This is a genomic window from Alteribacillus iranensis (genome assembly GCF_900113025.1).
GTDB classification, from domain to species: Bacteria; Bacillota; Bacilli; order Bacillales; family Marinococcaceae; genus Alteribacillus_A; species Alteribacillus_A iranensis.
The window spans coordinates 734,564-792,234 of sequence record NZ_FONT01000002.1 but is presented as its reverse complement, the minus strand read 5'-3'; the positions used below and the strand labels follow the sequence as shown (position 1 = coordinate 792,234).

Below are 57,671 nucleotides of genomic sequence, written 5' to 3'. Positions count from 1 at the left end.
ACAGCCTCTCGTTCTTTCACGGAATTTCTATTATACGGATTTTAGAATACAAGTCAACACTTTATTGTTTACTAAATAATGGTACTACCAATCACACTACTACCATCACAATTCTTGTATTGGGCTTGTCCTACTGATTCATTTCTCTCTACCGTGTTTTCTCATTTAAAACGGTAAAATAAATAAATCGACTGCTACTAACATGAGGACCCCTGGAAAACCTAGTAACCCAGAAACCGATACTGTAAATAGATTAATCGGAAGATGGTATTCAAACACCCCTCCAAAGACATTTAATAAAAACAGAGCAACAGCCCCAACGACTAAGCGTACAAAAATACTGCCCGTCCACTTCATCCATTTTGTTGAGGGTCCGAGTAAAAGAAACAAACATATTCCAATCCCTGCTAATGAAGCTATTACAATAGGGTCCATACTTTGTCTCCCCTCCCTTCTATTTCTTTTCTCTTCTTATACATATGCAACGGCTTCCTCTATATTCTATGAAGATGGACTACTTCTGTTTTTATCTTTTCCCGGGAATATCCCACTTTGCTTGGCTGTAATGATGCATAGTATAGAAACCGTGATCCATTTACTACCTTCTATGATGTCCCTCCTATTGAGTTGAAATGCTTCGTAATTTTATTCGCGTAAAGCACAGGACGTGCTAGTGTTCGCTTACGCAGGAAATGTTGACTATTGCGTTGCAAACAGGAACGTTTGCGCTTTTAGCAAAAGAACATTCATCTGTAGGCCTCAGTAGGCTTTGCCGCCAAGAGCAGGGTTGAAGTGACCTCAAGCCGATGGCGCCCGAAGCTGAATCTCAAAAACGCCAATGAACATACTTCCTTATAGTTGTACAAAAAAACTGCCACAGTGATCTGTGACAGTTACGTATTCTTGTATCCATTTACTTTACGATAACGGGCTTCTTTCATTAAAAAAATGTATTTTGATCTCCACAATTTTAATTCTATCAGTACCTCTTCTGATGGTTCAATGCTGTTCGCCAATACTTCTTCATACCGGTCAAGCTCTGCTTTCGTTTCATGTATTTTTTCAACTAACCGTTTATTTTCAGAACGACGTATACTTTCTTTACGAAATAACATAAAGCGCCCACCTACAATTCTCTGCGTCCTTCCATTGCTTTGGAAAGAGTCACTTCATCGGCGTACTCTAAATCTCCTCCGATCGGCAACCCGTGGGCAATCCGTGTCACTTTTATCCCTGTTGGTTTTATCAAACGAGAAATGTACATTGCTGTTGCTTCCCCTTCAATGGTAGGGTTTGTAGCAATAATCACCTCTTGAATCTGATCATCCTGCAGACGCTTAATCAGATCAGGGATATTAATGTCTTCTGGCCCGACACCGTCCATTGGGGAAATTGCTCCGTGCAGGACATGATACAACCCACCATACTCACGCATTTTCTCCATCGCAATCACATCTTTTGCATCTTGAACCACACAAACAACCGATTGATCTCTTTCTTTATCTTCACATATTCTGCAAGGATCTACATCCGTGATGTGATGACACACGGAGCAGTAAGTCAACTCTCGTTTAGCGTTGACCAGTGACTTCGCAAATTCCAGTACATCGTCTTCTTTCATATCTAAAACATAAAAAGCCAGGCGGCTCGCCGTCTTAGGACCGACACCCGGCAATTTCATGAAGCCATCTATTAACTTAGAAATAGGTGTTGGGTATTGCACATGATCCTCCTTCTAGAACATCCCTGGCATATTTAACCCTTTCGTGAATTTGCCGAGATCCTGTTCTACTAATTCATCCACTTTTTTAAGTGCCTCATTCATTGCAGCTAGAATCAGGTCTTGAAGCATTTCTACGTCTTCAGGATCGACCACATCTTCATCAATCTCTATATCAACAATTCGCTTGTCTCCTGCAGCGGTAACTTTAACAGCCCCGCCACCAGCTGTTGCTTCTACTGTTTTATCCTTTAATTCTTCTTGGGCTTTTTGCATTTGTTTTTGCATTTTTTGCATTTGCTTCATCATGTTTCCCATGTTTTTCATATTCGTTAGCCTCCATTATTTTTCTTCTATTATTTCCACTAAGTCTTCTCCAACTAACTTGATAGCTTCGTCAATGATAGGATCTTCTCCTTCTTTTTCATCGCCGTTCTCTCCACTTTCTCCCTCTATTCCTTTTTTGTAGGCCTCCTTTAACTTCTCCCATTGAGGCGCAAGAATAGTGACAATGTGAAGAGGCTTCCCACAAGTCTCTGTCAGGCTTTGATCCACCATTTCACGAAACTTCGTATCAACCATATTACGATGCATTTCGTTCTGAAAAGCAAGCAACACCTCTGTGCCATTGGAAACGACGGGCTTTGCATCGCTAAGCCACGCATGAGCGGGTACACTTTGCTGTTTCACGAGCTTCATGACATCTGCCCAGGAACTTTGCACAAGTTGAAGCTCTTTCTTTGTCGCTTCACTAACGATTCCCTGTGCTCGTTTATTTCCACCTATCGTAGACGCTATTTTACGGGAAGTGTTTTCCCGTGATGGAGACGTTGCTTTCGGAACGTGATCCTTGTTAGTTTCACTTTCTTTCGGTGCTTGTTCTTGCCAATGCTTTACTTCACGTTTCAGCTCTGACAGTTGAGTCTTCAGTTCTGTTAACTCTTTATTTGTGACCTGGGCATTTGAATCATTCTCCCCTTGCTGTTTCCCAGATTGGCAAATGTGAATAAGAGCCATCTCTAAAAAAATCTTAGGATGGCTTGCCCATTTCATCTCCTGATGGTGTTCATTCAAACGATGAATAATCTCATACAGCCAATCAGAACTTGTTTCCTCCGCGAGAGAGCGGAACGACTCATCCACGGTCACTCGATTCAGTACTTCATCTAGTTCTGGTGCCGTTTGATAAAGAAGCATATCCCTGAAGTAATAGATAAGATCCTCCATAAATTGCAATGGATCTTTTCCTTCCTGAATCATGGAGTTAGCCGCCTCAAGCGCAGAGGCTGTGTCTTTTTCACGCAACGCCGTCACGACTTTTGTTAAAAATTGTTGCGAGACCGCACCGGTGATTGCTAATACATCCCCTGCTTGGACTACGTCTGTTGAAAAGGAAACAGCTTGGTCCAAGAGACTGAGAGCATCCCGCATCCCGCCTTCTGCCGCACGAGCAATCAAGTACAATGCTTCTTCTTCCGCTTCCCATCCTTGCTCCGCTAAGATATACTTCATGCGATCTACAATATCCTCAGTCGTAATCCGTTTAAAATCAAACCTCTGACACCGAGAGATAATAGTTAAAGGAATTTTATGCGGTTCCGTCGTAGCCAAGATAAAAATGGCATGCTTCGGCGGCTCTTCTAATGTCTTTAACAAAGCGTTAAAAGCTCCTGTCGAGAGCATATGGACTTCATCAATAATATATACTTTATATCGGACGTCTCGGGGAGCCGCAATCACATTTTCCCGGATATAACGAATTTCATCTACCCCATTGTTGGAAGCAGCATCAATTTCAATGACATCGACTACCGAACCGTCCGAAATTCCGCGACAAGCCCGGCATTCATTGCATGGTTCTTTTATTGGTGCATGCTCACAATTGACGGCCTTCGCAATAATTTTGGCGGCACTGGTCTTCCCTGTTCCCCGCGGGCCGCTAAACAGATAAGCGTGCGAAAACTTTTCTTCCACGAGAGCATTTTGAAGTGTTGTGGTAATATGCTTTTGGCCCGTTACATCTTCTAGTGACTGCGGGCGCCATACCCGGTAAAGCGCCTTATAGCTCATCCCCGAAACCCCCTCTCTTTCTTCTTATCCTTCATTCTTCCATTATACCTTTTCGCTTATCGCATTTCAAAACTATACCATGGATAGAAGAAGAACTTTTTTCATAAAAGACAGGCGTTCAGGTAAGAGGAAATTATCGTGATCTCTTTCCCTTTCCGGTCCCAACTTTAAAAATATGTTTAAACGTCTTTCCCATTTTATGTAGATGTAAAAAAAGAACCGTCCCTGTAAGGAACCGTTCCGGTCATTAGTATGTATTAAAGCCGTGCACCTTCCGTCGGCAATGCTTCCATAAGCGTTACCCGAGCAGTTAGCTCGGCCCAGGCTACTCTGCGGCACACAGAAGAGTCCGCTTACTGCTGCTTCCTTCCGGACCTGACAGGGTTCACGGGTTTCCGTTGCGCAGAACCCGGACGTCTACACCACTTACTCGGGGCAGACCCTACGGAAACAAAGCCTCGGGAAGGGATTCGGTCTCGCTATAGCGGATTGCGAGTACAGGGCACCGCTACCTCCCCACTTAGCACGGCAAATTTGATAACTTTTTTAGGCGCTTTTTATAGCGCACTGATTAGTATATCTTTTTTTTATCAATAATGCAATAGCAAAAAATCCTATAGACAATCATTACATCTAAGTATTCGTTACGTGAAGTGAATTTACCTCTGTTAAGCTTTTAATTCCTTTTTTTCCAACTCTGTAATTTTTTCCATAATCACCTGAGGCGGTGTGTGAATAATGTGTTCGACCGGCATTTGAAGTTTTTCCGCTAGTTTTTGGGCTGTTTCAGCAGAGAATTGATTGGAACGCACCATTTTCCCCTCCCGCTTTTCATTTACTAGAATAATATACCACGGCTTTTCTGCGAATCCAATTACATATTCATCCCCGATACTTACCTTCCCGCTATTTGTTCTTTCTTAACCTCTTCTTTTCTCTTATTTCTTTAAAAAAAGAGGTCAGCACATTTCCACATTCTTCAGCGAGCACTCCTTTTTCTACCTCACATTGGTGATTAAAACGTTGTTCCTCTAACAAATTCATCAATGTACCAGCGCATCCCGCCTTTGGGTCTTCTGCCCCAAATACTACACGAGGGATACGCGACTGGACAATCGCCCCTGCACACATTGGGCAAGGTTCTAAGGTTACGTATATTGTACAATCTTCGAGGCGCCAGCTCCCTAGATGATGGCAGGCCTCCTGAATCGCAATGATTTCTGCATGGGTTACAGAGGATTGAGTGGTTTCCCTCTGATTCATGCCTGCCCCAATTACCTTCCCTTGATGAACAATAATACAGCCAATAGGTACCTCTCCTATTGTCCGGGCTTTTTCCGCCATTTGGATAGCTTGCCGCATCCATTCCATGTCGCTTTTTTCTTCTATTTCCACCGCTATCCAACCCTTCTCTTGTTCTACTTCAACTACGCTCCCGATACTTTTTCAATCGTCTCATCAATGCGGACTGGGTCATTCCTAATTTTTCAGCTGTCTTCCTAGTTGTCTTATATTGCTTATACGCATCTTCAATAATATTTCTCTCGATTGATTCCAATGTTTCCGACAATGTTTTGTCTTTTAACTGGCTCACGTAGTCGAAAGAAAATTCGTGCTGAGAGCGAACGTAGGGAGGAAGATCAGCGATAGTCACTTCATTCCCAGACACCATTACAACGAACCGTTCCACTAAATTCTCCAACTCTCTAATATTACCCGGCCAATGATATTCTTCTAGAATGTCTACTACTTCTGGATGTAGAGTTACATTTCGCTGGTGTTTTTCATTGTACTTTTGCAAAAAGAACTGTAGTAAATGAAAAATATCTGTTTTTCTCTCACGGAGCGACGGAACAACAATAGGTAATACATATAACCTGTAAAATAAATCAGAGCGAAACTTTCCTTTTTCTACCTCTTCCTCTAGATTTTTATTTGTCGCTGCGATAACCCGGACATCCGCGGATTGATACGAAGTGCTTCCAACCGGTAAGTATCTTTTTTGTTGTAAAAATTGAAGGAACTTTGTCTGCAGGCTTAAGGGCAGCTCGCCAACCTCATCTAAGAACAAGGTTCCACGGTCTGCCATTTGTATAAGCCCCGCTTTCCCACCAGCGCTTGCTCCTGTAAACGCCCCTTTCGTATATCCAAACAACTCCGACTCGATTAATGTTTCCGGGATGGCTCCACAATTCACTTCAACAAACGGAGCTTCGTTTCGTTCACTATATTGATGAATTTTCGAAGCTACTACATTTTTCCCTACCCCTGTTTCACCAGTGAGAAGTACCGTTGTGTCTGTAACTGCCACCTTATCTACAGCATCTACTAACTTTTGATACGCTCTGCTTTTGCCAATAAAGAAGTCATGGGATGCTTCCATTTGACGTTGATTTTTTATCTTCATAATTTCTTGAGTGTACCGTTTTAACAGTGCTTGTGTATCTGCTAGTTCAGAGTTCGTACGAACCACTTCTGTAATATCTCTAGCATGAGCTACAATCCCTTCTATTTCTCCATGAGAATCTATGATAGGATGACCGGTAGTGATATACTTCCTTTCTTTATCTGTCATCTGAACGGTACTAACCGTTTCCAAGGAATCTAACACCATTTTTGTTACAGAGGGCATAAATACTCTTTCCCTCTCCAGCTCACCCGCTGTTTTCCCGATAATTTCAGATCGGCTTGTGTTCGCTAAATTTTCACAGGCATCGTTTAACCATACTACTCTACCGTTTCCATCTGCGATTAAAATACCGTCAGAGATCGCATTAAGAATATCTTTAAAATATGGTGTTTCAACTAGTCTTTCATGTATTTTCAATGTATTCACCTGTTTCTAGTAGCGTTTCGATTATCACATTATAACAAACTTTTGAATCGATTTCGAATCTGAATCGTTTAACATTTGCCACAAAAGGATTTTTTGAACCATTTTTGAATCTAAATTTCTATTTATTGAATCGATCGTATGAGAAGACGTGCAAAATAAGAGGTGTTTTATCAAAAAATAAGGGATGAAACGGCAGGACAATTGGCATTAATCTTGCAATTATTATATATGTAGGATTTATCCCCCTTACTTACAACTTACTAAAGAGAGGTTATGTAAAATGACAAACTCTGCAACTCATATTAATATTAACCGTCTAATGGATTGGATTGAAAACGATAGTGCAAGGGTCGGAGGACTCGACCGCGGTGGAATTTGCCGCTTAGCCCTTACTGATGAAGACAAGACAATAAGAGATTTATTTATCCAATGGATGGAAGACATTCATTTAAAAGTTAGAGTTGATGACTTTGGTAACATGTATGGACGCTTGGAAGGAACGGATCCAGAAGCTGCTCCAGTTGTTATCGGTTCTCACCTCGATACCCAGCCTGAAGGAGGACGTTATGACGGCATCCTTGGTGTACTATCTGGGTTAGAAGTGCTGTATACACTTAGAGAAAATAATATTACCCCTACTCGGTCTATTGAATTAATTTGTTTCACCAATGAAGAAGGAGCCCGGTTTGCTCCTCCTATCTTAGGAGCTGGCGGTCTTGCTAATGTGTTTAGTAAGGATTTTGTCTATTCCCGGACAGACAAAGATGGAAAGTCATTCATCGATGAACTGAAACGCATCGACTACCAGGGGAAGGAAGAAAATCGTATCCAGCACATGCACAGCTTTATTGAGCTTCATATTGAACAAGGACCCGTGTTAGAACAGAAAGGGTTAGACATTGGAGTTGTCACAGGCATACAAGGCATGAATTGGCTGGAGGTCACCGTGAAGGGAGAAGCAGATCATGCCGGCCCGACACCAATGAACATGCGTAAAGATCCTATGATGGCTTCTGCCGCAATGATGACGGAAGTGCGCTCCATGGTTGTAAATCATGATGACGAAGCTACTGTAACCGTTGGACAATTCGGTCTTCAGCCAGGATCTATTAATTGTGTTCCCGGAGAAGTAACATTCACCGTAGATATCCGACATTCGAGTGACACTCAAAGAGAATCTCTCGTAGAACAAGCAAAAAAGATTATAAAGACAATAGCAGATCAGCAACATGTAACGTGTGAGATCCATCCCATCTGGGAAACACCATCTAGTCATTTCAGCAAACATCTGACTGACCAACTATCAGAAGCCGCGAATCAGTTAGGTTATTCCTATCAGGAAATGATCAGTGGTGCAGGACACGACGCGAAGTATATAAATGAAATGGCGCCTACTGCTATGATCTTTGTCCCTAGCGCTAATGGAAAAAGTCACTGCCAAGAAGAATTTACAGACAAATCATTCATTGAAAAAGGTGCCAACGTTCTATTGAATACTGTGCAACAACTTACAGAAAACAGAGAGTCTATCCAATAAAACACCTCTTCCAATACAATGAAATAAGGAGAATGACATCATGAATGCGGACTTAATTATTAAGAATGCAACCATCCATACGATGGATGACAATCGCCCAAAAGCAGATCAAATAGCTGTTAAAGATGGAAAAATTATTGCTTTTGACCAGGAAGCAGCCTTGCTGCAAGGTGAGGAAACGGAAGTGATTGATGCCGATGGAAGAGTCGTGTTGCCAGGCATCATAGAAAGCCACGCTCACCCGCTGCACTATGCCAATAACTTGCTTCAACTTGATTTGAGAACAGAAACCGCTCCTTCGATCACTGATATTTTAGAAGCCGTTTCCAAACGCGCTCAAGAGATTCCTGAAGGAGAATGGATTCTCGGTATGGGGTGGGACGACAGCAAATTAAAAGAAAAACGGTTTCCGTCATTCGAGGAGTTATCGGAGGCCGCTCCCCATCACCCCGTTTTCTTAAAAAGGACATGTGTCCATAATGCCGTCGCTAATCGTAAAGCATTCGAGGCCAGTGGTATCTCAGAAGACCCAGTCGACCCTGACGGAGGTCATTTCCATCGAAATTCTGATGGAACAGTAAGTGGTCTCATTCAGGAAAATGCCATGATGGAGTTTGCTATTCCTTCCGTGACCATTAATCAACTGAAGGATGCGATGCGGGAAGCACAAGAACACTTCTTCCAATGGGGAATTACCACGATTCATGACATGGCCGTTTCCAAAAAAGAATTAACAGTGTATCAGGAATTATGCAAAGAAGGCGGTTTTCCACTCAAAGTACGGATGTGGCTTTGGGGCATCGATCAGATGGGATGGCAAGGTGTCGAAGAAGAAGCACTAGCCCTTGGATTACAAAGCGGCTTAGGGGACGACCATTTAAACATACAAGGTCTTAAATACATGCTAGATGGAAGTGTCGGCGGACGCACTGCCGCTTTGGCAGAACCCTTCGTAGACGATGGTGACAACCGCGGAATCCTTTACATGCCTCAAGAGAAGATTAATAAACATGTGAGCCGCGCTGTCGCTAATGGAATGAGAGTTTCCATTCACGGGATTGGGGAACGTGCAGTAGAGATGGCTCTTCAGGCCATTGAACAAGCTGCACCTCTTGACGAAAATAAAAAACACCGACATCGTATTGAACATTGTGCGCTTCCATCAGAAGAGCAGTTAGAGAGAATTGCCTCTCAAGAAATCGTTGCCGGATCATCCATAGGGTTTATCTATGCTATCGGGGACAGCTATTGGAACAATCTCGGTGAAGAAAGAGCACGTCGTGTATTCCCGCACGCTTCTTTCCGGAAACATGGAATCGTCTCTCCAGGTAACTCGGACATGCCTGTCTGTCCAGGAAACCCATTTTTCGGCATGTATGCTGCTGTAACACGTACAACGGTTGGCGGTCAACAACTAGGTACAGAGGAAACCATCCCTGTAGAAGAGGCAGTCAAAGCGTACACTGCCGATGCGGCCTACAGCGGATTTGATGATACGATCATAGGTACACTCAGTGAAGGAAAATATGCAGATATAGTCATTCTAGAAGATAATCCATTTACGATTCCGGAAGAAAAAATAAAAGATATTCAAGTTTCTCAAACAATAGTAGAAGGGGAAACTGTTTATAAAAGAGAAAACAGCTAACATATGCAAAAAGCGCGCACTCCTCTTACGTGTACAGGAAGTGTGCGCTTTTCATTCTTGTTTTAGCTCTCAAGCAGTTGGTTTTCTGTCAAATGGGTTGAGGTAACTCTGTAGGCGGAGGCAGAGGCCGCAGAGAAAAAACTCGCTTTCTGCGGACGAACGGCCGAGCCTCCTAAATATTGTAGCAGGATCTCGGTCTCATGTTTTTACAATATTTGAGACAGCCTGCATACTAATCATCATTCTTGGAAAGCATCCCTACCTTTAGTTACAGAGAGGCATTAAAAAAACCTCCCTAGTTAGAACTAGAGAGGCTGGTTATTTTTAAGTAATGGCGGAGGAGGAGGGATTCGAACCCCCGCGGGCCGTGAAGCCCCTGGCGGTTTTCAAGACCGCTCCCTTCAGCCAGACTTGGGTACTCCTCCGTATGTATTGATGCTGCTGTCTGAGCTGACAAAGATAATAATAGCACAGCTAAAAAGAGGAAGCAAGGGTTTCAACCAAAAAAATGATATAAAATATAGAGGAATGTATTGTGAGAGAAATTTTCTCTTTTATTTTAGGGGAAATAAGGCAGGTTGACTGTTGAATGCCAACCCACCTCTTCTTTATTTTCCGATATATTCTTTGTTCCCCATATAAGAACGCAAAACGTCGGGGATACGAATCGTACCATCTTCTTGCTGGTAGTTCTCCATGATGGCCGCTACTGTTCGGCCGAGAGCCAAGCCGGAACCATTCAATGTGTGTACAAATTCTGTTTTTGACTTTTGGTCTCTCTTGAACCGGATGTTTGCCCTGCGTGCTTGGAAGTCCTCAAAATTACTACAAGAGGAAATTTCTTTATAATTATTGTAGCTTGGAAGCCATACTTCTAAATCGTACTTTTTAGCTGCAGTGAATCCAAGATCTCCCGTACACATATTCATGACTCGATACGGTAGTTCTAATAGTTGAAGCACTTTCTCAGCATGTCCTGTTATCTTTTCTAGTTCATCGTAGGACTCTTCAGGTTTAACGAAGCGTACGAGTTCCACCTTATTGAATTGATGTTGACGGATTAACCCTCTAGTGTCTCGCCCCGCAGAACCTGCCTCGGAACGGAAACAAGCACTGTAAGCCGTGTATGCGATTGGGAGGTGATTCCCCTCTAATATCTCATCTCTATGGTAATTAGTCACTGGCACTTCAGCAGTTGGGATCAAAAAGTAATCCTCTTCTCTAATTCCAAAAGCATCTTCTTCAAATTTTGGCAGCTGACCTGTACCTGTCATGCTATCTCTGTTCACCATATAAGGAGGTAGAATTTCTTCATACCCATGTTTTTCCTGATGCAAATCCATCATGAAGTTGATGAGCGCTCGCTCCAAACGCGCACCAGCCCCTTTATAAAAGACAAAACGGCTGCCTGTTACTTTGGAAGCTCTCTCAAATTCCAGAATACCCAAATCTCTTCCAAGGTCCCAATGGGCTTTTGCTTCAAAAGAGAAGGAGGAAGGTTCTCCCCACTTACGGGCTAGTTCATTATCTGACTCGTCTTCCCCTACTGGTACACTCTCATGGGGAATGTTTGGGATGGACAAGAGAAGCTGTTGTAACGTCTCTTCCGTTTCCTTCAATTCCTCATCAATGGCCTTAATTTTTTGAGAGACTTCTTTCGTTTCACTGATTAAATGATCGGCATCTTTCTTTTCTCTCTTTAACTGAGCGACTTCTTGAGACACTTGGTTACGGCGCTGTTTTAATTCTTCTGTTTCTTGAATAAGAGCCCTTCTTTTCTGATCCAGCTCTTCAAATTTCTCTAAATTTCCAAGGTCTTCTCCTCGTTTTTCCAACTTTTGTTTTACTTCATCAAAATCTTTACGAAGCTTCTTTACGTCTAACATGTTAATTCCTCCTCGAGTATTATATTCAAGCTCTGTGTAGAGCCTCTCATCCATCATGAAAGCGATATTCCACCCTTTATTGTTTGTGCACGTCAGCCTGCCAAGAGAAAATATAATATAGATGCCGTAACCAGACGTAGCTAACCCATTCACAAAAGTTAGCTTTTATCATTCCCTAAACTATAAAAAAACCGCCCCTAAAAAAAGGGACGGTTGTACCGCGTTGCCACCCAAATTCAGAGAATACTTCTCTGCTCCTTGGATCCTGTAACGCGGATAAGACGAAAAGAGCTACTGATTTTTCACTCTTTCACTCAGGGCGGGATTCACCTTGCCAGTCAACCGGTTCTCACCTACCACCGGCTCTCTGAATGACTGTACATGGTTACTAATGCCCGTCTACGATTTATGGAGCAGCTGTTACCGTACTAGCTGCTTCTTTCGATTCTCTCACCATTTGAACAAAATATTGATGAAACCTCGTATCTTTTGTCAATTCCGGATGATAGGAACATGCGAGTAAATGATTTTGACGTGCCGCTACAATCTCCCCATTATATTCGCATAAAATCTCAACCTCGTCCCCTACACTCTTGATGAGAGGGGCGCGAATAAATACCGCTTCAATATCATCGCCGACTCCTTTAACAGATAAAGTCGTTTCAAAACTTTCTCTTTGTCTTCCGAAAGCATTTCGCTCCACTTCCATGTCCATGAGCTGCAAGTGTCCTTCCGGTTCGCCTGTGATGTCTTCGGCCATGAGAATGAGACCGGCACATGTGCCAAACACAGGTTTTTCAGCAGCAGCGAATTGTTGCAGCGGTTCCCGAAAGTGATATTTATCAATTAATCGGCGCATCGTTGTACTTTCGCCGCCGGGAAAAACTAAGCCATCGAGCTCGTCCAATTGCTCTATGCGCTTGACGACACTGACTTCACAATCAGGAGCTTCTAAGCTTTCCACATGTTCCCTGACCGCTCCTTGTAAAGCGAGAACTCCTATTTTAACCATATTATCCCTCCTTTACACGCATCCTTTAAGGATTATTCACTGCGGTCCTGCATACGCTGAGAAGGGTCCAAGGTAGACATCTCAATGCCTTTCATGGCAGTACCAAGATCTTTAGAGAGCTGACCTATCAGTTCATAGTCTTGATAATGAGTTGTCGCTTCTACGATAGAACGTGCAAACTTCGCTGGATTCTCTGACTTAAAGATACCAGAGCCGACAAATACACCGTCTGCTCCTAATTCCATCATTAACGCAGCATCCGCTGGTGTCGCAATACCACCTGCCGCAAAATTTACAACTGGCAGCTTACCGTTTTCTTGAATATCAAGAAGTAATTCATAAGGAGCACCTAAGTTTTTCGCTTCTGTCATCAATTCATCTTTTGACATATTCGCTACTTTTTTAATTTGAGATTGCACCATACGCATATGGCGGACAGCCTCTACAATGTTCCCCGTACCTGGTTCCCCTTTTGTACGTAACATCGAAGCACCTTCTCCGATACGGCGAAGAGCTTCTCCTAAATCACGACATCCGCAAACAAAAGGTACTGTAAATTCGTTCTTATCCATGTGATATACGTCATCAGCAGGAGTGAGAACTTCACTTTCGTCAATGTAATCAGCTCCGAGTGCTTCGAGCACACGAGCTTCTACAATATGTCCAATACGTGCTTTTGCCATAACAGGAATAGAAACTGCATTCATAACTTCTTCTACAATGGTAGGATCTGCCATGCGTGCAACTCCCCCTGCAGCACGAATATCAGAAGGAACACGTTCGAGTGCCATGACAGCTACTGCGCCCGCTTCCTCTGCGATCTTTGCTTGTTCGCCATTTACGACGTCCATAATAACGCCGCCTTTTTGCATTTCCGCCATTCCGCGTTTTACTCTATCTGTACCTCTATCTGCCATTTCCATTCCCCCGCTGTTTTAAAGTTAACTTATCTTTCTTATTTTAGCATTATCCCATCTTGTTATAAAGGTTTCTTTAAAATAAGCCTCTCACAAAAGTAGCGGCGTTCTCCCACATGTTTCCAAAAAAGCTTCCTATTCCACGAAGAGATAGGGCGAACCAACCAGCTTTCTCTACGTCTTCTTCTAAGACTAAGGGAACTTCCGCGTTGCTTGTCATCTTTTCATGCAAATAGTCTTCTTCTGTCATACCCTCTACTCGAATGGTTCCTATGGTTTCTCCTTTTTCAAGCGGAGCTTCCAGCTCTCCTTCTTCCGTCAAGAGCTCTTTATTTATAGTCACTACCGGAGTTAGGTTTTCTTCTTGTCCTTCCTCCACAAGAACTTGTAAGTCACTTCCTGCAGTTACGGAAACTTCATCTTCTTTCCCTTTTATAACCGAAACAGTCTGATGGCCTTCTACTTGCTCACCTTCTTTGATTACTGTTTCTTGTGAGAATTGATCGAATCCATAATCGAACAATTTAGCTGTTTCCTGAAAACGTGCTTCTCTCGATTCCGTTCTCATCACGACAGAAATATAACGCAGTCCATCGCGTTCTACTGTCCCTGTAAACGCATTACCAGCTAAGTCTGTAAAGCCTGTCTTCAGTCCATCGACACCTTCGTAAGCGAAGACACTTCCTGGAAGCATCCAGTTCCAGTTCTGCATTTCTATGTAATCTTCTGTACCTTCTTTAAAAGTCTTTTCTCGAATGCTCGCTGTATCTAATACTTCAGGATAGTTTTTTAATAGATGATACGTAAGAATAGCAGTAGCTCGAGCAGACATCATATTTTCTTCATCCGCCTCAGTACCTGAAGGATGGTTCCCTTTCATCGACTGGTTATTCAACCCACTGGAGTTGACGAACTTATAATTTTCCATGCCTAGTTCTTCTGCTTTTGCATTCATTCGTTCGACAAACTTCGCTTCAGAACCAGCAACATGCTCTGCTAAAGCTATCGTTGCTCCATTCGCTGAATATATAGCCATCGCTTCGTATAGCTCTTTTACAGTATACGTTTCATCTTGGCGGAGAGGAACATTCGATAAGCTGGTATCTAAAGATAACTGTCGTACTTTATCACTAATTTTCACTTCATCTTCCCAGGATATCTCGCCTTGATCGACTGCTTCATGAACTAGAAATTCAGTCATTATTTTTGTCATACTAGCTGGAGGTAAAATCACATCAATATGATCCTCATATACAATTTTCCCAGACTCGGCTTCTACTAATATGGCAGCCTCTGCTTCAAGGTCTGGCTCCTCTGCTAATGCATTCCCACTACTTCCTATTAGTAAAGATAAAAGAACAGATGATACGATACCTTGTTTTAAACGTTTGATTTTCAACCCTTGCACCTCCATACTCCCTTGCACAAACGCTATTTTATCACAAGCTTATTTAAAAACATAGATAGCCTGTAGCACTATATTTCAACAAATTTATCGACAGTTCAAGAAACCCGTCTATCCGTAACAAGCGCAAGGCCCCAAACAAGAAGACTTGGTCACCAAAGAGCACATGGTGCTTAAAACGTAATCTTGGAAACGCCAAAAAAGAAATGCCTTTTCCATGGGGGGCCAGCGAAACTTTTAAAATTGTAACGTGAAAGTCTCGTCTGGGTCCCAAAGGGGATAAAAGGCATTTTCTCTTCTTACATTCATTTTTTGTTTTTATTAGATTTGTCGTATATTACCCGATCTTATAGACTGTAGTTTGGTGCTTCTTTCGTAATCTGAACATCATGAGGGTGACTTTCTCTTAAGCCCGCGTTCGTAATACGAGTAAAACGAGCATTTTCTCGTAAATCCTCTAGCGTAGCTGTTCCGCAATATCCCATTCCAGCTCTCAAACCACCCATGAGCTGGTGCAAAGTGGCTGACAAAGGTCCTTTGTAAGGAATACGCCCTTCAATACCTTCAGGCACCAGCTTCTGGCTGTTTTCCTGGAAGTATCGATCCTTACTGCCTTGTTCCATAGCAGCCATAGAACCCATGCCTCTGTATACCTTAAACTGTCTTCCTTGATAAATTTCTGTTTCACCAGGGCTTTCCGACACACCAGCCAGCAAGCTACCAAGCATGACAGCATGCCCACCGGCAGCAAGAGCTTTCACGATGTCTCCTGAATACTTGATTCCTCCATCAGCAATAATGGGAACATTGTGTTTACTTGCTTCAACGGCACAGTCGTATACAGCTGTAATTTGAGGAACGCCTACCCCGGCAACAACACGGGTTGTACAGATAGAGCCAGGGCCAATCCCCACTTTTACGACATCTGCTCCTGCTTCAATAAGAGAACGAGTTCCTTCGGCAGTAGCCACATTTCCTGCGATCAGCACGATATCTGGAAACGCCTCTCTTATTTCCTGAATTTTATCTAGAACACCTTTAGAATGACCATGAGCTGTGTCAACCACCAAAGCATCGACGCCTGCCTCAACGAGAGCCTCCGCACGCTTGATGACATCTGCCGTCACACCGATCGCTGCCCCAGCCAAAAGACGGCCTTGTTCATCTTTTGCTGAATGAGGAAACTCGATGACTTTTTCAATATCTTTAATGGTAATTAAACCTTTTAATGTTCCATCTTCTTCCACAAGAGGAAGCTTCTCAATACGATGTTTCTGTAAGATTTTCTCCGCTTCTTCCAGCGTCGTTCCAACGGGAGCTGTCACTAAATTAGTACTAGTCATCACATCTCTAATTTCAATCGAATAATCTTCAATAAAACGGAGATCACGGTTTGTAAGTATTCCTACTAACTTTTGATTCTCATCAACAATCGGTACACCAGAAATACGGTATTTTCCCATTAAATGTTCCGCATCGAATACTTGTCTATCTGGGGTCAAAAAGAAAGGATCTGTAATCACGCCACTTTCAGAGCGTTTAATTTGATCTACCATCTCAGCCTGCTCTTCAATGGACATATTCTTATGAATAATACCGAGACCGCCTTCACGGGCCATTGCTATGGCTAACGCCGCTTCCGTAACCGTGTCCATGCCGGCACTAATAACTGGTATATTTAACCCCAGCTTTTCTGTTAAGGAAGTAGCAACAGAAACATCACGCGGATGAATGTCAGAACGGTCCGGGACTAGAAGAACATCGTCAAATGTTAGCCCTTCTTTCACAAATTTGTCTTCTCGCACAGTATTATCATCCTTTCTACCTAAATGTTTTCCCTCAGACATAGCTTTCCCCAGTCTTTGGCAATAAGTATAAATATCAAAAAGTGCAAGCGTACTGACTTCTGCGTTGGCTTACACAGGAAGCATTGCACTTGTTGAAGCGACATAGCGCCTGAAGCTAGACAACGACCGCTAAAATTTTATACTTTCTTTCCTGTTTAGAAATGGTAAGAATGTCTAAACTAAGAGATTAGAGAAGATGAACTATATTCTCTCAAGTTTTCCTAATATCTTACCATTTTTATTGAACGATAACGAGCGTATGAAATAAGTTTAAACTTTCAAAATAGTTCCATTAAAGGTAAGGGAGAAAAGATGACAAATAACGACATATCTCGTGATTTTTCTTATTTTCGTCCGTATGAATCCCAAGAATACTTGAGAAAGTGGCTGTATAAGAAATATAAAAACAATCCAGACATAATGAGTGAAGCTTCAGAAAGAAGTTATACAAATACGTCTGTTTTTCACTATGAATGGTTAATTGGAAAAAACTATTGGTACGAAGGTATGAATGCTTCATTAATGGTGAAGCCTCTATTATTATTTTATGGTCTTACTCATTTATTAAAAGGACTTGTGTTACTTCATGATGCGTATTATCCAACTAATTCCGAAGTGCTCGCACATGGCGTGACAACAAGGAAGAGAAAAAAGAAAGGATACCGATTTATAGAAGACGAAATTAAAATCCAAAAAAAAGGGTTTTTCCCTCACTTTTCATATGTGATGTTCCACGTGGAACTTTTCCAAGGAGAGAAGTGGAAAATGAAAGACTTACTGCTCGAAGTACAACCAACTCGTTCTTTATTACAAAACATCAATGAAGATACAACGTTCTCTAACACAACCAATAAGCTGCCGCTAATCTGTACTCATTATTTATTATTATATAATCTAAGCATGATCACCCGCTATGAAGGTGAATGGTGGGGGGAACTATTAACTCACAGACATTCAGTAGATTATCCTATTATTAAATCATATTTATCAGAAGCTCCTCATGTGATTCCCCCCTTCTTTAAATCTTTTTTCTCTTAAACAAAGTGGTTGCACGTAAAAATGAAATGGTAGCTTGTTCCTTCTTTTATAACTAAAGAATATGGTTAGCAAGCCGCCTTTTCCTTGTCTTACGTTCGGTCGTTTGCCAGCGAGAGGAGGTATAAAAAAAGAGATCATGTTGGGGTGAATAGGATTCAATTCTTCCATTTCTTACATAAGGTTGATGGTGAACAGGTATTTTACAGAACCAAAAAAAGAGACTATCCCCCATAAGGACAGTCTCCGTTATCATCGCCGAAGAAAAGCTTAGAGTTACTCTTCCTCAGGATCTTCTTCTTGAATTGGTTCAGTTACATCTTGTTCATCCAATTGCTCTGTGTTCTCTAATTCTTCTATTTCCTCTTCTCCTTCGGGAGTTTCTACTGGTGCTACGGTAGATACTTCTTCTCCCGGTGCTAAGCGAATGAGTTTTACCCCTTGAGCGTAGCGTCCAAGTCTGGATATCTCTTCACTTTTAATTCGAATTAACACACCGTGAATAGTCATCACCATAATATCAAGATCATTCGAGATAGAACGGAGTGCAATGAGATTGCCATTTCTATCCGTTACGTTGCATGCTTTCAATCCTTTTCCGCCACGGTTTTGCATGCGGAACTCATGAAGAGGGGTACGTTTTCCATAACCATTTTTCGTCACAACAAGGACATCTTTGTCTTCAGAAGTAATATCCATTCCAATAACTTCATCTTCTTCTGTTAAGGAAATAGCTTTCACCCCGGCCGCTGTCCGTCCCATGAAACGTACGTCTTCTTCAGATATGTGAATGGCAAGCCCATGTTTTGTTCCGATAATGATATTTTCCTCTCCATGTGTTAAACGAACACCGTGTAGTTCGTCACCTTCACGAACACTGATAGCAAACAATCCGCCCTTGCGAATATTAGCAAATGCTGATAAGCGTGTCCGCTTTGCAATTCCCTTTTTTGTCAGGAAGAAAAGGTAAGCTTCATCGGAATATTCTTCAACGGGGATAACCGTGCTGATTTCTTCATCTTTTTCAATCTGAAGCAAATTAATGACAGGTATCCCTTTTGCTGTCCGCTTTAACTCAGGGATTTCATACGCTTTCAAGCGGTAGACTTTTCCTTTATTGGTGAAAAACAGGATCGTATGATGTGAACTTGTAGTAAACAAATGTTCCACAAAGTCATCATCGTTCGTTCCCATTCCTTGGATGCCGCGCCCACCCCGGCGCTGACTTCGATACGTATCAATAGGCATTCTTTTCAGATAGCCATGGTGAGAAATAGTAATAACTACATTTTCTCGAGGAATCAAATCCTCATCTTCTATTTGATTGTGTCCTGCCGTGATCTCTGTTCGACGTGTATCGTTATACTTTTCCTTCAACTCTGTAAGCTCTTCACGAATAATTTCCAACACACGTTCTTCACTGGCTAAAATAGCTTTCAACTCTTTGATTCGCTCAATAAGATCTCGATACTCTTCTTCGATCTTATCTCGCTCTAAGCCGGTTAAACGTTGTAGACGCATATCCAAAATGGCTTGCGCCTGCTCATAACTTAAAGAATATCTTTCCATTAAGCCGTTGCGAGCAATATCTGTCGTTTGTGAGTGGCGAATCAATTCAATGACTTCATCAAGATGATCTAACGCTATTCGAAGACCTTCTAAAATGTGAGCTCTTGCTTCCGCTTTTCTCAGCTCATAAGCAGTACGTCGCTTAATGACTTCTTTCTGATGTTCCAGATAAAACGCTAAACATTGCTTTATATTCAACACTTCCGGCCGCCCATTTACTAAGGCGAGCATGTTAATTCCAAAGCTGGTTTGTAGTGCGGTTTGCTTATAAAGATTGTTTAGCAGGACGTTCGCATTCATATCTTTTCTTACTTCAATCACGATACGCATGCCATCCCGATCCGATTCGTCTCTTAAATCCGTGATCCCATCAATTTTCTTATCACGAACAAGCTCAGCAATTTTTTCAATGAGTCGGGCCTTATTCACCTGATAAGGAAGTTCATCTACAATGATCGTTTGTTTGCCTGTTTTACTTTCAGAAATATGGGCATTGGCTCGGATCATGATCGAGCCGCGTCCTGTTTGATATGCTTTTCTGATTCCTGATCTTCCTAATATCGTGGCTCCCGTTGGAAAGTCAGGTCCCGGTATAAATTCCATAAGCTCTTCTATAGTTAAATCCGGGTTCTTACTTAATGCAAGGACACCATCAATGACTTCCCCCAACTGGTGGGGAGGAATGTTTGTCGCCATCCCTACGGCAATCCCCGATGCTCCATTAACGAGCAAATTAGGAAAGCGTGCTGGAAGAACAACAGGTTCTTTCTCATTTCCATCATAGTTGTCCTGATAGTCAATCGTATCTTTGTTGATATCACGAACTAGTTCCATTGATATTTTGGACATTTTTGCTTCAGTGTAACGCATTGCAGCTGCAGAGTCACCATCTACCGATCCGAAATTACCGTGGCCATCTACAAGCATATAGCGATAGCTGAAATCTTGTGCCATCCGAACCATCGTTTCATATACGGCAGAGTCGCCGTGAGGGTGATATTTACCTATCACATCTCCGACAATACGTGCTGATTTACGGTATGGTTTGTCTGGCGTCATACCGAGCGTATTCATGGCATATAAAATTCGGCGATGGACTGGTTTTAAGCCATCGCGGACATCAGGAAGTGCCCGGCTGACAATGACACTCATCGCGTAATCCAAAAAAGATGTCCGCATTTCCTGACTAATATTAATTTCCGTCACTCTTGACTCATTGTTGTCTGCCACTTTCTCACCTCCAATTATAGAAAAGCGTTAGCGCCTTGTTAGCTGTGACAAGTTCCGACGTACAGGATGTACTAGCACCGCCGTTTCCACAGGACGTGGAGTACTTAGGCGGTGTTCCTTCATATACCAGGCACCCTGGTAGCCGGAGGTGAAGACGATAATAGATGATCGGCTAAAGGAAGAGAACGTTCTACTAACTAATACCGCACACCTCGTGTGTGCAACGTAGAAGCCACTGCCTCATTCATGCCTTGTTCCTTTTAAATTAAATATCCAAGTTTTTCACGTATCGGGCATTTTCCTGTATAAAATCACGTCTCGGTTCTACTCGGTCCCCCATCAACGTTTCAAATATCTCATCTGCCATCATGGCATCTTCGAGGTTTACCTGCAGAACTGATCTTGACTCTGGGTCCATCGTTGTTTCCCACAACTGATCCGGGTTCATTTCTCCTAGACCTTTATATCTCTGATAAGTTGGTTTTGGCTGCTCGGGCAGCTCTTCTATAATACTATCGAGTTCTCTTTCCTCGTAAGCGTAATACACTTTTTTACCTTGTGAGATTTTATAAAGAGGAGGCTGAGCAATATAAATATATCCTTTTTCAATCAAAGGTCGCATATATCGATAGAAAAAAGTAAGAATTAATGTTCGAATATGAGCCCCGTCCACGTCAGCATCTGTCATAATAAATATTTTGTGGTATCTTGTTTTTTCTATATCAAAATCATCACCTATGCCCGTCCCCAGAGCCGTGATAATTGTACGGATTTCATTATTTGCTAAAATTTTATCTAATCTTGCTTTCTCTACGTTTATAATTTTCCCGCGTAACGGAAGAATTGCTTGGAAGTGCCGGTCTCTTCCTTGCTTCGCTGATCCTCCGGCCGAGTCCCCCTCTACTATATAAATTTCACTAATAGAAGCGTCTCTCGAGGAACAATCTGCTAATTTCCCTGGCAATGAACTAACTTCCAACGCGTTTTTCCGGCGGGTAAGCTCGCGGGCTTTTTTCGCTGCATCTCTTGCCCGAGAAGCCATTAATCCTTTTTCGACAATTTTCTTGGCGGTATCTGGGTTTTCTGCCATAAACCTCGAAAAGAATTCGCTAAAAAGGGAATCTGTAATCGTCCGCGCTTCACTGTTACCGAGTTTCGTTTTCGTTTGTCCTTCAAACTGCGGGTCAGGAATTTTAACAGATATAATAGCCGTTAAGCCTTCACGAACATCATCACCAATTAAATTGGGATCATTTTCCTTGAATAAATTATGCTTTCGTGCGTAATCATTAATAACGCGAGTTAACCCTGTTTTAAAGCCGGACTCGTGAGTACCGCCTTCATGGGTATTAATATTATTAGCGAATGAATATATATTGCTTGTATAGCTCGAGTTATACTGAAGGGCCACTTCTACATGAAGGTCTTCTTTGTTTCCTTCGATAAAAATGGGTTCTTCATGCAATGCTTCTTTCTGACGGTTTAAATACTCAACGAAAGAAGCAATACCGCCTTCATAATAATATTCAACCGGTTCCCGTTCGTCGTCCCGCTTATCAGTTAAAGTAATGTGAAGCCCTTTGTTGAGAAAGGCCAGCTCCCGTAATCTTGTAGCTAATATGTCATACTCGTACTCAGATTCGCTGTCGAAAATAAGGAAATCAGGTTTGAAATGAATCTTTGTCCCGCTTTTCTCTGTTTGGCCGATCACTTTTAAATCATCTTTAGGAACACCGCGTTCGAATTTTTGATAATGTATGTTGCCGTCGCGATGCACTTCCACTTCCAGCGATTCAGATAACGCATTGACGACAGAGGCGCCAACACCGTGAAGACCGCCGGAAACCTTATAGCCTCCGCCGCCAAATTTACCACCAGCATGAAGAACAGTCATAATGACTTCTACGGCAGGTCTGCCCATTTTTTCATGGATCCCTACAGGAATCCCTCTTCCGTTATCTTCTACCGTGATACTATTATCCGTTTCTACCGTGACAAAAATGTGGTCACAAAAACCTGCCATCGCTTCATCAATACTGTTATCGACAATTTCCCAAACTAAGTGATGAAGGCCACGGCTGCTGGTTGATCCAATGTACATACCAGGCCTTTTTCTGACCGCTTCTAACCCTTCAAGCACTTGGATCTGATTTTCATCATAGGATTGTTGTTCTGCTGACAATTTATTCACCTTCACTTCCGTAATCAGGAATCCGTATTTTCTTCTGCCGTATCTTCGCTAAAATCCTCGAACTCTGCCACCACTTGAGATCTTCGTTTAAGAGTTAAAGAGGATATGGGAGAAAGATAAATCTTTTTATCAACGGTAACGACCACAGACTTCGTTTGTTCCTCTGAGATTTTTATAATATCACTATTTTCCTGTGATGATAGAAATTCTCGTGTGATGGACGAAGAATTATGCGAATCCTGGTCTAGAATTGTAACAACATCCTTGGATCGAATGACCGTCTCTCCACCAAGATGGATAAACATCTATTTCACCTCATTTCATTTGCCTTAATGTCCCTTTTTCTGCTTGGAAAGCAGATGCTTTCTTAATCGTCTCATGCTCAATCCCTTCTACGCTTGTTGCCGTTACAAACGTTTGTACTTTACCTTGAATGGCATGAAGCAAATGGGACTGTCTATGGTTATCCAGCTCTGAAAGAACATCATCCAATAATAATATCGGGTATTCCCCGATATGCTCGTTAATTAATTCAATTTCAGCTAGCTTCAAAGACAACGCCGCTGTACGTTGTTGCCCTTGCGAACCGAACGTTTGAACTTCCTTGCCGTTAATCTTTAAGGATAACTCATCACGGTGCGGACCGATCAAGGTAACACCTCTGCGGATTTCGTTTTGTCGAATGTGTTCGAGCTTCTCTTTTATTCTTACTTCCAGCATCGACAGATCCATCTCTTCTGATACCTGCGCAGTCGGAATATATGCGACTTGCAACTCTTCTCTCTCCCGACTAATTTGCTTGTGAATGTCTGCTGACCATTCCTGAAGCATTTCAAGAAATACAAATCGACGCTGAATGACTTTAGCAGCTGTCTGTGCCAGTTGGTCACTCAATACTTCTAACATAACTTCCTGCTCTTTTTCCGGCACCGGGAACATGTCTTTTAGAAGCTGATTGCGCTGTTTTAAAATCCGCTGATAAAGAGATAGATCGTAAAGATACACTGGGCTGATTTGACCAATTTCCATATCAATAAAGCGACGCCTCATTTGAGGCCCGCCTTTTACTAAATTGAGATCTTCCGGAGCAAACATGACGACATTTAATGCTCCAATGTACTCACTAAGCTTCCGCTGTTCCATCCCGTTCACTTTGGTCTTTTTTCCTTTTGAGGAAATAATCACTTCAAGAGAGGTAGGTCCGCTTTTTCGTGAAAAGTCGGCACCAATCCTTGCAAAGTCTTCCTCCCACTGAATAAGTTCTTTATCCTTCGAAGTGCGGTGAGATTTAGCAAAAGCCAGCACGTATACGGCTTCCATCATGTTTGTTTTTCCTTGAGCATTTTCTCCAAGAATTAGATTGATCTTATTCTCTACTGGTAGATCAATGTGGTTGTAGTTACGAAATTGTTTGAGATGGAGTGAGTTGATATGCAAAAAGATCCCTCTATTTTTTATTTGATTTTACGATGAAATCCTCCATTTCCGTAATATGGATTTCATCGCCATCATACAGCTTTTTGCCGCGCCTATCTTCGGGCTCTCCGTTGACCATTACTTTATACTCGGACAAAAACCACTTTGCCATTCCACCGCTGTCAATAAGAGCGGCTTCTTTTAGCATTTGCCCAAGTGTAATGTACTCCGTTTCAATTTCAATGGAACGACTCATCTTATGCCCTCCTGTCATGTGTGTCCACTTGGGTTTAAGAAAAGCGCAAGCTGGAAAACGCTCCATAAGTTGTACTTCTTCCCTGTTTCTATAAAACTTCCGTAGACATACATAATACTTACTCTATTTTACTAAACATTCGCCAAGAACGCCAACGATATATCGTCCCCCTTTTTTACAGGATAGAAAAAGGGACTTTTGAGATGTTCAGGAGAACTGTAGAAAATGAAAAACTTGCACAGACAGCCAGTTGCATGGTTTTCTGTGCAAGTTATAGGTTTGAATTAGTACGTTCGAACGGGAGAAAAAAGATGTAGCATTTGGTCATGATCTGCCGGCTGGAGAATGAACGGACTCATCGCCCCAGTAAAAGATATCGTTACTGTTTCACTATCAATGACCCTTAACGCATCAATAATATTTTTCCCGTTAAAGGAGATTCTCAACTCTTCTCCCTCTATTTCATTGCAACTTACTTTTTCAGTGACTTTCCCCACTTCCACAGAAACGGAAGTGATTTCGATTTCATTGTTTCCCAATGTCTTCAAGTTCACAACATTGTTTTTAGCTTCCCGAGATAATAGCAATGCTCTCTCCAAGGATTGTAACATTTCTTTTTTTGTAAGTTCCAAGGTTGTTTTAAACTGACCTGGAATCATCGTTTTTGTGACAGGATATTTCCCGTCTAACAACCGGGAAAAGAAAAGTAAGTGCTTCAATTTAAACAAAACTTGGCTGTCAGTTACGACGACTTCTATCAAGTCATCTGTATCTTCTAGGATTTTATTTAATTCATTCAAGCTTTTCCCTGGAATGACGACATTGGAAATGACCAAATCTTCTCTTTCTGTCTCTAGAGACGCTTTTCTCATGGCCAACCGATGACTATCTGTTGCAGTACAGATAACCTCTCCGTTTTCACTCTCCAAGTTTACACCTGTCAACACCGGACGTGTCTCCTGGGTAGAGACAGCGAACACAGTTTGTCTAATCATATCTTTTAAGAGGTTTTGTGGTAGACAAAATGTCCTATCTTCCTCTAATTTAGGAAGGCGTGGATACTCCTCCGGATCCAATCCATTAAGATTGAATACTACACTGCCGGATCGAACAGTGGTAGCAAACTGGTCTTGTACATAAATTTCAATAGATTCTCCTGGAAGTTTTTTAACGATATCTGCGAAAAAACGGGCTTGCAGGACGATGCTTCCTTCTTCTTTTATTTCCACATATTCCGTTTCTTCGTCTTGTGCTGGGATAAATGATTCTATCGAAATGTCAGAGTCACTTCCCGTCAGAGTAACCCCCTCGGAAGTTACATCCATCTTTATCCCTGTAAGTATGGGAATCGTCGTTCGAGAAGAAACAGCTTTGTTAACGTGCTGTACGCTTTTAACGAACTGATCATGCTGAATTACAAAATGCATACTGAATCTCCTTTTATTATATATATTTATTATTTAAAAATAGTAGTACTAGTAATAGAGCCTGTGTAAAATGTGGATAATTAATCAAAAGTACTATCACACTAGAGTTATTAACATGTGGATAGAGTGTGGATATAATGAGTGAGTTTTACACACTATGTTTTTAACTTCTCCATTACTTCTTCAATACTTTTTTGCAACTCTGTGTCAGTAGCAAGTAAGTTTGAGATTTTTTCATGGGCATGAATCACTGTCGTATGGTCGCGGCCGCCAAACTCTTCTCCAATTTTGGGAAGCGAAGAATCAGTCATTTCCCGTGACAAATACATTGCTATTTGCCGAGGAAACGCGATGGCTTTCGTTCTTTTTTTTGCTTTTAGTTCTTTTACTTGGACATTAAATTGCTCTGCGACCATTTCTTGTATATCAGGAATAGAAATTTGTTTTGGTTTTGCACTAGGTATGATATCTTTTAGAGCTTCTGCGGCCAGATCCGCATTCATGTCTTGATTGATTAAAGAGGAATAGGCTACCACTCGTATGAGCGCCCCTTCTAATTCTCGGATGTTCGTGTCAATTTGATTCGCGATATACAGCATGACTTCATTCGGAATATCTAATTTTTCGGCTTTCGCTTTTTTACGTAAGATCGCAATTCTCGTTTCTAAGTCAGGAGGCGTAATATCGGTAATCAAACCCCACTCAAATCGAGACCGAAGCCTGTCTTCAAGCGTCGGAATTTCCTTTGGCGGCCGGTCGCTGGATATTACAATTTGTTTGCTTTCTTCATGCAAAGCATTAAACGTATGGAAAAATTCTTCCTGAGTTTGTTCTTTTCCAGCTAGAAACTGAATATCGTCGATTAAGAGAACATCGACATTTCGATATTTGTTACGAAAAATTTCTGCTTTGTTATCACGGATAGAATTAATAAATTCATTCGTAAATTTCTCTGATGATAAGTAAACGACCCGTGCTTCTGGGTTGTGAGCGATAACGTAATGACCAATTGCGTGCATTAAGTGTGTTTTGCCAAGCCCTACACCCCCGTAAATAAACAATGGGTTATAGGCTTTAGCCGGTGCTTCTGCTACAGCTAGCGAGGCAGCGTGGGCAAACCGGTTGCCAGAGCCAATGACAAATGTATCAAAGGAATACTTGTCATTCAGCATGCTCTTTGGTACTTCCTCTGTTTGCATAGCTGAACGAGAAGATGGACTTTGACCTATCTCGTTGTCAGGTGGCTTTTCCTCTTCTTTCTCACTTTCTGGGATAACAAATTTAATTCGCAAAGCAGAACCCGTAATATCCTGCAGGGTCTCAGAAATAAAAGCAGAATAGCGATTTTCGAGCCAATCCCTTGCAAATTCATTTGGTGCAGTGATGACGATCGTATCTTCTTGTAGATCAGATGCTTTTGTGAACTTTAACCAGGTTTCATAGCTCGGCTTGCTCACTTTTTGACGCATCACTTCCAGGGTCTGATCCCACAAGTCTGTTATATTTTCCACCAGCTGAGCCTCCTTTGCAGTGGCAGTATATTCATACAAAATAACTTCTTCCATCATTGAAGAAGGCAAGAAAGGCTCCCACTCTTTATTAATGAAGAAGGAAGCCTTCACGATTTACGTGTGTATAAATCCAAGTTGTTAAGGTTATAGTAAAACTATCTGTTGACTATTTCTTGATCATCCATACCAACGTAATTATAGTAGAAACAAAATATATGTACAGTACTAACAAGTATGTGGATAATATTATACATAGTCTGTGGAAAATTATCCACAACGTTATCAACACGTGTGGATAACATAACTACTTGAACGAGTTATCCAAATTAAAAACAAATATATCATACCAAAAAAAAAGACCGGTTACAACGGGATTCGTCAAGGTTATCCACAAAATCAATACCTTGTGTAGAACATTCATCCACAACACTATATTATGTGTGTAACTTGTAGATAAGCTTGTCGAAAAATGACTTTTTTTCTTTTTTTATTATCCACAGGTGGAAAACTGTTTGTCGAAATGAAATAGTAGGAAGGGAAACATGTTAGGAAAAGAAGTAATACATATGCTAGCGAAGAAAGCAAAAAACTACTATCCACAAGCAGAGAAGCCAGAGGTTTTCATGGAAAGGAAATTCACCTCCCACTTAAAAAGGATTCATAGATGAATATGAAAGCGCGTGAATATTTGAGAGGATCACAACGTTGGTTGTAGAGGAACGAAAGAAGAAACCTGACATTCTATGAATGACACGTCACTTATTCATTACTTTTCTTAAAGAGTAGAAAGAGTCCTTGACAATTAAATTCATTCCTCTATATAATCGTAAGGAATGTCATGATAACGTTAGATTCCTCAGGGAGGTGCAAGATATAATGGGTAAACCAACGTTTAAACCAAATACACGTAAGCGTAAAAAAGTACATGGTTTTCGTGAACGTATGAGAACGAAAAACGGTCGCCATGTGTTGAAGAACCGTCGTCGTAAAGGAAGAAAAGTATTATCTGCTTAAGACCACTGCTATTCAGTGGTCTTTTTTTAAGTTAAAAAGCAAATGTTAGCGTGTTCGGGACCTAGCTTCAGGCGGTGTACGCCAATATCCGAAAGTGTTACGTCCTCTTCTAACCTAGAGATTGACGTTTTTCTAATGGAGGGCCATTATGAAAAAAGAAAACCGTATTAAAAAAAACCATGAATTCAGCCGCATTTTTGACGAAGGGACGTCCGTTGCGAACCGACAGTTTGTGGTATATGTGTTAAAAAAGACCGATCAACCTCATTTCCGTGTGGGTTTGACTGTCAGCAAGAAAATGGGAAATGCCGTAGCACGAAATCGTATGAAGCGTTTGTTGAGAGAGGCATTGCGTGAGCTGAGCGAAGATTTAAAGGGAGAAAGAGATTATATTGTCATCGCAAGAAAACCGGTCACAAAGATGACGTACCATGAAATAAAAAAAAGCTTACACCATGTTTTTCGAGTTGCTCGCGTCTTGAAGAAAAAGTGATCCCTTTCTTAAGGAATTCCTTTGTTAGAAAAGGCTTTGCGCTACGATTAGTACTTTATTTCTTCTTAACACTTCGATAAAATATAGAACATACGTGAAATCTGCCCAAGGAGGAACCTTTTGTGTACAAGAAAATAGGTCTGACAGGAATGCTCGTTGCTGTCGCTCTATTTTTATCTGGCTGTATGGATGTGAATCAGCCGATAAATGAAGACAGTGAAGGCATTTGGAATTCGGTGTTTGTTTACCCTCTATCCTGGCTCATTATAAGAATTGCAGAAGCAACTGGGGAAAATTACGGGTTATCGATTATTATTGTCACCATTATGTTACGGATCGTCATATTGCCTTTAATGATTAAACAGACGAAAAGTGCACGCGCTATGCAGGAAATTCAGCCTGAAATGCAGAAATTAAGAGAAAAGTATAGTGCAAAAGACCAGCAGACTCAACAGAAGCTGCAGCAAGAAACAATGCAACTCTTTCAAACACATAACATAAACCCGCTAGCTGGGTGTTTTCCTATTTTTATTCAAATGCCAATTCTGATTGCGTTTTACCACGCCATCATGAGGACACAGGAAATTGGCGGCCATCAGTTCTTGTGGTTTGAATTAGGACAACCTGATTATGTGTTGCCGCTTATTGCAGGGGCTACCACATTTATTCAACAACGGATGATGATGGTTCAAGACAATCCGCAAATGAAGATTCTCTTGTATATGATGCCGATTATGATTACGGCATTTGCATTCTTTTTCCCATCAGCCTTGGCGTTGTACTGGGTAATCGGTAATATTTTCATGATTGTACAGACATACTTTATTACCGGACCAGGAGCAAGAAAGCGTGCTGATGCAAGAACGGAAGCGAAAGCGGGAGGAGCGAAGAAAAAGTGAATTCAGTAAAAGTGTCGGGGAAAACAGTGGAAGATGCGGTAAGAGAGGCTCTGAAACAACTTGGCACTGACAAAGTGGAGAATGTAGAGTACAAAGTACTAGAAGAGCCTACTAAAGGTTTCTTGGGAATCATTGGTGGAAAGGACGCGCTGTTAGAAGCTACATTAAAAGCAGAGCCTGAAGAAGAAGCGTTAGCCTTTCTCCAAGACATTCTCCAGCAAATGAAAGTACGGGTTGACGTGGAAATGCATAAAAATGGGAGAGAAACTGAATTTCTCTTAAGTGGAGAGGATCTGGGCGTGATTATCGGGAAACGCGGAAAAACGTTAGATTCCCTTCAATATTTGGTGAACTTAGCGGCCAACCGTACTAGCGGTCGTTATACGAGAATTATCTTAGATGCCGAAAATTATAGAAAACGTCGTCAAGAGGCTCTGGAACAATTGGCTGAACGTTTAGCCTCAAAGGTCGAACGTACGGGACTAAAAGAGTTATTGGAACCAATGAATGCTCGCGAACGAAAAATTATTCATTCGGCTCTCCAGAACAGACAGGGAGTCCTTACTCGATCTGAAGGGACAGAACCTCATCGCTATATCGTCATATACCCTGAAAAATAAATAGTACTCCCCGAGCTATTACTGAAGAAGCACCCGAATCCGAGAATCACCGGACGGGTGCTTTTTGTTGTGCGAAATAAACCATTCCTGGAGTACTGTCCAGCTTCAGGCGGATCGAAGTCGTGTTCCCCCACAATTGCTATTGTTTGCCAAAGGAACAGAAGCTCTTAGGTATAAAGACAAAAAGGAGTCCGTACATGATGAAATCTTCGTAAAGTAAAAGGTAGTTACCCACATGTGGATAAATTCATTCTTTCCCAATGGTCCACATTGTGATATTCTATTGTGTTAGGGAAGAAGAAATTCATCTTTCCTTAAAATGTGGAAAAATCGTCTATACTAGTTGACATAGATAAGAGTAAACCCTAGAGAAAGGGGGAAGACAGATGGAATTCGATACAATTGCTGCTATATCTACTCCCTCCGGTGAAGGAGCCATTGCGATTGTTCGTTTGAGCGGGGATCAGGCTCTCACCATTGCGGATCAAATATATAAAGGGAAGTCTCGATTAGTAGATGTCGCGTCGCATACGATTCATTACGGTCATATTGTTCATCCGGATTCAGAAGAAGTAATAGAGGAAGTAATGGTATCCGTGTTGCGTGCGCCGAGGACATTTACGAGGGAAGACATTGTAGAGATTAATTGCCACGGGGGTCTTGTGTCGGTGAATAGAGTGCTTGATGTAGTGCTCAGTGAAGGAGCAAGACTTGCAGAACCAGGGGAATTTACAAAGCGCGCTTTTTTAAATGGCCGAATCGATCTTTCTCAAGCAGAAGGGGTAATCGATCTCATTCGTGCAAAAACAGATCGGGCTATGAATGTAGCTATGAAACAAGTCGAAGGACGCCTGTCGAATAAGATCAGACGTCTCCGTCAACAGCTCATTGAAACAGTGGCGAGCGTTGAAGTAAACATTGACTACCCTGAATACGATGCGGAAGACGTGACCTTGGAACTGTTAAAAAGAGAAGCACGTGCTGTCCGTGAAGAGATAGAAGGATTACTTGCAACCGCTAAGCAGGGAAAGATTCTTCGCGAAGGTATTTCTACTGCTATTATCGGAAGACCGAACGTGGGGAAATCTTCCTTAATGAATAGTTTGGTACACGAAAATAAAGCCATTGTTACGGATGTCCCAGGTACAACACGTGATGTGTTAGAAGAATACGTCAATGTCAGGGGAGTCCCGCTTCGTTTAATTGATACAGCAGGAATTCGAGAAACAGAAGATATCGTAGAAAAAATTGGTGTGGAGCGTTCGCGCCAAGTACTGAAAGAAGCTGACTTAATTCTACTCGTTATAAATAGCGCGGAAGAATTAACCGAAGAAGATGAAGCCCTCTTTGAAGCGATTCGTGATTTAAATGCCGTCATCGTAATGAATAAAACAGATCTGGAGAAGAAAGTGGATGAGACGCGTCTTCGTGAGTTAGCTGAAGGACGGCCGCTTATCCAAGCGTCTCTACTAAAAGATGAAGGAATTGAAGAGCTCGAGCAGGCCATTGCTCGTTTGTTTTTTGAAGAAGGAGTGGAGACACAAGACTTAAGTTATGTGTCTAATGCCCGTCATATCAGTTTGTTAAACCAAGCTAAAAAATCGATTGATGATGCACTGGAAGCTGCCGAATTGTCGATGCCGGTAGATATGGTACAAATCGATATTACCCGAGCTTGGGAACAGCTCGGCGAAATTATAGGCGACAATGCCCATGATGGTTTAATCGACCAGCTCTTCTCCCAATTCTGCTTAGGGAAATAGAAAAGCGGAAGCATAAAGGAAGTTCGGCTAAAGAAAAAGGAACTTCTACTAAGACCGCCCACATCGTGTGGGCAACGTAGAAGCCACCGCCTCCTGCGGAAGTTCCTGTGACAACACCGAACTGACCCACGTCGTGTGGGCCTGCGTCAGGTTCTGGAGAGCCAGCATAGAAAGTAGATTTTTACTTTCTATGCCTGGCTTGAAGAAACCCCGAGCGGCAGACTGCTGCAGCTAGACAATAAAAAAGCGGAAGTAGATTCCATAGTGACTTAATAGAAATACAAATATAGAAGGAGGTTCATATGATGGAGCAATATCAAGGCGGAGAGTTTGACGTCATCGTAGTCGGTGCCGGTCACTCAGGTACTGAAGCAGCCTTGGCTGCTGCCAGGATGGGTGCGAAAACGCTAATATTGACATTGAATATGGACGCTGTTGCGTTTATGCCTTGTAATCCTTCTTTAGGAGGGCCTGCAAAGGGCGTAGTTGTTCGTGAAATTGACGCTCTTGGCGGTGAAATGGCAAAAAACATTGATAAAACGCATATCCAAATGCGTCTTCTGAATACAGGGAAAGGTCCTGCCGTCCGCGCACTGCGGGCACAAGCAGATAAAGCCCTGTACCAGGTGGAAATGAAAAAAACGCTAGAAGAAGAAGAAAACCTTATGTTGCGTCAAGGAATGGTTGAGAAGCTTGTAGTAGAGGATGGCGTGTGCAAAGGAGTTGTCATGAATACGGGGACCGTCTATACCGGTAAAACTGTGATCATTACAACAGGTACGTTTTTGCGCGGTCAAATTATTATTGGCGACCTTTCTTATGAAAGTGGTCCGAACAATATGCAGGCTTCTGTTAACCTTTCTTATGATTTGCAGGAGCTAGGTTTTGAAATGGTTCGTTTTAAAACAGGGACCCCTCCGCGAGTCAACGGAAACTCTATTGATTACGACAAAACAGAGATCCAGCCGGGAGACGAAGAGCCACGAGCCTTTTCCTACGAAACGACAAAGTATATTACGGATCAACTTCCGTGCTGGCTCACTTACACGTCTCCAGAGACACATCAAATCATTAATGATAATCTATCACGTTCCCCTATGTATTCTGGAATGATAGAAGGAACAGGGCCTCGTTACTGCCCATCCGTGGAGGATAAAATTGTCCGCTTTCACGACAAGCCTAAACACCAGATCTTTCTTGAGCCAGAAGGAAGAAATACGTCTGAAGTCTATGTGCAAGGCTTGTCCACCAGTCTCCCGGAAGACGTGCAGTTCAAAATGATTAAGTCGGTGCCTGGGCTTGAGAATGCTAGAATGATGCGCCCGGGTCATGCCATTGAATACGATGCGATCGTACCGACTCAGCTATGGCCTACCTTAGAAACGAAATTAATTGAAAACTTGTTTACAGCTGGTCAAATTAATGGAACGTCTGGCTATGAGGAAGCAGGTGCTCAAGGAATCATGGCTGGCATTAATGCTGCGCGAAAAGTACAAGGAAAAGAAGGAGTCGTACTCAAGCGTTCAGATGGTTATATCGGAGTACTCATTGATGATCTGGTCACAAAAGGAGTTGATGAGCCTTATCGTTTGCTAACATCTCGTGCAGAATATCGTCTTCTCCTTCGTCACGACAATGCAGACTTAAGGCTTACGGATATCGGCTATGATATTGGTTTAATTTCAGAGGAGCGTTACGAGAGATTTACGAAGAAAAAGGAAGCCATTGCTCGTGAAAAAGAACGGTTGGCAAACATCATCATTAAACCAAACGAAGACTTGCAGAACATGCTAAAAGAAAAGCAATCGTCTCCTATGAAGGAAGCTGTTTCTGCAGCTCATTTGCTGAAACGCCCTGAATTAGGCTATCATGATGTGGCTCCATTTGTTCCAGCTGACGAGGCAATCATGCCTGATGTCGCCGAACAAGTAGAAATTCAGGTGAAATATGAAGGCTATATTAGTAAGCAGCTTGAACAAGTAGAAAAAATGCAAAAAATGGAAAAGAAACGAATTCCGGAAGACTTAGATTACCATCAAATTACGGGATTAGCTACAGAGGCAAAACATCAGTTGTCTCAAGTTCGTCCTCTTTCTGTAGGACAAGCCTCCCGTGTCTCTGGTGTGAACCCTTCAGATATCTCTATCTTACTCGTATATCTTGAACAAGGAAGGCTTGCAAAAACCGCTGATGCCTAAGCATGTCATTGATACGGCAAGCAAAGGTAGATAACCGTTAAGTCGAAGTGTCTCCGTTGTTTCCCAAAAGTACGCTCCAGCGCCCGCGTTCCTCCCCTACGATTGGTGAGTACACCGGCGCTGGAGTTTTTCTACATATATAGAAGAGATAAGGTGGCGTTTATGAGTAAACTTTTATTTCCCGAGTGGTTGAAAAAAGAAGGTATAACACTGACAGAAGATCAAATGAATCAATTTGATAGATATTATCAATTACTCATTGAATGGAATAATAAAATGAATTTAACGAGCATTACCGAAGAAGATGAGGTATATGAAAAACATTTTTATGACTCATTAACGGCTTCGTTTGCTTATTCCTTTCACGATGCTGCACGTGTCGTTGATATTGGAGCGGGTGCTGGTTTTCCAAGCTTGCCGATTAACATTTGCTTTCCGCATCTTCATATCGTTATTATTGATTCTTTAAAAAAGAGAATTGCTTTTCTAGAAGAGCTGGTGAGAGAATTACAATTAAAGAACGTGACCTTGCTCCATGGGAGAGCCGAGGACTACGGGCGTGACCGCAATCATCGAGATTCCTATGACGTAGCCATAGCTAGGGCCGTGGCAAGAATGCCGGTATTGACAGAGTTGTGCACGCCATTCGTTAAGACGGGAGGCGTTTTTTTAGCAATGAAAGGAGCCTCGGGGATCGAAGAACAGAAAGAGGCGAATAAAGCCATCCAAGCCTTACAATGTAAATGGGAGGAACCTTATGCAAGTAAGCTTCCTAATGAGAACAGCAAACGTTATATTTTAACAGTGAAAAAAATGAAAGCCACTCCGAAAGCTTACCCTCGGAAGGCAGGAACCCCGGCGAAAAAACCGATTCTTTAACGGGGTTTTTCGTCGACAGTAAGGAATTATAATTTTAGTGATCGATGTCTAGCTTCAGGCGCCATCGGCTCGAGGTCGCTTCAACCCGCGCTGCGGCGGCAAGCCTCCTCAGGCCCACACGACGTGGGTCAGTTCGACGTTGTCTCAGGACGAGACGTTCTTAGTCGAACTTCCTTCTCCAGCCAGCGCTTGTCGCCGATGGGCGGGCGCCTTTTGCTTTTCTTTTGTCTAGCTTCAGGCGCCTTGCGCTTTTCTTACGGAATAGGTGATAGAGATAGACAATTACACCTATCATGTTAAAATGGAAGGACGAGGGAACGGGAATAGAGCAGCAGGATTTTCGTCTGACTAGCGCGAATTATACTGAGTACAGCGCTTACGTTTTTCAAATTAAGGTGGTGTCAAGCAATGAAGCAATCCCTTCAAAAGTGGTTAGGTCTCGGGGAGCCGGAAGAAGACAATAGAAATGAGGACAAAGAGAAGGTACACGAGGAAATTACGTATCTATCCATCCATGACATTGTAGCAAACCCTTACCAACCACGTACGATCTTTCAAGAGGAAAAGATTGCAGAGCTTGCTCAATCCATTCGTACGCACGGACTTTTGCAACCAATCACTGTTCGGAAACGAAATGAGCAATACGAGATCATAGCCGGGGAGCGTCGTTGGAGAGCGGCACAGAGCTTGGGAATGACAGAAATCCCGGCAATCATTAAAGACTTTAACGATACAGAGACGGCTTCTCTCGCTTTAATCGAAAATTTACAGAGAGAAGAACTGACAGCGATCGAAGAAGCAGCCGCGTTTGCGAAGTTGATTGAATTACATGGGCTCACACAGGAGAGTTTGGCTCAGCGTTTAGGCAAAGGCCAATCAACCGTCGCAAACAAACTGAGACTTTTGCAATTGACAGAGGAAGCACAACAAGCGTTAAAAAATAGATCGATTACGGAGCGTCACGCACGGGCCCTGCTTTCTGTGAAAGAGACGGAGAAGCAAAATGAAATTCTTCAACAGATCATGTCCAAAGAGTTAAATGTCAAGCAAACAGAAGAATTGATTAAAGAAGCATATGCGGAAAAAAAACCAGCGAAGAAAAAGCCTACCCGTAAGCATTATTCGAGAGACACACGTCTTGCCATGAATACGATTCGGCAATCATTAGATATGATTTCAAAAAGCGGGATGAACATCAAAGCGGAAGAAGAAGACCATGACGATTTTTACCAGTTCACCATCCGAATACCTAAGAAAAAATAAGACTGTCTTAGAGGAAGTAATCCTCAGAGACAGTCTTATTTTGTGGTTCTGTAAAATTTGTTGGGGTTATTAAACATTTTGCTCTAGGGGTTGGATGACTCGACAGGCTCGCTTGCACCACAGGGACAAGAGCAGTTCAAGCTACACTACGCTTGCTTTCGCCCTGTGTATAATGAAAAGTCAGCACTTCCTGTACAAATCAAGGCGTTTCCGCATCGCTGGATCATCCAGTTTGTCTCATCCAATGGCGGTGCTGACCAATAGCTTGGATAAATTCATTCGTAAATGCCGTGAAGTCATCCGCTTTTCGAACGGTAACAACTCCTAAGTCAGAGAATACTTGATTGGTTGATTCAGGGTCCGCTATTAAAGTCCCTTGTACATCAGAGGACATTAGGAGATCTGCCCCTTCATCAAATGCTCCGATAGGTTTTGCATGTTTAAAGGTATCATTAAGAAAAGTGAAGGTGTCTTTATGCATGGACAAGTTATTTAAGCATTGCTGTCCACCTGGGATCACTAAGGCGTCATACATGACAGAGCCAGCAGTAGTATAACTTTTCATTGCTTCTAGCTGCTGTCCTTCCTCACTTGTCACCATCCCTAATTGATGACTGATGAGCTCAACTTGTAGACCTGCTCCCTGCAAACTTGTGAGAGCTTGCATCAGTGGTTCAAAGGAGAAACCGCCTTCGAGAAGCATAGCTACTTTTCTCGTGCGTGCTTCTTTGATTGTATTTTCCTGACTAACGGCAGGTGATGAAGCAGTTATTCCTGTTCCTCCTGGTTGGGACGGCGGGTTCGCCCCAACTCCTTGAGCTATTTGAGCGGCGAGTCCTCCGTCAACATGATTAAACATATCGACGACCCGTTGTCTGATTTGTTTGTCCTTTACTTTCCCCACTTCAAAGTGGAAGGCATCGATAATATGTTGCTTTTCAGCAGCGGACATGCTGTTCCAGAATAAGGTAGCTTGACGGTAATGGTCATTGAAACTACTGCTACGTTGTCTAATTTTATAGCCTTCCACTTTTTCTTGATAATGGACGTAGCCATTTTCTGCATCAGTGGCTGGTTCTGGAGCATTTTGGCGCAGAGAGTTTGCAGAGTAACTCACCTTTCCTTTATCAATACTCATTTGATGAAATCCGTCTCTTTGGTTATTGTGTACTGGCGCGGTCGGTCGATTAATCGGTATTTCATGAAAGTTAGGACCGCCAAGACGGAGAAGTTGTGTATCTTGGTATGAAAACAGTCGTCCTTGTAAAAGCGGATCGTTGCTAAAATCAATTCCCGGAACTACATTCCCAGGGTGGAAGGCTGCCTGTTCTGTTTCAGCGAAAAAGTTGTTCTGATTACGGTTTAATGTCATTTTTCCAACCAGTTGCACAGGGACCTGTTCTTCTGGCCAAAACTTAGTAGGATCCAATATATCAAAATCAAAGTTAAATTCTTGTTCTTCTTCAATCACTTGCACACCAAGCTCAAACTCCGGAAAGTCCCCGTTATTTATCGCATCCCAAATGTCCCGGCGGTGGAAGTCCGGGTCTTTCCCTGCGATTTTTTGTGCTTCGTCCCACACGAGAGAATGGACCCCGAGCTTTGGTTTCCAATGAAATTTCACGAAATGGCCTTTCCCTTCTTCATTGATGAAACGGAATGTGTTTACTCCAAACCCTTCCATCATACGAAAGCTTCTCGGAATGGCCCGGTCAGACATCAACCACATGATCATATGGGCCGTTTCTGTGTGATTCACTACAAAATCCCAAAACGTATCATGGGCAGCGGTGGCCTGTGGAATTTCATTATCTGGCTCAGGTTTAATAGCGTGAACCACATCGGGAAACTTGATAGCATCTTGAATAAAAAATATGGGGATGTTGTTAGCAACCAAATCATAATTACCGTCTTCCGTATAAAACTTTGTTGCAAAGCCACGGACATCTCGTACAGTATCCGCTGACCCTCTTGAACCAACTACAGTTGAAAAGCGCACGAATACGGGAGTCTTTACTGAAGGGTCTTGTAAAAACTTGGCTTTTGTCCATTTCGTCAAGGGCTTATAGACTTGAAATTCTCCATGCACACCAAAACCGCGGGCGTGAACCACTCGTTCGGGAATTCGTTCGTGGTCAAAATGAGTCATTTTTTCACGGAAATGAAAATCCTCCATTAATGTCGGACCTCTTTCACCCGTTTTGAGGGAGTTGTCTGTGTCATTCACGCGTACTCCCTGATTCGTAGTTAATTTCGTATTTTTATGTTCGACTCGATAATCCTCTAATTGACTATCTTTTTCATTTTTAGATTGGTTGTCCATAAGCCGCCTCCTATCCTCCTGATAAATTGCTATTCCTTTTTAGTTTTTCAGCAGGAATCCTATTTATACACACGAAATTGTATTATTAGGCAAAGATAGTGAAGGAATGACAGGAACAGGCAAGGATCAGTTAAGAAGGAAAGAAATTGGGAAAGCTTTGTAAAAAGTTTTGAAAAACATGATAGAATGATAGAAAGTTTAGATAGCGAGCGAAGAAAGTAGGTGTTTCGATGGCAAAAGTGATTGCTGTCGCTAACCAAAAAGGTGGAGTTGGCAAAACGACCACAGCCGTTAATTTAAGTGCTGGATTAGCATACATAGGGAAGAAAGTATTGCTGGTCGATATGGACCCTCAAGGGAATGCTACGAGCGGCGTCGGCATTGAAAAAGGTGATGTCGATGAATGTGTCTATAACCTATTAGTAGAAGACGGAGATCCTAACGAAATAATCAAGCCTTCGAGCACAGAGAATTTAGATGCAATACCGTCAACGATACAACTATCCGGGGCAGAAATAGAGTTAGTCCCAACCATTTCCAGGGAAATACGTTTAAAAAAAGCCTTGTCAGAAGTGGAAGAAAACTATGATTTCATTATCATCGACTGTCCGCCTTCTCTGGGCCTATTAACTATAAATGCATTGACAGCCTCTCATTCTGTTTTGATTCCTGTACAATGTGAGTACTATGCGTTGGAAGGGCTGAGTCAATTACTAAACACTGTAAGACTTGTCCAAAAACATTTAAATACCGAGTTGGCAATCGAAGGTGTGTTGCTTACCATGCTAGATGCCCGCACGAACCTTGGTATCCAAGTTATTGAAGAAGTCAAAAAATATTTTCGAGAGAAAGTGTTTGAGACTATTATTCCAAGGAATGTTCGTTTAGGTGAGGCACCGAGTCACGGTCTGCCTATTATTTCATATGACGCGAAGTCCAGAGGAGCCGAGGTGTATTCAGACTTAGCAAAGGAAGTGGTGAGCCATGGCTAGAGGACTAGGCAGAGGATTGAATGCTTTGTTTCCAGATGAGCCTAAAAACCAGGATGCAACGGTGGAAGAGATAAAATTAAAAGAGTTACGTCCCAATCCTTATCAACCTCGAAAAACCTTTCAAGATGAAAAAATTACGGAATTAAAAGAATCCATTAAAGAAAATGGAATACTCCAGCCGCTTATCGTACGAAAAAGTATTAAAGGATATGAAATAGTCGCTGGAGAACGAAGGTTTAGAGCTGCCAAAGAGGCTGGTCTTAAAACCGTACCCGCCATTGTCAAAGACTTGACAGATGAAAAAATGATGGAAGTCGCTCTCATTGAAAATTTGCAAAGAGAGAATCTTAACCCTTTAGAAGAAGCGAGAGCTTATGAAAAACTCATGACATACTTGGGAGTGACTCAAGAAGAATTATCTAAGCGATTAGGGAAAAGTCGTCCTCATATAGCCAATCATCTTCGACTGCTACAGCTTCCAGACGAAGTACAAGAAAAGATTGCAGCCAATGAAATATCGATGGGGCACGGACGTACAATCATGGGATTAAAAGATAAAGAGAATGCTCTATTTGTTACGGAAAAAATACTGAAAGAAGCGTTAAATGTCCGACAAACAGAGGAATTGGTACAGCGCTTAAATAATAACGTTCCACGTGAAACAAAATCGAAAAATAAAGGAGAGCCTTCTCCGTTTTTGCGTACAAAAGAAGAAGACTTACGTACGTACTTTGGAACCTCTGTGTCTATCAAAAAAGGAAAGCGGAAAGGGAAAATTGAAATAGAATTTATGACAGATGAAGATTTAGAAAGAATACTAGAATTGCTGGAAAAAAAGAATCAGAATGATCTAACGTAGGGACAGGCCTACTGCCTTCATGGATTGCAAAACGCCTGAGTTCATCTTTGAAAGAAGGAACGTCAGGCGCTTGCAGTTTTTTATTTTGAGGAAAAACCTTCGTTTTGTATGTCGTCTTGTAAGGAGAAAGCAGTCTCTGATTTAGAAAATCCATGGGAACGGTATTTTGATTCAACGTCCTGTTGGAATGATAAGGAGACTTGACGGTTTTTCATTTTTTTATCCGCTAATAAAAATCCTTCAGAAACACATTCTGCCATCGTCATTACGGTGTGAAGACGAGTATTCTGGAGAACAAAATACTCCATCAATCCACTTACGTTTACAATTCCAGTAATATGCATATCACCGACATTTGGGAGCTTCTTCTTCATCGCAGCCCCCGGAACGACTGGCCCCTCTGAAAAAGTAATCTTTCCGATGTTCTTTAATCTGCCAAGACAAGCATCGATAGCTATGATGAATGGATCCTTGTGCAGATGTAAGATCGTTTCTAATTTTTCATCCAGGTTAACGGCATGAACGGGATCTGCTAAAGTTCCGTACACATAAAAATTACTAAGTTTTTCCTTTTTTAAAGCAGAGCCAATTAAAGGACCGAGTGAATCTCCAGTGGAACGGTCAGTCCCAATACAAATGATGACGAGGTCACGGTCAATAGGAACTTCTTCTGCTTTTCTTTTTAGTTGTTCGGAAAGCTGTGTGGAAGCATGGTCGTACTCCGAATGCACTTGAAACGAGAAAGTCGATGGATTGGAGAATGATTTTTTTCCAAGCATATTGGTCTCTCCTTACTCATATTAGTCCCAGTATAGGAACCTTGTTTAATTTCTATACGTTTGACTCTGAATTGATGAGCAGAAACAGAGGGAGAGAGCGATGATCGTAGATGGACTAAAATGGATGTTTCTCATTATTGGTACAACGATTGGTGCAGGATATGCTTCTGGCCAGGAAATATGGCAGTTTTTTGGCTATGAAAGTGGACTGGCTATTGTCATTTTTACGTTTTTGTTTGTGTCCAGCTGCCATGTGGTGCTCACTATCAGTTACCGTCATCAAACAGATGATTATGCAGAAGTTCTCCAAGAATTAATGGGTCCTCGTTTGTCTAAAGGGTATGATTTGATCATTGTGTTTTATTTATTTACAACGACAGGGGTGATGATTGCAGGCGGTGGAGCAGCACTTGAATATTTTCAAATCCCTTTTAATGCAGGGATTTTGTTCATGTGCGGGTTGCTCTTAATCACCGCAATAAAGGGAATTCAAGGCCTGACAAGCATCAACGGTATTCTTATTCCTATTTTGATTGTCAGCTTAGCTGTTGTTCTTCTCACTTTTTACATGGCGAATGTGGAAGAGGGCTATTCCATTTGGACGACACAACAGCGTAATTGGCCGTCTGCTTTCACCTTTACGTCGCTCAATGTATTGCCGCTCATCGCTGTTCTGTCCGCCGTGGGTAAAAAAATAAAACATCAAGGTGAGATTTGGGTAGCGAGTATAGGAAGCGGACTGGTTTTAGGATCCGTTTCCTTTTTATACAATGAATCTTTGCTTGCTGCCGCAGAAGATATCATGCTTTATGAAATACCACTGTTTGCGCTCTTGGAAACGTATCCGAGCTATACGACCGCATTTATGGCAATTCTCTTATGGTCTGCCGTTTTTACAACTGCTGCTTCTGGGTTATTTGGATTAACGAGTCGGCTTCAATCAGCCTTTTCTCTCCCTGCATGGGCGCTGGCCATTTTCTTACTGTGTATGATGCTGCCGATGACTCAGTTTGGATTTTCCAGTCTTATAGGTGTTCTATACCCGATATACGGTATTTTAAATTTATATTTGCTCATTATTATTCTGATCCACCCGTTTTACTTTAAAAAAGTGTAAGCTTTTGCGTGAAAGGCACAGGATTGGTATATTAAAGGTATGATGGCAGATATAGAATTGAGGTGTCGGGAATGGCTGAAAACCTTTTTTCATTAAATGACATTGTAGAAATGAAAAAACCTCATCCATGCGGAGAAAACCGTTGGAAAATCATCAGATTAGGAGCTGACATCCGGATTAAATGCCAGGGATGCGGTCATAGTGTCATGCTGCCGCGACGGGAATTCTCTAAGAAAGTAAAAAAAGTCATTGAACATGCAGAAGAGACATGAACATTTTTCCGCCAAATAGGAGAAGAGACCGGGCAGACGAATATCCGGTCTTTTTTTAATTCTCCGTACGAATGATTCTTACCTGCTTGTATTATCAATAGGTTCTTTTTATAATGGAGTGATGGTGACAGGAATAATATAAGGAAGTGACAGAGATGGCTTTAACTACGGGGATCGTAGGTCTGCCTAACGTGGGAAAGTCCACATTATTTAATGCTATTACACAAGCAGGAGCAGAATCTGCGAATTATCCATTTTGTACGATTGATCCGAATGTTGGTATTGTAGAAGTACCTGATGGACGTTTACAGAAATTAACAGAGCTAGTGAAACCAAAGAAGACAGTACCTACTGCCTTTGAGTTCACAGATATAGCCGGTATTGTAGAAGGCGCAAGCAAAGGCGAAGGTTTAGGGAACCAATTTTTGTCCCATATTCGTCAAGTAGATGCTATTTCTCATGTTGTCCGCTGTTTTGATGATGGAGAGATTACTCACGTATCAGGGAGTGTCGATCCGATTAGGGATATTCAAGTGATTAATCTTGAACTCATATTAGCGGATTTAGAGACGGTGGAAAAACGTGCTTCCAAAGTAGCTAAGCTTGCTAAGTCAAAGGACAAGGACGCCATAGCAGAACATGAGGTTTTACAGAAACTGATCTCTGCTTTCGAAAATGAAGAACCGGCTCGCAGTGTAGATTTAACGGAAGACGAACGAAAAATTGTTCGCGGTTTCCAACTGTTAACGATGAAGCCTGTCTTATATGCAGCGAACGTAAGTGAAGAAGATCTACTTAGCGATGAAGACAATGACTTTGTGAAGGCGGTAAAAGACCATGCGGCTTCCGAAGGGTCAGAGGTCATTACGGTTTGTGCTAAAATTGAGTCTGAAATTGCTGAGTTAGAAGGGGAAGAAAGACAGGAATTTCTTGAAGAGCTTGGTATTCAGGAAGCCGGCTTGGATCAGCTCATTCGAGCAGCGTATCGCCTGCTAGGCCTTGAAACCTATTTTACTGCAGGAGAACAGGAAGTAAGAGCCTGGACAATTAAAAGTGGAACCAAAGCACCTCAAGCTGCCGGAGTCATTCATACGGACTTTGAGAGAGGTTTTATACGTGCAGAAGTGGTCAGCTATGTTGATCTGATGAATGCAGGATCGATGACAGCGGCAAAAGAAGCCGGGAAAGTAAGGTTGGAAGGGAAAGAATATGTCGTCAAGGACGGCGATGTCATCCACTTCCGCTTTAACGTATAGAAGAGTCAGAGAAGAAAAGAGAAATGCCGGATCATTCCTGGAAGGGAAAGGCATTTCTTTTTTTGTGGCATGAGAAACGGTACGTTTATGAAGTATAGTCCAGCTCTAGGCGCCATCGGCTTGAGTCGCTTCAACCCGCTCTGCGGCGGCAAAGCCACCTTAGGCCCACACGACGTGGGTCAGTTCGACGTTATCACAGGAACTTCCGCAGGAGGCGGTGGCTTCTACGTTGCCCACACGATGTGGGCGGTCTTAGTAGAAGTTCCTTTTTCTTTAGTCGAACTTCCTTCTCCAGCGCTTGTCGCCGATAGACAGGCGCCTGTCGCTTTTCTTATTGTATATTGATTTCATTTCTGCTATACTCTTACGGTGTGAGTAAAATGAAAGAATGAAATTTTGCTCCTTGCTCTTTTCAAGAAAAAGAGCCGTTAAGTCCAAAAGGAGGTGACGCATATGCGTAACTATGAAATTATCTACATTCTCGCTCCTACTGTTGAAGAAAGTGCAGTAAAAGAAACAATTGAGCGTTACAACAACGTTCTAACAAACAACGGAGCAGAAATTGAGAAGGTCGATGAAATGGGGAAACGTCGTCTCGCTTATGAAATCAATGATTTCAAAGACGGGTATTATGTACTCATTTACACAAAAGCTGATCCAGAAGCGACAAAAGAATTCGACCGCCTGATAAAAATAGATGATAACGTTATTCGCCATCTAGTCGTTAACGAAGATGAATAAGAATTGAGGGAGGGGTTCCGATGATAAATCGGGTAGTGCTTGTCGGCCGTCTGACCCGCGACCCGGAACTTAGATATACACCAAACGGGGTAGCAGTAGCTAATTTCGGGATTGCTGTCAACCGTCCGTTTACAAATCAGCAAGGTGAGCGTGAGGCTGATTTCTTTAACTGTGTCGTGTGGAGGAAGCAGGCTGAAAATGTAGCGAACTATCTTAAAAAAGGTAGCCTCGCAGGTATTGACGGCCGCATTCAAAGCCGCAGTTATGAAAACCAGGAGGGACGCCGTGTAAACGTAGTCGAAGTTCAAGCGGAAAGCGTTCAGTTTTTGGAACCTCGTAATGCTTCATCTGGAAGCGGTGGTCCTCGGAATGATTATGAGAGCTTCGCCGGTGGTGGAAATAGAAACTTTGGCTCTGGACAAGACCAGAATAGAAATTCCACGAACTTGAATGAAGATCCTTTTTCTGACGATGGTCAGCCGGTTGATATTTCGGATGATGATTTACCGTTCTAGGAACTCCTATGACCCTCACTATAGAATAATTTCTGAAGAAAGTAGGTGAAAACATGGCACGTCGCAGAGGAAAGCGTAGAAAAGTGTGCTATTTCACGGTCAATAAAATTGAAAAAATTGACTATAAAGATGTAGATCTTTTGAAGAAATTCATTTCAGAGCGTGGTAAAATTTTGCCTCGTCGTGTGACTGGTACTTCCGCTAAGTATCAGCGCCAATTAACGAAAGCTATTAAGCGTGCTCGTCACATTGCTTTGCTTCCGTATACAAAAGAGCAATAAGATGAAATGCATTGCCTCCCGGCCGTCTTCCGGGAGGTATTTTTTTGTGGTAAGGAATAAATTGGATAGAAGCTTTTTCTTTTTTTAGGTTTGAGGAGGCAAAAGCCAGGGGTATTACATAGACTAAGAACGAACCACATAAACCATTAACTTCTTCTAGTTCAAAGGATGGCATCAGTCAGTGACCGGCACGTACATTCCATTCAGACAAAACTATCAAGAATTCGAAGGAGGAAGAATGCGATGCATGTAGAAGAGTATATTACACGAATAAATGAACAATTGGAAACATTGAAAGAAATGAGTGCAGGAGAAGTAGAGAAGGAAGAGCTTGACTCCCAATATTTCACTTTTGAATGGCCGGACGCAGAATAAATAAACATATGATGCAGGGATAGAAGAGAAAATAAACAGTAAAAATATAATAATGGTTTCCAACCCGGATCGTTGTCCTTTATTTCCAGGTCAGTGGTCCGGGTTCGTCTTTCTTTTTTAGGTAGAATGAATTAAAATGAACAGATGGATAATTGATAAAGAAATGGATGAGGTGAAGCTTGTGCAGCCTGCTAAAAGGTTAACGGAAGGAGCTCTTTTAAGCGGTTTATTTATCGTTATGCTTTTTCTCGCTCTTTTCGTGCCCTTTGTTATGACCATTGTATTGTGGTTTTTACCTCTTCCTTTTATCGTCTACACTGCTCGTCATGGATGGAGAGCCGGTTTGTTAATGATGGTCGTTACAGTGTTACTTTCTTTTTTTATAGGGGGAATTATCGGGTTTCCGAATGCATTATTGGCTGGATCCGGCGGAGTGACGGCAGGGGCTTTAATTAGACGGAAGAAGGAAGCTTTTTTTGTTACTGCCGCTAGCAGTTTAGCATACATAGGTGTTCTTATTTTGCTATATGCGGCAACGATTCTTATAATAAATATTGATCCTCTTGCAGCTCTTCAAGATGTCATGAGACAGTCGGTCGAACAAGCGGAGTCCATGTTAGGAGCTATGGGTCAGGAAGGGTCCCAGGATCTGGAAACGTTTCAAAACATGATTGAACAGATTGGATATTTGGGTCCTCTCCTGATCGTGGCCACCGGGATTATTTATGCAGTGATCTCACAGATGATTGCTCACGTGGTGATGCGTCGTTTAGGAATGAAATATCTTCCTTTCCCCGCATTTCGAAACTGGAATTTCCCAAGAGCTTTGCTGTGGTATTATTTAGTGACATCCGTTATTTTTTTAATTGGAGTGGAAGAAGGGACTGCCTTATACATCGTTATTTGGAATCTCATGCCATTATTGGAGACAATTATGGCCTTACAAGGTTTCACTGTCATGTTCTATTATGCATATGTGAAAGGCCTTCCTAAAGCTCTGCCTATTGTTTTATTAGTGGCGGGATTAATCTTGCCAATCGTTCTACTTCTCGCCCGAATCTTAGGTATAATTGACTTAGGATTTCAATTGAAAAAACGCATGGAATCTTCTAATTAGTAGGGGTTGACGCTATGCCTAGGTTTTTGTTAAGACGGTGGCACGGTTATCATGTGATCGCCCTGTTTGTACTGTCCATCATTTTTATTGGTATTCTCTCTCTTTATCAGTGGCAGGCAGGGGCGCTTGGATTTCTGCTGCTACTCTCTATTGCCGTGTATACCTTGTTTGCTAAAAAATCATTTGATCGTGATTTTGAAAAATATATTAGGACGTTAACCCATCGAGTCAATAAAGCGGGCGAAGAGGCTGTGACAGAACTACCGATTGGGATTGTTCTATTTAATGAAGACTATGAGATTCAATGGGCCAACCCGTATATGACAAGCTATCTTCCCGATGAATTTCTTGGTGAATCCATAAAAGTGATCTCAGAAGACTTGACCTCTTCCGTGAAAAAAGGGGACGAGACGACCGAAATCACTTTAGAAAACCGCCACTATTACGTATATATCAGACAGGAAGAGCGGCTCTTTTATCTCTTTGACATGACAGACACAGCGAATACGCGAGCTATGTATCTCAATGAACGTACGGTCGTTGGGATTATTGACCTCGATAATTATGATGAATTGACACAAGGAATGGAAGATCAAGTTCGAAGTAAGTTAATGAGTCATATTACCTCATTGTTGAACAGTTGGGCCAGCGAATATCAAATTTTGCTTAGAAGTATTTCTTCCGACCGTTTTATCGCAATCATGAACAAAAAAGCGTTGCGTGAGTTAGAGAAAACCAGATTTGAAATTCTCGACGAAGTTCGGGAAGTCACAGGAAAAGAGAAAGTTCCTATTACATTAAGTGTCGGCATCGGAAGTGGCGACTCCTCTTTAAAAGAGCTCGGTAATCTGGCGCAATCCAGTTTAGATTTGGCGTTAGGCCGTGGTGGTGATCAAGTAGCTATAAAGGAAACAAACGGAAAGGTACGTTTTTACGGAGGAAAGTCAAACGCTATGGAGAAACGAACGAGAGTCCGCGCTCGTGTTATCTCTCATGCGTTACGAGACTTTGTTCTTGAAAGCGATCAAGTGATCATCATGGGTCATAAAAATCCAGATATGGACGCGATAGGGGCTGCTATTGGTGTCTTAAAGATTGCCGAAGTTAATGAAAAGGATGCGTATGTCGTGGTGGATCCCGATGAGATTAACCCTGATGTGCAAAAACTGATGGAAGAAATAAGTAAGCATGAGCACCTATGGACTCAGTTTATTACTCCGGATGAAGCACTAGACGAGTTGAGCCGCCACACGCTTCTAGTGGTGGTTGATACACACAAACCATCCTTAGTGATTGAGCCTCGATTAGTAGATGCGATTGAGCGGGTGGTTGTGCTTGATCATCACCGTAGAAGTGAAGAATTTATTAAGGATCCAGTGCTTGTGTACATGGAACCTTATGCTTCTTCCACAGCAGAGCTAGTAACCGAATTGCTGGAGTATCAACCGAAAAAGCTGGAAATGGATGTCCTTGAGGCGACAGCCATGTTAGCTGGTATCATGGTAGATACAAAAAGCTTTGCGATTCGAACAGGTTCACGTACGTTTGATGCTGCTTCCTTTTTAAAATCTCACGGAGCAGATACGACACTTGTACAAATGCTCTTAAAAGAGGATATTGACACCTATGTCAGACGTTCCCGTTTAATTGAAAGTGCATCGATATACAGAGATGGTCTTGCGATTGCTGTGGGATCACCGGATGAGACGCTAGACCAGATTTTAATTGCTCAAGCCGCAGATATATTGCTGACAATGAATGACGTAAAAGGCTCCTTTGTTATTTCAAAACGCCGTGATGGGGTGATGAGCATTAGTGCCCGCTCGCTAGGCGAGGTAAACGTGCAATTAATTATGGAAGCGCTGGGGGGAGGCGGACACTTGACGAACGCAGCCACCCAGTTGGATACGGATTCCATCGAGGATGCAGAAGAACAGCTGAAAAATGCGATTGATCAATACTTGGAGGGAGGAACAGAAGAATGAAAGTAATCTTTCAACAAGACGTAAAAGGAAAAGGGAAAAAAGGGGAAGTGAAAGACGTATCGGAAGGATATGCACGAAACTATCTTCTCCCTAACAAACTTGCAGTGGAAGCAAGCAAAGGCAATATAAAAAACTTAAAGGCAAAGAAAGCAAGTGAAGATAAGAAAGCTCAGGAGCGGTTGGAAGAGGCAAAAGCCTTCAAAAAGCAGCTTGAAGAGACAACAGTTAAGGTGACAGCGAAAGCAGGAGAAGGCGGTCGTTTATTTGGGGCAGTCTCCACAAAACAAATCGCTGAAACGCTTAAAAAGATGGATATGAAAGTAGATAAACGAAAAATCGAACTAGACGAGCCAATTCGTACGCTCGGAGTTACGAAAGTACCAATCAAAATTCACCCGGAAGTTACCGCAACTGTAGACATTCATGTCGTCGAGCAATAATGTTGCGTTTGATTTACGTAGAAAGGCAGGAAGCCGGAAATGAGCGATGTATATACAGACCGTAAGCCACCACAGAACATGGAAGCCGAGCAAGCGGTTATCGGAGCTGTTTTTCTGGAAGGGGAAGCACTTGTCACAGCTTCAGAGAGTTTAACACCGGAAGATTTTTATCGTGTGGCCCACCAGAGAATATTTCGCGTCATGCTGGAAATTGGGGAAAAAGGAGATCCTGTCGACCTTGTCACCGTTACGTCAGCCCTGCAAGATTACAATTGGCTGGAGGAAGTCGGCGGGTTATCTTATCTAACTGACTTGGCTAATTCTGTACCGACAGCAGCCAATGTTGGTTATTACAGCAAAATTGTGCAAGAGAAATCATTGCTGCGCCGATTGATTCAAACAGCGACAGACATTGTTTCCGATGGGTATGAAAGTGAAGACGACGTAGAAGAAGTATTAGATCACGCGGAGCGTTCGATTTTAGAAGTAGCTCATCAACGAAGCTCAGGAGCATTCGTTTCCATAAAAGATGTGTTAATTGAAACATATGATAACATCGAAATGCTTCAGAACCGCGAGAATGATATTACTGGTATTTCAAGCGGTTATGTAGAGCTAGATCGAATGACAGCAGGTTTTCAACGAAGTGACTTAATCATTGTGGCAGCACGTCCTTCTATGGGGAAAACGGCTTTTGCCTTGAACATTGCTCAAAACGCAGCTACAAAGAGCGGAGAAAATGTTGCGATTTTTAGTTTGGAAATGGGCGCCTCTCAATTGGTACAACGTATGCTTTGTGCAGAAGGGAACATAGACGCCACGAAAATGAGAACAGGTGCTTTAGAGGAAGAAGACTGGCAAAAGTTAACTTTAGCGATGGGAAGCCTGTCGTCTGCTGGCATTTATATTGATGATTCTCCAGGAATTCGTGTGAACGATATCCGTGCTAAGTGCCGCCGTTTAAAGCAAGAGAGAGGCATTGGCATGATTGTTATTGATTATTTACAGCTAATTATGGGTTCATCGAAAAGCGGAGAGAGCCGGCAACAAGAAGTGTCGGAGATTTCGAGAAGTTTAAAAGCGCTCGCACGGGAACTTGAGGTACCTGTGATCGCGTTGTCTCAGCTATCCCGCGGAGTGGAATCAAGGCAGGATAAACGACCAATGATGTCTGACTTGAGAGAATCAGGAAGTATTGAACAGGATGCGGACATCGTCTCTTTCTTGTACAGAGAAGACTATTATGACCAAGAAGCAGAGAATAAAAATATCATCGAAATTATTTTGGCAAAACAGCGTAACGGCCCAGTAGGAACCGTCGAGCTTGCGTTTATTAAAGAGTATAATAAGTTCGTAGATGTAGACAGACGACATGATGAAAGCCAAGCTCCACCTGGGGCGTAAGAAATAAAAAAAGCCTTAGTACTTGTTGCCGCTTGTACTAAGGCTTTTTATTACGAACGTATCTTCAAATGCCGCGTATATTGTTCGTGTTTTATTGACTTTTTTATGCTGAATTGGTACACTTTACGAGGGTTTATTCAAACAAAGAAAAGTACATAACAAATGATAATAAAGCAGCCTAGTGAACGCAGGCGCTGGAGGTGGACGAGTTGTCGTCAGTAGTAGTGGTAGGTACCCAATGGGGAGATGAAGGAAAAGGGAAAATCACCGATTATCTCTCTGAGAATGCAGAAGTAGTAGCTCGTTATCAAGGTGGCAATAATGCAGGACACACCATTGTATTCCACGGAAAAAAATACAAACTTCACTTAATTCCATCCGGGATTTTTTATAAAGATAAAATATGTGTGATTGGAAATGGCATGGTTATAGATCCGAAGGCTTTAGTGGAGGAATTAAAGTACCTTCACGATCAAGGTGTAGATACGAACAATCTTCGTATTTCTAACCGGGCACACGTTATTTTGCCGTATCATATTCGTCTCGACCAAGCGGAAGAAAAGAGCAAAGGCACCAATAAGATCGGAACGACAGGAAAAGGAATTGGGCCGGCTTATATGGATAAAGCAGCTAGAACAGGCATAAGGATTTCTGACTTACTGGATAAAGAAGAATTCGAAGAAAAATTAGCGCGGAATTTGCAAGAAAAAAATCGTTTACTCGAAAAAGTATATGAAATAGACGGCTTCACCAAGGAAGACATCCTAGAAGAGTATTATGAATACGGCCAGTTTTTTGCGAAATACGTTTGTGATACCTCTGTCGTCTTAAATGATGCGATTGATCAAGGAAGACGTGTCTTGTTCGAAGGAGCGCAAGGGGTAATGCTGGATATTGACCAGGGAACTTACCCATTTGTAACATCCTCCAACCCTATTGCAGGTGGAGTGACGATTGGTTCAGGTGTCGGTCCTTCAAAAATTCAACAAGTAATTGGGGTTTCCAAAGCATATACGACCCGTGTCGGAGATGGCCCATTTCCAACTGAATTGACCGATGAGACAGGCGATCGTATTCGAGAAGTAGGAAATGAGTATGGAACGACAACGGGCAGAGCACGCCGTGTCGGTTGGTTTGACAGCGTCGTCGTACGCCACGCACGCCGAGTGAGTGGGATTACCAACCTCTCTTTAAACTCTATCGATGTGTTAACCGGGATTGAGACGGTGAAAATTTGCACAGCATATAAATATCGCGGTGAAGTGATGGACGAATTTCCAGCTAGTCTAAAAGTTCTTGCTGAATGCGAACCTGTTTATGAAGAAATGCCAGGTTGGACGGAAGACATAACGGACGTCCGCTCATTGGATGAATTGCCTGAAAATGCACGTCATTATATTGAGCGCGTCTCACAATTAACCAATATTCCTATCAGTATTTTCTCGGTAGGTCCCGACCGGAACCAGACAAATTTAGTCCGAGGTGTTTGGGGCGTCTAATGGTTCTTATCCGATCAGAAAACTTATATCTGATCGGATTTTTTTTAGCCGAGAACACGCCTCACTCATGAGAGATCTCATCCAAGATTTTTTTGCAAAAAAGTCCTTGAAATAAAAAAAATGACGTGGTAATATTATTCATGTTGTCGCTTACGACAGAAAGAGAAATTCTATGACACTGTACGAGCCATTAGCTCAGCTGGCAGAGCATCTGACTTTTAATCAGAGGGTCGGAGGTTCGAATCCTCCATGGCTCACCATTTTACATACATATAAGAATTAGTTTTTCTATGAACAGAGATAGAAAAGGCCCGTTGGTCAAGTGGTTAAGACACCGCCCTTTCACGGCGGTAACAGGGGTTCGAATCCCCTACGGGTCACCAACGGAGGGTTAGCTCAGCTGGGAGAGCATCTGCCTTACAAGCAGGGGGTCGGCGGTTCGATCCCGTCACCCTCCACCATCTATATGTTTAAGCAGTTCATTCCTTTGACTGAATTGGAAGAAGCAAGAAGGTCAAGGAAACGAAAGAGAGAAGGAAGGAGCGTACGCCGGTACGTGACCTGACAGAACGAGAGAAGATGACGAAGAGAATCGCAGCAACGTTTCCAAAGACTTGTAAAGAAGAAGCAAGAAGGTCGAGGAAACGAAAGAGAGAAGGAAGGAGCGTACATTGGTACGTGAACTGACAGAACGAAAGAAGATGACGAAGAGAATCGCAGCAACGTTTCCAAAGACTTGTAAAGAAGAAGCAAGAAGGTCGAGGAAACGAAAGAGAGAAGGAAGGAGCGTACATTGGTACGTGACCTGACAGAACGAGAGAAGATGACGAAGAGATTCGCAGCCATTCGTACCTCTGACTGAGTTGGAAAGAAGAAGCAAGAAGGTCGAGGAAACGAAGGAGAGAAGGAAGGAGCGTACATCGGTACGTGACCTGACTGAACGAAAGAAGTTGACGAAGAGATTCGCAGCTTATTCTTTACAAGAAGGGCCTGTGGTGTAGCGGTTAACATGCCTGCCTGTCACGCAGGAGATCGCGGGTTCGATTCCCGTCAGGCCCGCCATTATTATCACACCGAATAAGCACCGAGTTGTCTGCGACGCACATTTCTTCGAAGCATAAGCAGGCAGAGGAGCAGACAGAGGAACTCGTAACGAAAAGCAAGAAGAAGACCTATCGTTTGTGTAAATACTTTGAAATGGCTCGATAGCTCAGTCGGTAGAGCAACGAGCATCACAGCGCTGAATAAGCGTCGAGTTGTCTGCGACGCATATTTCTTCGAAGCATAGGCAGGAAGAGGAGCAGACAGAGAAACTCGTAACGGAAAGCAAGAGAAGCACTGTTATTTATGAAAACACTTTAAAATGGCTCGATAGCTCAGTCGGTAGAGCAACGAGCATCACAGCGCTGAATAAGCGTCGAGTTGTCTGCGACGCATATTTCTTCGAAGCATAGGCAAGAAGAGGAGCAGACAGAGGAACTCGTCATAAAAAGCAAAAGAACCAGCTGAATGTATTAGGAAAAATATTATATGGCTCGATAGCTCAGTCGGTAGAGCAGAGGACTGAAAATCCTCGTGTCGGCGGTTCGATTCCGTCTCGAGCCACCACTTTAATAAAAAGACATGGTACGTCTGGAGTTAGAATCCAGGCGTTTTTTGTTATTGAGGAAATGATAAAAGCTATCCGCTTGTGAATTGTGAAAGGGTTAGCTACGTCCAGTGTGTGTCGTCGCTAGGCGGTCGCTTTGCGCTTTTGTTCTTAATGCTTCAGTTTCGCCATTTCCGCAACTTTCCCGCGATTACCACAGGTAGGCAGGCATCTTGGCTTTTCTTAAAATGAGCAGTAAGTCGGGGTAGCGCCCTATGGTACAATGGGGAAGGAAGAGACAAAACAAAATTATTATTCTATGATATACAAAAGAAACTATAGGAGAGTTAGGAGCGATTAAAAATGGATGAAAAAATTCTCGTAGTGGATGACGAGCAGCCGATTGCAGATATACTAGAATTCAATCTAAAAAAAGAAGGATTTCAAGTAGACGTGGCGTATGACGGCAGCGAAGCGTTGAAAAGAGTAGAGGAATCCGTTCCTGATCTTGTGTTATTAGACATTATGCTTCCTCAAAAGGATGGCATGGAAGTTTGCCGAGAAATTCGTAAAAATCACGATATGCCTATTATTATGCTTACTGCGAAAGATGCAGAAATTGATAAGGTGCTTGGCCTGGAGTTGGGAGCCGATGATTATGTGACAAAGCCATTTAGCACGCGAGAGCTGATCGCTCGTGTGAAAGCAAATTTGAGACGACTTCAAGCGGTGCCCGAGGAAAATCAGTCCAAGCAAAAACAAATTGAAGTAGGAGATCTTTTAATCGATCCGGATGCTTATCTCGTTAGCAAAAGAGGGGAGCCTGTTGATTTAACACATCGAGAATTTGAGCTGATTCATTATCTTGCCCGTCACATTGGGCAAGTCATGACAAGAGAACACTTACTGCAGGCGGTCTGGGGATATGATTATTTTGGTGATGTTCGTACAGTCGATGTTACCGTCAGACGGTTACGTGAGAAAGTGGAGGACAACCCAAGCTACCCTACCTGGATTGTTACACGGCGTGGTGTCGGTTATTATTTAAAACACCCTGATCAGGAGAAATAGAGCCGATGAGAATTATCGATTTTTTTCGATCCATTCATGTCAAAATGATTGTCATTTTTATACTGTTGATTTTTATAGCTGTTCAAGTGATTGGTGTCTATTTTACGAGAGAGCTGGAATCGCAGTTAGAGGATAATTATTTTGCCATGCTTCGAGAACGAGCGGATTTGTTAGAATACAACGTCCGTCAGGAAATGACGAGAGATAGGAATCCAGAAGAAGAACCGCTAGAAGATGATATAGAAGCACTTCTACACGAGTTTTTCTCCCTCGAAAATTTAGATGTTCAGGTGGTCGATGCGAATCAGCGGGTTATTGGAACGTCGAATTGGAATGACCAGAACATAGTAGGTCAACAAAGTACATTGGTAAGAATAGAGCGTGCTTTGTATGGGACAGAAGATGCCTCTACCTTAAGAGACCCGGAGACAGGCGATCGGATTCGTGTCATGGCACAGCCGGTGGAACTTGATGGAGAAATTATTGGTGCCATTTATATAGAAGCATCCATTGAAAGTATTTATGCAGAGTTGGAAGAAATCAATAACATTTTTTTAAATGGTACATTTATTGCCCTCGCTATTACAGCGTTACTTGGCATTCTTGTCTCTCAGACGATTACACGACCGATCGTTGATATGAAGAAACAGGCGAAAGTCATGGGAGAAGGAGATTTCTCAAGAAGGGTAAAAGTGTACGGTCAGGATGAGATTGGACAACTTGCAGAATCATTTAATGTATTGACGATGAATTTGAAAGAAGCCCATGCTAATACAGAAGGCGAAAGAAAAAAACTGAGCTCTGTGTTATCCCATATGACGGATGGTGTGATTGCAACCGATGAATTAGGACATATCATTTTGATGAATACACGAGCAGAGCGTCTGTTAGACGTGGATAGTAAAGAAATTATGGGAACCTCTCTGCCAGAAGTGTTAGACCTTTCCGGCAACATAGCACCGAGTGATTTGTATGATTATACGGAGCCTATCTTACTGGATTTTAGTAATGAACAAGAAGATTTCTTATTAGAGGCTCACTTTTCGGTGATCCGTAATGAAGAAGGACCAGTGAATGGCTTGATTACAGTCCTCCATGACGTGACAGAAAAAGAAAAAATTGAAAGAGATCGGCGTGAATTTGTGGCCAATGTGTCTCACGAGTTGCGAACTCCTCTTACTACAATGCGAAGCTATCTAGAAGCGTTGGAAGAGGGAGCGATGGAGGATGAGAGTTTAGGCCCTCGTTTCTTAAACGTCACTCAAAATGAGACAGAGCGAATGATCCGACTAGTCAATGATTTGCTGCAGCTATCACGCATGGATAACGATGAAGTCCAAATGACGTTTGCTCCAACCGATCTGAAAGAATTACTTAGTCAGATTACAGAACGTTTCCAAATGATCACGAAAGACAAGAACATTGATATCCGAAAACAGTTCCCTAAGCATCCGGTATATGTCGATATGGACAAAGATAAAATGGTTCAGGTCTTTGATAACATTGTTTCCAATGCCGTCAAATACTCACCCGATGGTGGAATGATTATGATTCAAATGATTACACGAGGCCAAGCGGTAGATATAGAAATAACGGATGAAGGGGTAGGTATTCCAAAAGAAAGTCAGGAAAAAATCTTTGAACGGTTTTATAGAGTTGACAAAGCAAGAGCAAGAAACCTCGGGGGAACGGGGTTAGGCCTTGCCATTGCCAAGGAAATAGTACAAGCCCATGGAGGACGGATTGGTGTAAACAGTGTATGGAAAAAAGGAACAACCATCTCTGTAACCCTTCCTTATTCCATAGCGAAAAAAGCGAGTGTTGGTGAATGAAAGAACGTATAAAGTCCTGGACTTTAACAATCCTTGTGGCTATTAGTGTATTCCTAACGTGGCAGCTGTGGAATTACCAGCCGAATTATGCACTGTTAGATGAAGATACTGGCTATGTCCCGAGTGAAAACTTGGGGAAAGAGCTGTCCTTAAAAGAAGTTATTTGGCCGCAGCAGTTAGTTTTTCACCAAGGAGTTGATCAGCACGGAGTGGATGGATCGGATCGTTTATTGTCTGCTTTCTACGAAGATTTTCTCGACTCTCGATTTGAAGATATAACTTTAAACCAAGATTATGAGATACGAGATTTGTATGACGGCCAACGGGAGGCAGAATTAGTGTTTCCTGCCCCTATTCCAGGGGAAGCCTTAGAGCGTATATTAGACATTGAATCGGATACTCCTTATTTATCGATCGATTCCGTGGATCGTATTATTTTGTCGGATCAAGGGGGAGACAGTGAAAACCTACAAGTAAAGTTTGTCTCTTACAGCGAACCTGTGGTGTTGGAAGGAGAAACGAATTTTAGTTTATCTGAATTTAGAGAGCGGTATATCGAGAGAATGGATGAATTTCCGGAAGT

Annotated in this window: 51 protein-coding genes, 6 tRNA genes, 1 other RNA gene and 1 other annotated feature (1 of these 59 cut by a window edge); of the genes, 34 read left to right on the top strand and 24 right to left on the bottom strand. The window is 42.3% G+C overall.

Annotation, left to right across the window (positions count from 1 at the left end; translation table 11 throughout):
* Window positions 1-165 precede the first annotated feature (165 nt).
* The 9 genes from BM095_RS07730 to BM095_RS07690 all read right to left on the bottom strand — a co-directional run bounded on the left by BM095_RS07730 (window position 166) and on the right by BM095_RS07690 (window position 6,617).
* Complete coding sequence (locus BM095_RS07730; RefSeq protein WP_091659728.1) at window positions 166-435, bottom strand: pro-sigmaK processing inhibitor BofA family protein; 270 nt, start codon at window positions 433-435, stop codon at window positions 166-168.
* A 458-nt stretch (window positions 436-893) separates the two neighbouring features.
* Window positions 894-1,115: a YaaL family protein gene (locus BM095_RS07725; protein WP_091659726.1), complete on the bottom strand. Its 222-nt coding sequence runs from the start codon at window positions 1,113-1,115 to the stop codon at window positions 894-896.
* 11 nt (window positions 1,116-1,126) lie between these two features.
* Window positions 1,127-1,723 carry a recombination mediator RecR gene (gene recR / locus BM095_RS07720; RefSeq protein WP_091659723.1) on the bottom strand — a complete coding sequence of 199 codons (597 nt, stop codon included), beginning with the start codon at window positions 1,721-1,723 and terminating at the stop codon, window positions 1,127-1,129.
* Window positions 1,724-1,735: 12 nt separating this feature from the next.
* Window positions 1,736-2,047, bottom strand: coding sequence for a YbaB/EbfC family nucleoid-associated protein (locus BM095_RS07715; RefSeq protein WP_091659720.1), 312 nt, complete (start codon window positions 2,045-2,047; stop codon window positions 1,736-1,738).
* A 15-nt stretch (window positions 2,048-2,062) separates the two neighbouring features.
* Window positions 2,063-3,790, bottom strand: coding sequence for a DNA polymerase III subunit gamma/tau (gene dnaX / locus BM095_RS07710; protein ID WP_091659717.1), 1,728 nt, complete (start codon window positions 3,788-3,790; stop codon window positions 2,063-2,065).
* 263 nt (window positions 3,791-4,053) lie between these two features.
* Window positions 4,054-4,319: signal recognition particle sRNA large type (gene ffs / locus BM095_RS07705), an RNA gene on the bottom strand.
* Between the two features lie 139 nt (window positions 4,320-4,458).
* Window positions 4,459-4,605 (bottom strand): YycC family protein, encoded by a 147-nt coding sequence (locus tag BM095_RS07700; protein ID WP_407639141.1) that lies wholly within the window; start codon window positions 4,603-4,605, stop codon window positions 4,459-4,461.
* A gap of 91 nt (window positions 4,606-4,696) precedes the next feature.
* Window positions 4,697-5,161 carry a tRNA adenosine(34) deaminase TadA gene (gene tadA / locus BM095_RS07695; RefSeq protein WP_091659877.1) on the bottom strand — a complete coding sequence of 155 codons (465 nt, stop codon included), beginning with the start codon at window positions 5,159-5,161 and terminating at the stop codon, window positions 4,697-4,699.
* 52 nt (window positions 5,162-5,213) lie between these two features.
* Window positions 5,214-6,617 carry a sigma-54 interaction domain-containing protein gene (locus BM095_RS07690; RefSeq protein ID WP_091659715.1) on the bottom strand — a complete coding sequence of 468 codons (1,404 nt, stop codon included), beginning with the start codon at window positions 6,615-6,617 and terminating at the stop codon, window positions 5,214-5,216.
* A 289-nt stretch (window positions 6,618-6,906) separates the two neighbouring features.
* On the opposite strand from BM095_RS07690, the gene BM095_RS07685 reads away from it, so the two are divergent.
* Both BM095_RS07685 and BM095_RS07680 read left to right on the top strand, forming a co-directional pair.
* A complete protein-coding gene (locus BM095_RS07685) occupies window positions 6,907-8,163 on the top strand; it encodes a Zn-dependent hydrolase (protein ID WP_091659712.1) in 1,257 nt (418 codons plus the stop codon).
* Window positions 8,164-8,203: 40 nt separating this feature from the next.
* Complete coding sequence (locus BM095_RS07680) at window positions 8,204-9,811, top strand: amidohydrolase (protein WP_091659709.1); 1,608 nt, start codon at window positions 8,204-8,206, stop codon at window positions 9,809-9,811.
* A 332-nt stretch (window positions 9,812-10,143) separates the two neighbouring features.
* Here the strand turns inward: BM095_RS07680 and BM095_RS07675 are convergent.
* The 6 genes from BM095_RS07675 to guaB form a co-directional block, all read right to left on the bottom strand.
* Window positions 10,144-10,236, bottom strand: a tRNA-Ser gene (locus tag BM095_RS07675).
* Between the two features lie 183 nt (window positions 10,237-10,419).
* Complete coding sequence (gene serS / locus BM095_RS07670; protein WP_091659706.1) at window positions 10,420-11,697, bottom strand: serine--tRNA ligase; 1,278 nt, start codon at window positions 11,695-11,697, stop codon at window positions 10,420-10,422.
* Window positions 11,698-11,899: 202 nt separating this feature from the next.
* Window positions 11,900-12,108: a binding site (T-box leader), on the bottom strand.
* The gene (gene pdxT, locus BM095_RS07665) at window positions 12,104-12,709 is read right to left on the bottom strand and encodes a pyridoxal 5'-phosphate synthase glutaminase subunit PdxT (RefSeq protein WP_091659703.1); all 606 of its coding nucleotides are present in this window, start codon (window positions 12,707-12,709) and stop codon (window positions 12,104-12,106) included. (Overlaps the previous feature by 5 nt.)
* Window positions 12,710-12,741: 32 nt before the next feature.
* Window positions 12,742-13,626, bottom strand: a complete 885-nt coding sequence (gene pdxS, locus BM095_RS07660; protein WP_091659700.1) for a pyridoxal 5'-phosphate synthase lyase subunit PdxS — start codon at window positions 13,624-13,626, stop codon at window positions 12,742-12,744.
* Between the two features lie 76 nt (window positions 13,627-13,702).
* A complete protein-coding gene (locus BM095_RS07655; protein ID WP_091659697.1) occupies window positions 13,703-15,040 on the bottom strand; it encodes a D-alanyl-D-alanine carboxypeptidase family protein in 1,338 nt (445 codons plus the stop codon).
* A gap of 338 nt (window positions 15,041-15,378) precedes the next feature.
* On the bottom strand, window positions 15,379-16,836 hold the full coding sequence (gene guaB, locus BM095_RS07650; protein ID WP_091659874.1) for an IMP dehydrogenase: 1,458 nt from the start codon (window positions 16,834-16,836) through the stop codon (window positions 15,379-15,381).
* A gap of 354 nt (window positions 16,837-17,190) precedes the next feature.
* On the opposite strand from guaB, the gene BM095_RS07645 reads away from it, so the two are divergent.
* Window positions 17,191-17,916 carry a YaaC family protein gene (locus BM095_RS07645; protein ID WP_091659694.1) on the top strand — a complete coding sequence of 242 codons (726 nt, stop codon included), beginning with the start codon at window positions 17,191-17,193 and terminating at the stop codon, window positions 17,914-17,916.
* Between the two features lie 273 nt (window positions 17,917-18,189).
* On the opposite strand, the gene gyrA is transcribed toward BM095_RS07645, so the two are convergent.
* The 7 genes from gyrA to dnaA form a co-directional block, all read right to left on the bottom strand.
* Window positions 18,190-20,661 (bottom strand): DNA gyrase subunit A, encoded by a 2,472-nt coding sequence (gene gyrA, locus BM095_RS07640; protein WP_407639146.1) that lies wholly within the window; start codon window positions 20,659-20,661, stop codon window positions 18,190-18,192.
* 316 nt (window positions 20,662-20,977) lie between these two features.
* Complete coding sequence (gene gyrB / locus BM095_RS07635) at window positions 20,978-22,894, bottom strand: DNA topoisomerase (ATP-hydrolyzing) subunit B (RefSeq protein WP_091659688.1); 1,917 nt, start codon at window positions 22,892-22,894, stop codon at window positions 20,978-20,980.
* 23 nt (window positions 22,895-22,917) lie between these two features.
* Window positions 22,918-23,208 (bottom strand): extracellular matrix regulator RemB, encoded by a 291-nt coding sequence (gene remB / locus BM095_RS07630; protein WP_091659685.1) that lies wholly within the window; start codon window positions 23,206-23,208, stop codon window positions 22,918-22,920.
* Window positions 23,209-23,218: 10 nt separating this feature from the next.
* Entirely contained in the window at window positions 23,219-24,340 is a 1,122-nt protein-coding gene (gene recF, locus BM095_RS07625; protein ID WP_091659682.1) for a DNA replication/repair protein RecF, read from the bottom strand.
* Window positions 24,341-24,350: 10 nt separating this feature from the next.
* Window positions 24,351-24,575, bottom strand: a complete 225-nt coding sequence (gene yaaA / locus BM095_RS07620; protein WP_091659679.1) for a S4 domain-containing protein YaaA — start codon at window positions 24,573-24,575, stop codon at window positions 24,351-24,353.
* A 284-nt stretch (window positions 24,576-24,859) separates the two neighbouring features.
* The gene (gene dnaN / locus BM095_RS07615) at window positions 24,860-26,002 is read right to left on the bottom strand and encodes a DNA polymerase III subunit beta (RefSeq protein WP_091659677.1); all 1,143 of its coding nucleotides are present in this window, start codon (window positions 26,000-26,002) and stop codon (window positions 24,860-24,862) included.
* Window positions 26,003-26,157: 155 nt separating this feature from the next.
* Window positions 26,158-27,513 (bottom strand): chromosomal replication initiator protein DnaA, encoded by a 1,356-nt coding sequence (gene dnaA / locus BM095_RS07610; RefSeq protein ID WP_218151616.1) that lies wholly within the window; start codon window positions 27,511-27,513, stop codon window positions 26,158-26,160.
* Window positions 27,514-28,389: 876 nt separating this feature from the next.
* Between dnaA and rpmH the strand changes: the two genes are divergently transcribed.
* The 8 genes from rpmH to noc all read left to right on the top strand — a co-directional run bounded on the left by rpmH (window position 28,390) and on the right by noc (window position 36,642).
* The gene (gene rpmH, locus BM095_RS07605) at window positions 28,390-28,527 is read left to right on the top strand and encodes a 50S ribosomal protein L34 (RefSeq protein ID WP_091659674.1); all 138 of its coding nucleotides are present in this window, start codon (window positions 28,390-28,392) and stop codon (window positions 28,525-28,527) included.
* 148 nt (window positions 28,528-28,675) lie between these two features.
* Window positions 28,676-29,020, top strand: coding sequence for a ribonuclease P protein component (gene rnpA / locus BM095_RS07600; RefSeq protein ID WP_091659672.1), 345 nt, complete (start codon window positions 28,676-28,678; stop codon window positions 29,018-29,020).
* A 122-nt stretch (window positions 29,021-29,142) separates the two neighbouring features.
* Complete coding sequence (gene spoIIIJ / locus BM095_RS07595; RefSeq protein ID WP_091659669.1) at window positions 29,143-29,919, top strand: YidC family membrane integrase SpoIIIJ; 777 nt, start codon at window positions 29,143-29,145, stop codon at window positions 29,917-29,919.
* Window positions 29,916-30,539 (top strand): RNA-binding cell elongation regulator Jag/EloR, encoded by a 624-nt coding sequence (gene jag / locus BM095_RS07590; RefSeq protein ID WP_091659667.1) that lies wholly within the window; start codon window positions 29,916-29,918, stop codon window positions 30,537-30,539. Before spoIIIJ ends, jag begins: the two co-directional genes overlap by 4 nt.
* Before the next feature lie 386 nt (window positions 30,540-30,925).
* Window positions 30,926-32,302 carry a tRNA uridine-5-carboxymethylaminomethyl(34) synthesis GTPase MnmE gene (gene mnmE / locus BM095_RS07585; RefSeq protein ID WP_091659664.1) on the top strand — a complete coding sequence of 459 codons (1,377 nt, stop codon included), beginning with the start codon at window positions 30,926-30,928 and terminating at the stop codon, window positions 32,300-32,302.
* Between the two features lie 305 nt (window positions 32,303-32,607).
* Complete coding sequence (gene mnmG, locus BM095_RS07580) at window positions 32,608-34,500, top strand: tRNA uridine-5-carboxymethylaminomethyl(34) synthesis enzyme MnmG (protein ID WP_091659661.1); 1,893 nt, start codon at window positions 32,608-32,610, stop codon at window positions 34,498-34,500.
* 162 nt (window positions 34,501-34,662) lie between these two features.
* Complete coding sequence (rsmG, locus tag BM095_RS07575) at window positions 34,663-35,379, top strand: 16S rRNA (guanine(527)-N(7))-methyltransferase RsmG (RefSeq protein WP_091659656.1); 717 nt, start codon at window positions 34,663-34,665, stop codon at window positions 35,377-35,379.
* A gap of 408 nt (window positions 35,380-35,787) precedes the next feature.
* The gene (gene noc, locus BM095_RS07570) at window positions 35,788-36,642 is read left to right on the top strand and encodes a nucleoid occlusion protein (protein WP_091659654.1); all 855 of its coding nucleotides are present in this window, start codon (window positions 35,788-35,790) and stop codon (window positions 36,640-36,642) included.
* 223 nt (window positions 36,643-36,865) lie between these two features.
* On the opposite strand, the gene BM095_RS07565 is transcribed toward noc, so the two are convergent.
* Window positions 36,866-38,965: a catalase gene (locus tag BM095_RS07565; RefSeq protein WP_177194747.1), complete on the bottom strand. Its 2,100-nt coding sequence runs from the start codon at window positions 38,963-38,965 to the stop codon at window positions 36,866-36,868.
* A 230-nt stretch (window positions 38,966-39,195) separates the two neighbouring features.
* Here BM095_RS07565 and BM095_RS07560 point away from each other — a divergent pair, with 230 nt between their 5' ends.
* A complete protein-coding gene (locus BM095_RS07560; protein ID WP_091659649.1) occupies window positions 39,196-39,957 on the top strand; it encodes a ParA family protein in 762 nt (253 codons plus the stop codon).
* A complete protein-coding gene (locus tag BM095_RS07555; protein WP_091659646.1) occupies window positions 39,950-40,816 on the top strand; it encodes a ParB/RepB/Spo0J family partition protein in 867 nt (288 codons plus the stop codon). The genes BM095_RS07560 and BM095_RS07555 overlap by 8 nt, the downstream gene beginning before the upstream one ends.
* Window positions 40,817-40,896: 80 nt before the next feature.
* Here the strand turns inward: BM095_RS07555 and yyaC are convergent, their stop codons facing one another.
* Window positions 40,897-41,595: a spore protease YyaC gene (gene yyaC, locus BM095_RS07550; RefSeq protein ID WP_091659643.1), complete on the bottom strand. Its 699-nt coding sequence runs from the start codon at window positions 41,593-41,595 to the stop codon at window positions 40,897-40,899.
* A 100-nt stretch (window positions 41,596-41,695) separates the two neighbouring features.
* Between yyaC and BM095_RS07545 the strand changes: the two genes are divergently transcribed.
* From BM095_RS07545 to BM095_RS07450, 21 genes are all read left to right on the top strand, one after another.
* Complete coding sequence (locus BM095_RS07545; RefSeq protein ID WP_091659641.1) at window positions 41,696-42,712, top strand: YkvI family membrane protein; 1,017 nt, start codon at window positions 41,696-41,698, stop codon at window positions 42,710-42,712.
* Window positions 42,713-42,783: 71 nt separating this feature from the next.
* On the top strand, window positions 42,784-42,984 hold the full coding sequence (locus BM095_RS07540; protein ID WP_091659638.1) for a DUF951 domain-containing protein: 201 nt from the start codon (window positions 42,784-42,786) through the stop codon (window positions 42,982-42,984).
* Between the two features lie 155 nt (window positions 42,985-43,139).
* Entirely contained in the window at window positions 43,140-44,240 is a 1,101-nt protein-coding gene (gene ychF / locus BM095_RS07535) for a redox-regulated ATPase YchF (RefSeq protein ID WP_091659635.1), read from the top strand.
* An 87-nt stretch (window positions 44,241-44,327) separates the two neighbouring features.
* On the top strand, window positions 44,328-44,585 hold the full coding sequence (locus BM095_RS07530) for a hypothetical protein (protein ID WP_143083199.1): 258 nt from the start codon (window positions 44,328-44,330) through the stop codon (window positions 44,583-44,585).
* 108 nt (window positions 44,586-44,693) lie between these two features.
* The gene (gene rpsF, locus BM095_RS07525; RefSeq protein WP_091659629.1) at window positions 44,694-44,981 is read left to right on the top strand and encodes a 30S ribosomal protein S6; all 288 of its coding nucleotides are present in this window, start codon (window positions 44,694-44,696) and stop codon (window positions 44,979-44,981) included.
* A 20-nt stretch (window positions 44,982-45,001) separates the two neighbouring features.
* Window positions 45,002-45,496 (top strand): single-stranded DNA-binding protein, encoded by a 495-nt coding sequence (ssb, locus tag BM095_RS07520; protein ID WP_091659627.1) that lies wholly within the window; start codon window positions 45,002-45,004, stop codon window positions 45,494-45,496.
* A 53-nt stretch (window positions 45,497-45,549) separates the two neighbouring features.
* Window positions 45,550-45,777, top strand: coding sequence for a 30S ribosomal protein S18 (rpsR, locus tag BM095_RS07515; RefSeq protein ID WP_091659624.1), 228 nt, complete (start codon window positions 45,550-45,552; stop codon window positions 45,775-45,777).
* Window positions 45,778-46,020: 243 nt separating this feature from the next.
* Window positions 46,021-46,152, top strand: coding sequence for a hypothetical protein (locus BM095_RS16855; protein ID WP_281243875.1), 132 nt, complete (start codon window positions 46,021-46,023; stop codon window positions 46,150-46,152).
* A 136-nt stretch (window positions 46,153-46,288) separates the two neighbouring features.
* The gene (locus tag BM095_RS07510; protein ID WP_091659622.1) at window positions 46,289-47,269 is read left to right on the top strand and encodes a YybS family protein; all 981 of its coding nucleotides are present in this window, start codon (window positions 46,289-46,291) and stop codon (window positions 47,267-47,269) included.
* 14 nt (window positions 47,270-47,283) lie between these two features.
* The gene (locus tag BM095_RS07505; RefSeq protein ID WP_091659619.1) at window positions 47,284-49,254 is read left to right on the top strand and encodes a DHH family phosphoesterase; all 1,971 of its coding nucleotides are present in this window, start codon (window positions 47,284-47,286) and stop codon (window positions 49,252-49,254) included.
* Window positions 49,251-49,694, top strand: coding sequence for a 50S ribosomal protein L9 (rplI, locus tag BM095_RS07500; protein ID WP_091659615.1), 444 nt, complete (start codon window positions 49,251-49,253; stop codon window positions 49,692-49,694). Before BM095_RS07505 ends, rplI begins: the two co-directional genes overlap by 4 nt.
* Before the next feature lie 39 nt (window positions 49,695-49,733).
* Window positions 49,734-51,098 carry a replicative DNA helicase gene (dnaB, locus tag BM095_RS07495; protein ID WP_091659612.1) on the top strand — a complete coding sequence of 455 codons (1,365 nt, stop codon included), beginning with the start codon at window positions 49,734-49,736 and terminating at the stop codon, window positions 51,096-51,098.
* A gap of 209 nt (window positions 51,099-51,307) precedes the next feature.
* Entirely contained in the window at window positions 51,308-52,597 is a 1,290-nt protein-coding gene (locus BM095_RS07490; RefSeq protein ID WP_091659609.1) for an adenylosuccinate synthase, read from the top strand.
* Between the two features lie 184 nt (window positions 52,598-52,781).
* Window positions 52,782-52,857 (top strand) — tRNA-Lys (locus BM095_RS07485).
* Window positions 52,858-52,905: 48 nt separating this feature from the next.
* Window positions 52,906-52,980 (top strand) — tRNA-Glu (locus BM095_RS07480).
* Between the two features lie 2 nt (window positions 52,981-52,982).
* Window positions 52,983-53,058, top strand: a tRNA-Val gene (locus tag BM095_RS07475).
* 525 nt (window positions 53,059-53,583) lie between these two features.
* A tRNA-Asp gene (locus tag BM095_RS07470) sits at window positions 53,584-53,659 on the top strand.
* Between the two features lie 470 nt (window positions 53,660-54,129).
* A tRNA-Phe gene (locus BM095_RS07465) sits at window positions 54,130-54,205 on the top strand.
* Between the two features lie 343 nt (window positions 54,206-54,548).
* Window positions 54,549-55,256, top strand: a complete 708-nt coding sequence (yycF, locus tag BM095_RS07460) for a response regulator YycF (protein WP_091659606.1) — start codon at window positions 54,549-54,551, stop codon at window positions 55,254-55,256.
* A gap of 5 nt (window positions 55,257-55,261) precedes the next feature.
* Complete coding sequence (walK, locus tag BM095_RS07455) at window positions 55,262-57,088, top strand: cell wall metabolism sensor histidine kinase WalK (protein ID WP_091659603.1); 1,827 nt, start codon at window positions 55,262-55,264, stop codon at window positions 57,086-57,088.
* Window positions 57,085-57,671, top strand: partial view of a YycH family regulatory protein gene (locus BM095_RS07450; RefSeq protein ID WP_091659600.1) — the 5' portion only. Its footprint extends 733 nt past the window's final position; 587 of the gene's 1,320 nt are visible here — the first part of the coding sequence; it begins with the start codon at window positions 57,085-57,087; its stop codon lies off the right edge, out of view. The genes walK and BM095_RS07450 overlap by 4 nt, the downstream gene beginning before the upstream one ends.

Coding starts and splice junctions, on each gene's coding strand:
- BM095_RS07730 (WP_091659728.1), bottom strand. CDS start 435: ATGGACCCTATTGTAATAGCTTCATTAGCAGGGATTGGAATATGTTTG.
- BM095_RS07725 (WP_091659726.1), bottom strand. CDS start 1,115: ATGTTATTTCGTAAAGAAAGTATACGTCGTTCTGAAAATAAACGGTTA.
- BM095_RS07715 (WP_091659720.1), bottom strand. CDS start 2,047: ATGAAAAACATGGGAAACATGATGAAGCAAATGCAAAAAATGCAAAAA.
- dnaX (WP_091659717.1), bottom strand. CDS start 3,790: ATGAGCTATAAGGCGCTTTACCGGGTATGGCGCCCGCAGTCACTAGAA.
- BM095_RS07700 (WP_407639141.1), bottom strand. CDS start 4,605: ATGGTGCGTTCCAATCAATTCTCTGCTGAAACAGCCCAAAAACTAGCG.
- tadA (WP_091659877.1), bottom strand. CDS start 5,161: ATGGAATGGATGCGGCAAGCTATCCAAATGGCGGAAAAAGCCCGGACA.
- BM095_RS07685 (WP_091659712.1), top strand. CDS start 6,907: ATGACAAACTCTGCAACTCATATTAATATTAACCGTCTAATGGATTGG.
- BM095_RS07680 (WP_091659709.1), top strand. CDS start 8,204: ATGAATGCGGACTTAATTATTAAGAATGCAACCATCCATACGATGGAT.
- serS (WP_091659706.1), bottom strand. CDS start 11,697: ATGTTAGACGTAAAGAAGCTTCGTAAAGATTTTGATGAAGTAAAACAA.
- pdxT (WP_091659703.1), bottom strand. CDS start 12,709: ATGGTTAAAATAGGAGTTCTCGCTTTACAAGGAGCGGTCAGGGAACAT.
- pdxS (WP_091659700.1), bottom strand. CDS start 13,626: ATGGCAGATAGAGGTACAGATAGAGTAAAACGCGGAATGGCGGAAATG.
- BM095_RS07655 (WP_091659697.1), bottom strand. CDS start 15,040: ATGGAGGTGCAAGGGTTGAAAATCAAACGTTTAAAACAAGGTATCGTA.
- BM095_RS07645 (WP_091659694.1), top strand. CDS start 17,191: ATGACAAATAACGACATATCTCGTGATTTTTCTTATTTTCGTCCGTAT.
- gyrA (WP_407639146.1), bottom strand. CDS start 20,661: ATGCGGACATCTTTTTTGGATTACGCGATGAGTGTCATTGTCAGCCGG.
- remB (WP_091659685.1), bottom strand. CDS start 23,208: ATGTTTATCCATCTTGGTGGAGAGACGGTCATTCGATCCAAGGATGTT.
- yaaA (WP_091659679.1), bottom strand. CDS start 24,575: ATGAGTCGTTCCATTGAAATTGAAACGGAGTACATTACACTTGGGCAA.
- dnaN (WP_091659677.1), bottom strand. CDS start 26,002: ATGCATTTTGTAATTCAGCATGATCAGTTCGTTAAAAGCGTACAGCAC.
- rpmH (WP_091659674.1), top strand. CDS start 28,390: ATGGGTAAACCAACGTTTAAACCAAATACACGTAAGCGTAAAAAAGTA.
- rnpA (WP_091659672.1), top strand. CDS start 28,676: ATGAAAAAAGAAAACCGTATTAAAAAAAACCATGAATTCAGCCGCATT.
- mnmE (WP_091659664.1), top strand. CDS start 30,926: ATGGAATTCGATACAATTGCTGCTATATCTACTCCCTCCGGTGAAGGA.
- mnmG (WP_091659661.1), top strand. CDS start 32,608: ATGGAGCAATATCAAGGCGGAGAGTTTGACGTCATCGTAGTCGGTGCC.
- rsmG (WP_091659656.1), top strand. CDS start 34,663: ATGAGTAAACTTTTATTTCCCGAGTGGTTGAAAAAAGAAGGTATAACA.
- noc (WP_091659654.1), top strand. CDS start 35,788: ATGAAGCAATCCCTTCAAAAGTGGTTAGGTCTCGGGGAGCCGGAAGAA.
- BM095_RS07565 (WP_177194747.1), bottom strand. CDS start 38,965: ATGGACAACCAATCTAAAAATGAAAAAGATAGTCAATTAGAGGATTAT.
- BM095_RS07560 (WP_091659649.1), top strand. CDS start 39,196: ATGGCAAAAGTGATTGCTGTCGCTAACCAAAAAGGTGGAGTTGGCAAA.
- BM095_RS07555 (WP_091659646.1), top strand. CDS start 39,950: ATGGCTAGAGGACTAGGCAGAGGATTGAATGCTTTGTTTCCAGATGAG.
- yyaC (WP_091659643.1), bottom strand. CDS start 41,595: ATGCTTGGAAAAAAATCATTCTCCAATCCATCGACTTTCTCGTTTCAA.
- BM095_RS07545 (WP_091659641.1), top strand. CDS start 41,696: ATGATCGTAGATGGACTAAAATGGATGTTTCTCATTATTGGTACAACG.
- BM095_RS07540 (WP_091659638.1), top strand. CDS start 42,784: ATGGCTGAAAACCTTTTTTCATTAAATGACATTGTAGAAATGAAAAAA.
- ychF (WP_091659635.1), top strand. CDS start 43,140: ATGGCTTTAACTACGGGGATCGTAGGTCTGCCTAACGTGGGAAAGTCC.
- BM095_RS07530 (WP_143083199.1), top strand. CDS start 44,328: ATGAAGTATAGTCCAGCTCTAGGCGCCATCGGCTTGAGTCGCTTCAAC.
- rpsF (WP_091659629.1), top strand. CDS start 44,694: ATGCGTAACTATGAAATTATCTACATTCTCGCTCCTACTGTTGAAGAA.
- ssb (WP_091659627.1), top strand. CDS start 45,002: ATGATAAATCGGGTAGTGCTTGTCGGCCGTCTGACCCGCGACCCGGAA.
- rpsR (WP_091659624.1), top strand. CDS start 45,550: ATGGCACGTCGCAGAGGAAAGCGTAGAAAAGTGTGCTATTTCACGGTC.
- BM095_RS16855 (WP_281243875.1), top strand. CDS start 46,021: ATGCATGTAGAAGAGTATATTACACGAATAAATGAACAATTGGAAACA.
- BM095_RS07510 (WP_091659622.1), top strand. CDS start 46,289: ATGAACAGATGGATAATTGATAAAGAAATGGATGAGGTGAAGCTTGTG.
- BM095_RS07505 (WP_091659619.1), top strand. CDS start 47,284: ATGCCTAGGTTTTTGTTAAGACGGTGGCACGGTTATCATGTGATCGCC.
- rplI (WP_091659615.1), top strand. CDS start 49,251: ATGAAAGTAATCTTTCAACAAGACGTAAAAGGAAAAGGGAAAAAAGGG.
- dnaB (WP_091659612.1), top strand. CDS start 49,734: ATGAGCGATGTATATACAGACCGTAAGCCACCACAGAACATGGAAGCC.
- yycF (WP_091659606.1), top strand. CDS start 54,549: ATGGATGAAAAAATTCTCGTAGTGGATGACGAGCAGCCGATTGCAGAT.
- walK (WP_091659603.1), top strand. CDS start 55,262: ATGAGAATTATCGATTTTTTTCGATCCATTCATGTCAAAATGATTGTC.